Source organism: Streptosporangium sp. NPDC048886, from assembly GCF_055586905.1.
Window position 1 is genome coordinate 1 of the sequence record NZ_JBVJHH010000007.1, and the last position, 56,571, is coordinate 56,571.

The 56,571-nt window shown below is 71.8% G+C and carries 51 protein-coding genes and 1 pseudogene (1 of these 52 only partly in view); 28 read left to right on the forward strand and 24 right to left on the reverse strand.

Annotation, left to right across the window (positions count from 1 at the left end):
- Positions 1 to 1,591, forward strand: a 1,591-nt coding sequence (locus ACZ6R6_RS10075; protein ID WP_470091902.1) for an IS4 family transposase, incomplete at its 5' end; no start/stop codon positions are given.
- A 329-nt stretch (positions 1,592 to 1,920) separates the two neighbouring features.
- Positions 1,921 to 2,778 (forward strand): GNAT family N-acetyltransferase, encoded by an 858-nt coding sequence (locus ACZ6R6_RS10080; RefSeq protein ID WP_470091904.1) that lies wholly within the window; start codon positions 1,921 to 1,923, stop codon positions 2,776 to 2,778.
- Positions 2,779 to 2,906: 128 nt separating this feature from the next.
- On the opposite strand, the gene ACZ6R6_RS10085 is transcribed toward ACZ6R6_RS10080, so the two are convergent.
- Positions 2,907 to 3,122, reverse strand: coding sequence for a hypothetical protein (locus ACZ6R6_RS10085; RefSeq protein WP_470091906.1), 216 nt, complete (start codon positions 3,120 to 3,122; stop codon positions 2,907 to 2,909).
- A 446-nt stretch (positions 3,123 to 3,568) separates the two neighbouring features.
- Here ACZ6R6_RS10085 and ACZ6R6_RS10090 point away from each other — a divergent pair, with 446 nt between their 5' ends.
- From ACZ6R6_RS10090 to ACZ6R6_RS10100, 3 genes and pseudogenes are all read left to right on the forward strand, one after another.
- Entirely contained in the window at positions 3,569 to 4,024 is a 456-nt protein-coding gene (locus ACZ6R6_RS10090; protein ID WP_470091908.1) for a hypothetical protein, read from the forward strand.
- A gap of 276 nt (positions 4,025 to 4,300) precedes the next feature.
- A pseudogene (locus ACZ6R6_RS10095) lies at positions 4,301 to 4,492 on the forward strand (hypothetical protein); the annotation flags it as partial.
- A 41-nt stretch (positions 4,493 to 4,533) separates the two neighbouring features.
- Entirely contained in the window at positions 4,534 to 5,058 is a 525-nt protein-coding gene (locus ACZ6R6_RS10100; protein WP_470091910.1) for a P-loop nucleotide/nucleoside kinase family protein, read from the forward strand.
- 183 nt (positions 5,059 to 5,241) lie between these two features.
- On the opposite strand, the gene ACZ6R6_RS10105 is transcribed toward ACZ6R6_RS10100, so the two are convergent.
- Together ACZ6R6_RS10105 and ACZ6R6_RS10110 are read right to left on the reverse strand one after the other, a co-directional pair.
- Positions 5,242 to 5,715, reverse strand: coding sequence for a hypothetical protein (locus ACZ6R6_RS10105; RefSeq protein ID WP_470091912.1), 474 nt, complete (start codon positions 5,713 to 5,715; stop codon positions 5,242 to 5,244).
- Between the two features lie 26 nt (positions 5,716 to 5,741).
- Positions 5,742 to 6,584 (reverse strand): DUF4158 domain-containing protein, encoded by an 843-nt coding sequence (locus ACZ6R6_RS10110; protein ID WP_470091914.1) that lies wholly within the window; start codon positions 6,582 to 6,584, stop codon positions 5,742 to 5,744.
- A 242-nt stretch (positions 6,585 to 6,826) separates the two neighbouring features.
- Between ACZ6R6_RS10110 and ACZ6R6_RS10115 the strand changes: the two genes are divergently transcribed.
- Positions 6,827 to 7,270: an SRPBCC family protein gene (locus tag ACZ6R6_RS10115; RefSeq protein WP_470091916.1), complete on the forward strand. Its 444-nt coding sequence runs from the start codon at positions 6,827 to 6,829 to the stop codon at positions 7,268 to 7,270.
- Between the two features lie 27 nt (positions 7,271 to 7,297).
- Here ACZ6R6_RS10115 and ACZ6R6_RS10120 read toward each other — a convergent pair whose 3' ends face one another.
- The 4 genes from ACZ6R6_RS10120 to ACZ6R6_RS10135 all read right to left on the reverse strand — a co-directional run bounded on the left by ACZ6R6_RS10120 (position 7,298) and on the right by ACZ6R6_RS10135 (position 13,212).
- The gene (locus tag ACZ6R6_RS10120; protein WP_470091918.1) at positions 7,298 to 7,843 is read right to left on the reverse strand and encodes an FxsA family protein; all 546 of its coding nucleotides are present in this window, start codon (positions 7,841 to 7,843) and stop codon (positions 7,298 to 7,300) included.
- A 93-nt stretch (positions 7,844 to 7,936) separates the two neighbouring features.
- Complete coding sequence (locus ACZ6R6_RS10125) at positions 7,937 to 8,683, reverse strand: polyprenol monophosphomannose synthase (protein WP_470091920.1); 747 nt, start codon at positions 8,681 to 8,683, stop codon at positions 7,937 to 7,939.
- Positions 8,683 to 10,350, reverse strand: a complete 1,668-nt coding sequence (lnt, locus tag ACZ6R6_RS10130) for an apolipoprotein N-acyltransferase (protein WP_470091922.1) — start codon at positions 10,348 to 10,350, stop codon at positions 8,683 to 8,685. The genes ACZ6R6_RS10125 and lnt overlap by 1 nt, the downstream gene beginning before the upstream one ends.
- Positions 10,351 to 10,911: 561 nt before the next feature.
- A complete protein-coding gene (locus tag ACZ6R6_RS10135) occupies positions 10,912 to 13,212 on the reverse strand; it encodes a HelD family protein (protein WP_470092343.1) in 2,301 nt (766 codons plus the stop codon).
- Between the two features lie 224 nt (positions 13,213 to 13,436).
- Here ACZ6R6_RS10135 and ACZ6R6_RS10140 point away from each other — a divergent pair, with 224 nt between their 5' ends.
- The 6 genes from ACZ6R6_RS10140 to ACZ6R6_RS10165 all read left to right on the forward strand — a co-directional run bounded on the left by ACZ6R6_RS10140 (position 13,437) and on the right by ACZ6R6_RS10165 (position 20,104).
- Positions 13,437 to 14,633 carry an ROK family transcriptional regulator gene (locus ACZ6R6_RS10140; RefSeq protein ID WP_470091924.1) on the forward strand — a complete coding sequence of 399 codons (1,197 nt, stop codon included), beginning with the start codon at positions 13,437 to 13,439 and terminating at the stop codon, positions 14,631 to 14,633.
- 68 nt (positions 14,634 to 14,701) lie between these two features.
- Positions 14,702 to 16,039: an extracellular solute-binding protein gene (locus tag ACZ6R6_RS10145; protein WP_470091926.1), complete on the forward strand. Its 1,338-nt coding sequence runs from the start codon at positions 14,702 to 14,704 to the stop codon at positions 16,037 to 16,039.
- 6 nt (positions 16,040 to 16,045) lie between these two features.
- Positions 16,046 to 16,993 carry a carbohydrate ABC transporter permease gene (locus ACZ6R6_RS10150; protein ID WP_470091928.1) on the forward strand — a complete coding sequence of 316 codons (948 nt, stop codon included), beginning with the start codon at positions 16,046 to 16,048 and terminating at the stop codon, positions 16,991 to 16,993.
- The gene (locus tag ACZ6R6_RS10155; protein WP_470091930.1) at positions 16,990 to 17,883 is read left to right on the forward strand and encodes a carbohydrate ABC transporter permease; all 894 of its coding nucleotides are present in this window, start codon (positions 16,990 to 16,992) and stop codon (positions 17,881 to 17,883) included. Before ACZ6R6_RS10150 ends, ACZ6R6_RS10155 begins: the two co-directional genes overlap by 4 nt.
- Positions 17,880 to 19,139 carry a 6-phospho-beta-glucosidase gene (locus tag ACZ6R6_RS10160; RefSeq protein WP_470091932.1) on the forward strand — a complete coding sequence of 420 codons (1,260 nt, stop codon included), beginning with the start codon at positions 17,880 to 17,882 and terminating at the stop codon, positions 19,137 to 19,139. Before ACZ6R6_RS10155 ends, ACZ6R6_RS10160 begins: the two co-directional genes overlap by 4 nt.
- Positions 19,136 to 20,104 (forward strand): N-acetylglucosamine kinase, encoded by a 969-nt coding sequence (locus ACZ6R6_RS10165; protein ID WP_470091934.1) that lies wholly within the window; start codon positions 19,136 to 19,138, stop codon positions 20,102 to 20,104. The genes ACZ6R6_RS10160 and ACZ6R6_RS10165 overlap by 4 nt, the downstream gene beginning before the upstream one ends.
- A 124-nt stretch (positions 20,105 to 20,228) precedes the next feature.
- On the opposite strand, the gene ACZ6R6_RS10170 is transcribed toward ACZ6R6_RS10165, so the two are convergent.
- The 3 genes from ACZ6R6_RS10170 to ACZ6R6_RS10180 all read right to left on the reverse strand — a co-directional run bounded on the left by ACZ6R6_RS10170 (position 20,229) and on the right by ACZ6R6_RS10180 (position 24,931).
- Positions 20,229 to 22,292, reverse strand: coding sequence for a neutral/alkaline ceramidase (locus ACZ6R6_RS10170; protein WP_470091936.1), 2,064 nt, complete (start codon positions 22,290 to 22,292; stop codon positions 20,229 to 20,231).
- Between the two features lie 479 nt (positions 22,293 to 22,771).
- Complete coding sequence (locus ACZ6R6_RS10175; protein ID WP_306869262.1) at positions 22,772 to 23,248, reverse strand: Lrp/AsnC family transcriptional regulator; 477 nt, start codon at positions 23,246 to 23,248, stop codon at positions 22,772 to 22,774.
- A gap of 102 nt (positions 23,249 to 23,350) precedes the next feature.
- Positions 23,351 to 24,931 (reverse strand): sensor histidine kinase, encoded by a 1,581-nt coding sequence (locus ACZ6R6_RS10180; protein ID WP_470091938.1) that lies wholly within the window; start codon positions 24,929 to 24,931, stop codon positions 23,351 to 23,353.
- Positions 24,932 to 25,146: 215 nt separating this feature from the next.
- Here ACZ6R6_RS10180 and ACZ6R6_RS10185 point away from each other — a divergent pair, with 215 nt between their 5' ends.
- The 4 genes from ACZ6R6_RS10185 to ACZ6R6_RS10200 all read left to right on the forward strand — a co-directional run bounded on the left by ACZ6R6_RS10185 (position 25,147) and on the right by ACZ6R6_RS10200 (position 29,344).
- On the forward strand, positions 25,147 to 26,559 hold the full coding sequence (locus tag ACZ6R6_RS10185; RefSeq protein ID WP_470091940.1) for a dihydrolipoyl dehydrogenase family protein: 1,413 nt from the start codon (positions 25,147 to 25,149) through the stop codon (positions 26,557 to 26,559).
- A 156-nt stretch (positions 26,560 to 26,715) separates the two neighbouring features.
- A complete protein-coding gene (locus tag ACZ6R6_RS10190) occupies positions 26,716 to 27,828 on the forward strand; it encodes an alkene reductase (RefSeq protein ID WP_470091942.1) in 1,113 nt (370 codons plus the stop codon).
- 147 nt (positions 27,829 to 27,975) lie between these two features.
- Positions 27,976 to 28,665, forward strand: a complete 690-nt coding sequence (locus tag ACZ6R6_RS10195; RefSeq protein WP_470091944.1) for a hypothetical protein — start codon at positions 27,976 to 27,978, stop codon at positions 28,663 to 28,665.
- 169 nt (positions 28,666 to 28,834) lie between these two features.
- Positions 28,835 to 29,344, forward strand: a complete 510-nt coding sequence (locus ACZ6R6_RS10200; protein ID WP_470091946.1) for a GNAT family N-acetyltransferase — start codon at positions 28,835 to 28,837, stop codon at positions 29,342 to 29,344.
- Between the two features lie 45 nt (positions 29,345 to 29,389).
- Here ACZ6R6_RS10200 and ACZ6R6_RS10205 read toward each other — a convergent pair whose 3' ends face one another.
- Positions 29,390 to 30,532 (reverse strand): acyl-CoA dehydrogenase family protein, encoded by a 1,143-nt coding sequence (locus ACZ6R6_RS10205; protein ID WP_470091948.1) that lies wholly within the window; start codon positions 30,530 to 30,532, stop codon positions 29,390 to 29,392.
- 82 nt (positions 30,533 to 30,614) lie between these two features.
- Complete coding sequence (locus ACZ6R6_RS10210; RefSeq protein WP_470091950.1) at positions 30,615 to 31,724, reverse strand: M24 family metallopeptidase; 1,110 nt, start codon at positions 31,722 to 31,724, stop codon at positions 30,615 to 30,617.
- Positions 31,725 to 31,953: 229 nt separating this feature from the next.
- Here ACZ6R6_RS10210 and ACZ6R6_RS10215 point away from each other — a divergent pair, with 229 nt between their 5' ends.
- From ACZ6R6_RS10215 to ACZ6R6_RS10225, 3 genes are all read left to right on the forward strand, one after another.
- Entirely contained in the window at positions 31,954 to 33,192 is a 1,239-nt protein-coding gene (locus ACZ6R6_RS10215) for a PP2C family protein-serine/threonine phosphatase (RefSeq protein ID WP_470091952.1), read from the forward strand.
- A 133-nt stretch (positions 33,193 to 33,325) separates the two neighbouring features.
- On the forward strand, positions 33,326 to 33,685 hold the full coding sequence (locus ACZ6R6_RS10220) for a hypothetical protein (protein ID WP_470091954.1): 360 nt from the start codon (positions 33,326 to 33,328) through the stop codon (positions 33,683 to 33,685).
- Between the two features lie 142 nt (positions 33,686 to 33,827).
- On the forward strand, positions 33,828 to 35,351 hold the full coding sequence (locus ACZ6R6_RS10225; protein WP_470091956.1) for an FAD-dependent monooxygenase: 1,524 nt from the start codon (positions 33,828 to 33,830) through the stop codon (positions 35,349 to 35,351).
- A 251-nt stretch (positions 35,352 to 35,602) separates the two neighbouring features.
- On the opposite strand, the gene ACZ6R6_RS10230 is transcribed toward ACZ6R6_RS10225, so the two are convergent.
- Positions 35,603 to 36,328, reverse strand: coding sequence for a TetR/AcrR family transcriptional regulator (locus ACZ6R6_RS10230; RefSeq protein ID WP_470091958.1), 726 nt, complete (start codon positions 36,326 to 36,328; stop codon positions 35,603 to 35,605).
- Between the two features lie 128 nt (positions 36,329 to 36,456).
- On the opposite strand from ACZ6R6_RS10230, the gene ACZ6R6_RS10235 reads away from it, so the two are divergent.
- Positions 36,457 to 37,494 carry an amidohydrolase family protein gene (locus ACZ6R6_RS10235; RefSeq protein ID WP_470091960.1) on the forward strand — a complete coding sequence of 346 codons (1,038 nt, stop codon included), beginning with the start codon at positions 36,457 to 36,459 and terminating at the stop codon, positions 37,492 to 37,494.
- 86 nt (positions 37,495 to 37,580) lie between these two features.
- On the opposite strand, the gene ACZ6R6_RS10240 is transcribed toward ACZ6R6_RS10235, so the two are convergent.
- The gene (locus tag ACZ6R6_RS10240) at positions 37,581 to 38,495 is read right to left on the reverse strand and encodes an alpha/beta fold hydrolase (protein ID WP_470091962.1); all 915 of its coding nucleotides are present in this window, start codon (positions 38,493 to 38,495) and stop codon (positions 37,581 to 37,583) included.
- Between the two features lie 398 nt (positions 38,496 to 38,893).
- Here ACZ6R6_RS10240 and ACZ6R6_RS10245 point away from each other — a divergent pair, with 398 nt between their 5' ends.
- From ACZ6R6_RS10245 to ACZ6R6_RS10255, 3 genes are read left to right on the forward strand one after another with little or no spacing between them, the layout of a single operon-like run.
- Entirely contained in the window at positions 38,894 to 39,715 is an 822-nt protein-coding gene (locus ACZ6R6_RS10245) for a lysostaphin resistance A-like protein (protein ID WP_470091964.1), read from the forward strand.
- Positions 39,712 to 40,866: a sensor histidine kinase gene (locus ACZ6R6_RS10250; protein ID WP_470091966.1), complete on the forward strand. Its 1,155-nt coding sequence runs from the start codon at positions 39,712 to 39,714 to the stop codon at positions 40,864 to 40,866. The genes ACZ6R6_RS10245 and ACZ6R6_RS10250 overlap by 4 nt, the downstream gene beginning before the upstream one ends.
- A complete protein-coding gene (locus ACZ6R6_RS10255; protein WP_470091968.1) occupies positions 40,863 to 41,522 on the forward strand; it encodes a response regulator in 660 nt (219 codons plus the stop codon). The genes ACZ6R6_RS10250 and ACZ6R6_RS10255 overlap by 4 nt, the downstream gene beginning before the upstream one ends.
- A gap of 73 nt (positions 41,523 to 41,595) precedes the next feature.
- Here ACZ6R6_RS10255 and ACZ6R6_RS10260 read toward each other — a convergent pair whose 3' ends face one another.
- Positions 41,596 to 42,048: a MarR family winged helix-turn-helix transcriptional regulator gene (locus ACZ6R6_RS10260; RefSeq protein ID WP_470091970.1), complete on the reverse strand. Its 453-nt coding sequence runs from the start codon at positions 42,046 to 42,048 to the stop codon at positions 41,596 to 41,598.
- A 211-nt stretch (positions 42,049 to 42,259) separates the two neighbouring features.
- Between ACZ6R6_RS10260 and ACZ6R6_RS10265 the strand changes: the two genes are divergently transcribed.
- From ACZ6R6_RS10265 to ACZ6R6_RS10280, 4 genes are all read left to right on the forward strand, one after another.
- Positions 42,260 to 43,186, forward strand: coding sequence for a quinone oxidoreductase family protein (locus tag ACZ6R6_RS10265; RefSeq protein ID WP_470091972.1), 927 nt, complete (start codon positions 42,260 to 42,262; stop codon positions 43,184 to 43,186).
- Between the two features lie 23 nt (positions 43,187 to 43,209).
- Entirely contained in the window at positions 43,210 to 44,430 is a 1,221-nt protein-coding gene (locus ACZ6R6_RS10270; RefSeq protein ID WP_470091974.1) for an FAD-dependent monooxygenase, read from the forward strand.
- A gap of 291 nt (positions 44,431 to 44,721) precedes the next feature.
- Positions 44,722 to 45,630 carry a 5'-3' exonuclease gene (locus tag ACZ6R6_RS10275; protein WP_470091976.1) on the forward strand — a complete coding sequence of 303 codons (909 nt, stop codon included), beginning with the start codon at positions 44,722 to 44,724 and terminating at the stop codon, positions 45,628 to 45,630.
- Between the two features lie 234 nt (positions 45,631 to 45,864).
- Positions 45,865 to 47,292: an RNB domain-containing ribonuclease gene (locus ACZ6R6_RS10280; RefSeq protein WP_470091978.1), complete on the forward strand. Its 1,428-nt coding sequence runs from the start codon at positions 45,865 to 45,867 to the stop codon at positions 47,290 to 47,292.
- A gap of 144 nt (positions 47,293 to 47,436) precedes the next feature.
- On the opposite strand, the gene ACZ6R6_RS10285 is transcribed toward ACZ6R6_RS10280, so the two are convergent.
- The 8 genes from ACZ6R6_RS10285 to ACZ6R6_RS10320 form a co-directional block, all read right to left on the reverse strand.
- Positions 47,437 to 47,604, reverse strand: a complete 168-nt coding sequence (locus ACZ6R6_RS10285; protein WP_470091980.1) for a hypothetical protein — start codon at positions 47,602 to 47,604, stop codon at positions 47,437 to 47,439.
- Between the two features lie 212 nt (positions 47,605 to 47,816).
- On the reverse strand, positions 47,817 to 50,546 hold the full coding sequence (locus ACZ6R6_RS10290; RefSeq protein ID WP_470091982.1) for a DEAD/DEAH box helicase: 2,730 nt from the start codon (positions 50,544 to 50,546) through the stop codon (positions 47,817 to 47,819).
- A 130-nt stretch (positions 50,547 to 50,676) separates the two neighbouring features.
- Positions 50,677 to 51,552, reverse strand: a complete 876-nt coding sequence (locus ACZ6R6_RS10295; protein ID WP_306869210.1) for a diacylglycerol kinase — start codon at positions 51,550 to 51,552, stop codon at positions 50,677 to 50,679.
- A 17-nt stretch (positions 51,553 to 51,569) separates the two neighbouring features.
- Positions 51,570 to 52,385: a twin-arginine translocase subunit TatC gene (gene tatC, locus ACZ6R6_RS10300; protein ID WP_470091984.1), complete on the reverse strand. Its 816-nt coding sequence runs from the start codon at positions 52,383 to 52,385 to the stop codon at positions 51,570 to 51,572.
- Between the two features lie 129 nt (positions 52,386 to 52,514).
- Positions 52,515 to 52,841, reverse strand: a complete 327-nt coding sequence (gene tatA, locus ACZ6R6_RS10305) for a Sec-independent protein translocase subunit TatA (protein ID WP_470091986.1) — start codon at positions 52,839 to 52,841, stop codon at positions 52,515 to 52,517.
- A 65-nt stretch (positions 52,842 to 52,906) separates the two neighbouring features.
- On the reverse strand, positions 52,907 to 53,095 hold the full coding sequence (locus ACZ6R6_RS10310) for a hypothetical protein (RefSeq protein ID WP_470091988.1): 189 nt from the start codon (positions 53,093 to 53,095) through the stop codon (positions 52,907 to 52,909).
- Between the two features lie 23 nt (positions 53,096 to 53,118).
- Positions 53,119 to 54,075, reverse strand: coding sequence for a helix-turn-helix transcriptional regulator (locus ACZ6R6_RS10315; RefSeq protein WP_470091990.1), 957 nt, complete (start codon positions 54,073 to 54,075; stop codon positions 53,119 to 53,121).
- 79 nt (positions 54,076 to 54,154) lie between these two features.
- The gene (locus tag ACZ6R6_RS10320; RefSeq protein WP_306869198.1) at positions 54,155 to 55,114 is read right to left on the reverse strand and encodes a helix-turn-helix transcriptional regulator; all 960 of its coding nucleotides are present in this window, start codon (positions 55,112 to 55,114) and stop codon (positions 54,155 to 54,157) included.
- 57 nt (positions 55,115 to 55,171) lie between these two features.
- On the opposite strand from ACZ6R6_RS10320, the gene ACZ6R6_RS10325 reads away from it, so the two are divergent.
- Positions 55,172 to 56,293, forward strand: a complete 1,122-nt coding sequence (locus ACZ6R6_RS10325; protein WP_470091992.1) for a DUF3866 family protein — start codon at positions 55,172 to 55,174, stop codon at positions 56,291 to 56,293.
- On the opposite strand, the gene ACZ6R6_RS10330 is transcribed toward ACZ6R6_RS10325, so the two are convergent.
- Positions 56,239 to 56,571 carry the 3' portion of a DUF3291 domain-containing protein gene (locus ACZ6R6_RS10330; RefSeq protein WP_470091994.1) on the reverse strand. 144 nt of this gene lie beyond the right edge of the window, so only the last 333 of its 477 coding nucleotides appear in the window; its start codon lies beyond the right edge, outside the window — the gene reads right to left on this strand; it ends in the stop codon at positions 56,239 to 56,241. The genes ACZ6R6_RS10325 and ACZ6R6_RS10330 overlap by 55 nt on opposite strands.

Below are 56,571 nucleotides of genomic sequence, written 5' to 3' on the forward strand. Positions count from 1 at the left end.
TGTCCCCTTCGAGTTGGTCGACGCGGTCCTCGCCGACACCAGAACCGTGCAGCGCAGGCTGCGGGATCTACCCTCACGGGTCGGGGTGTACTTCACGCTTGCGCTCGGCCTATTCCCGCGCATGGGCTACCTGCGGGTATGGGACAAACTGGTCGCCGGCCTGCACGGCCTTGCCGTGCCCACCCCGTCCGACAAGGCGCTGCGTGATCTGCGCCGCCGCATAGGATCAGCCCCGCTGAAGGCGTTGTTCGAGGTGCTGGCCGGACCCATAGCTCAGCCGCACACCCCGGGCGTGTGCTACCGCCGCTGGCGCACCGTCGCCTTCGACGGCTGCAGCTCCCTGAAGGTCCCCGACACGACCCGCAACCGCGACCACTACGGCCGCGCCTGCTACCGCCAAGCCTGGGCGGGCTATCCGATGCTGATGCTCATGACGCTGGTCGAGACCGGCACCCGCGCCCTGATCGGCGCCACCTTCGGCGCTCCTGCCGCAGGCGAGAGCACCTACGCGCTGCGCCTGCTACAGCATCTGCGCTCCGACATGCTCGTGCTGGCCGACCGCGCCTTCGACGCCGACGCCTTCCTCAGGGAGGTCACCGCCACCGGCGCCCAACTGCTGGTCCGTATCCGCACCAGTCGCCGCCCACCGGTGCTGGCTCAGCTATCCGATGGCTCGTTTCTGTCCGTTCTGGCCGGTCTGAAGGTCCGTATCATCGACGCCGACGTGATCGTGACCTTGGCCGACGGCCGCCGCGTCCAGGGCCGCTACCGGCTGGTCACCACCCTGACCGACCACCGCACCGATCCGGCCGAGCAACTGATACAGCTCTACCACGAGCGCTGGGAGATCGAATCGGCCTATCTGGCACTGCGCCACACCCTGATGACCGGCGCCGTGCTGCGCTCGGGCGACCCGGCCGGCATCGAACAGGAGATGTGGGCCGCGCTCACCCTTTACCAAGTCCTGCGCCGGGCCATGACCGACGCCGTGGAGACGTGTCCGGGCACCGACCCCGATCGGGCCTGCTTCACCACCGCCCTGCAACGGGCCCGCGAGCAGGTCATCACCGCCCACCGGATCCTGCCCGATACCGATGACGGCGCTGTCGATCTGCTGGGCGGTATCGGCCGGGCGGTCCTGGCCGGCCTGCTGCCCGCGCGCCGCCGGCGCCTCAGCATTCGCAAGGTCAAGTCCCCGATCTCCCGCTACCACACCCATCGCACCGACGACCGGCCACCAGGCAGCGTGACCATCACCAGCCTGTGCTTCCTGATCCACCATGGACGCACCGCACCACCTGCCGTACAGCCACGCCCCCTGCGATCGTGGGCATTGGACCGCCACCTGGCCGATACCACCCGGCCCACCCCAGCCGCCCGCCGGGACAAGCCCGCCGCCCGAGCCCGCATCGGACGCAAACAACACGTCCTCGCCCTCATGCAGACTCAGCTCGGCCGCTCCTGGCACGCGCGCGAGGTCGGACAGCTACTCGGCGTCCCGGACCTACACAGTTTCTGCGTGCAGATGGCCCAATGGGCACGCCAAGGTCTGATCCGCAAGACCGGCCATGGCATCTACACCCTGCCTTGACACAGGTCCCACGACCTTAACTACGCGGCCTTGGTTCAAGGCGGCCCGCTCCCCTCCGGGGATCGGGCCGCTGGCGTTCGCAGGCCGGGCTGCGGCTCTTCGGCCGGTCCCGATCCGCGCCGCCCACACCCCGCGAGCGGTTGCCGAAAGAATCCAGGCCTCGACGATGAGGGCCGGGAGCAGATGGACCAGGCACTCTCTTGTATGTCCGCCGACCGAAAATCCGGTCAAGGGAAGGAATGACTTGGCGGAATCCTCATCCGGCTCCTTCCCCTGCCGCTGTCACCAGTTCAAGACTGGATCAAGGCTCTCAACCCAGAGGGGGAGTTATGGACCTCAAACTGCGGCCGGGCACGCCCGAGGACGCCGAGACCTGCGGACGCATATGTTACGAGGCCTTCAGCACGCTCGCCGGCGAGCACAATTTCCCTCCGGACTTCCCTGCCCCTGAGGTAGCGGCCGGGCTGCTGTCGACGCTGCTCGGCCACCCCGGCTTCCACTCAGTGGTGGCCGAGATGAACGGCGACGTCGTGGGCAGCAACTTCCTGGATGAACGTTCGACGATTCCCGGCGTCGGCCCGGTCACCGTGGATCCCGCCGTCCAGAACCACGGGGTGGGCCGAGCCCTGATGCAATACGTGATTCAGCGTGCCGTAGACCATGGCACCCCGGGAATCCGTCTGCTGCAGGCCGCCTACCACAACCGTTCGCTGTCGTTGTACGCCAAGCTCGGCTTCCAGGTCCGCGACCTGCTCGCCTGCATGCAGGGCGCTCCCCCGAAAGGTGAGATTCCCGGCTATCGGGTACGGCGTGCCACGGCCGCCGATGCGCAGGCGTGCACTACCGTCTGCCGGCGCGTCCATGGGCATGATCGGGCTGGTGAGGTGAGCGACGCGCTCACGCAAGGTACCGCGCTGGTGGTCGAGCACGACGGACGGATCAGCGGCTACGCCACTGACCTGGCGTTTTTCGCCCATGCCGTGGGGGAGGGCAACGAGGATCTCAAAGCGCTGATCATGGCTGCCGATGCCTTCGGCGGTCCCGGCATCCTTGTGCCCATCACGAACGCCGAGCTGTTCCGGTGGTGTCTGGAACGGGATCTGCGGGTCGTGTATCTGATGACTTTGATGACCATTGGCCTGTATACCCCACCCCAGGGCGCCTACCTGCCAAGCGTCCTCTACTGAGACACGTCGGCCAGATAAGAGATCCATCAAGGCGCCACGCGTCCGCCCGGCGCTGACGCGCCGCCGGGCGTTCGCGGGCTGGGCATGCGGCCCTGGCGGCCGGCCCCGGCCCGCACCACCCACAGCGCTCAGCGAAAGTCGTCGAGCATCCCGAATAGAACATCGTCCATGGTCGGATCCGGCACAGTCAGCACCGTCTCCGGTCCGTCGACGTCGTCGGTGAGCCGTACCCGGTGGCGGCCTGGCGTCAGCTCGACGCCGTCGACCAGGATGCGCCCGTCCTCGGTGTGCTCGATGCCCTCGGAGACGACCAGAAGCGGAAAGCCCTCGTGTGATGTCTCCATGACCGGAGCTTCCCCGCTCCCCTGTCCGCTGTCCTGGGAACGGGGTGATACCGGTCAGGTGAAACCGTGACGATCGCTGGCGATGGATCCCACCGACCATGGTCGGGCGATCGACTGCCGCCCCCCTCCTGCATGGGGTCCCGGTAGCAATCGCGGAAAATCCAACGAACCCCACTCCTTCAGGGATGACCTGTTCTGATATGAGGGCACCGCAGGACTGGTGTGACGCTCGGGATGGGTCTGGCACGTGTCCGAGACAGCGTATGGCCCCGGTGATCACAAGCGTGTCTTCCACGGCTGTGAACTGCGTGTTCCTGCTCAGACAGAAACACCTGGACCAAGGATGCCATCGCGTTGTGGACTGGCATCGGCCGAAACGGCCCGTGCCTCCGCCATGTTGGCCACTCATGGCGGCGCGCGGTCGCTCGATGAAAAAGGAGAGAACAATGAGACCATTCACCAGGTCGGCCGGCGTCGCGGTGGCGATTGCCCTCGGAATCCCCATCTTTGTAGGCTTGCCCGCGGCCGCCGACGAGATCGGGGCCTATCTCAGTTGGTCCACCAAACCCCAGGTCGGTCCATGTGAAGGCAGGGCGGGCACAAGCAGAAAGATCGGCTCGTATACCCGGAGTCCGGGGAAAATCAACTCGAAGTGGTACGTCATTAATGCGAGCAAGAGCAGCGATGGTCAACTCAAGTCCCTGACCAGCGGCCAGGACACCGTCGTCAAGTACGACCAGTATCGCACCTGCCTCAAGGGCGGTAAATACAAGCTCACCTTCGCACCCACCAAATATAAGCACCGTACCCGGGTCTACACATACATTTGTTACGCCGACGGCAGATGCCAGCCGCCAGCCGTTATCACGAGCGGATGGAAGTCGGGTGTGGGCAAAAAGTGAACATCGCGGCCGACCGGTACTACATTCAGAGGTCTTGAGTGAGCAGGTCGCCACGCCGGCCGCGGTTCAGGCAACGCCAGCAGTGTTTCCCGGGCAGACGCTGAGGCGAGGCGACGACGGCGGAGCCGTACGGGCAGGCGCATGCCCCCATATGAGCCGATCTCGACTCGTCCGCGCGGGCCGGTTCCTCGATCGTTACCGGGCACACGCCCCAGCGGGAATCGCTGCCGGATTCAAGCCGTGTACGGGTCTCCCCGCCACCGATTCCTAGCGATAGAGGGGAGCGATCCTGCCGCGGGCTTCGACAAGGAGAAGTACAGGCGCCGGAACGAGGTCGAGCGCACGATCAACCGGCTCAAGCGCTCCCGCGCCGTGGCCACGCGCTACGACAAGCGCGCCTACGTCTTCCACGGCACCGTCACCGTGGCCTCCATCCGTCTGTGGCTCAGTCCGTGGTCGGGCAGATAAAGCGGTGGTCGTCTGATTGGCTTCCCTGCCACGATCTGGGTGTGACCACGTTGTTCCTGATGGTCGGCCTGCCAGGGGCCGGAAAGACCACGAGGGCTCGGCAGCTCGCTGCGGAGCACGGCGCGCTGCGCCTGACGCCCGACGACTGGATGATTCCCCTGTTCGGCGAGGCGGAGGCGGACGGGAAGCGCGACGTGCTGGAAGGACGCATGCTCTGGCTCGCCTTGGAGGCGGTCAAGCTGAGCACCAACGTCGTCGTGGACTACGGCTGCTGGTCACGGGACGAACGGTCTGCGATCCGCTGGCTGGTGGAGGCCGAGGACGCGTGCTTCCGCATGGTCTACCTGCCGGTAGACCACGCGACCCAACGCGCCCGTATCGCCCATCGCTGGGCGACCACCCCCGAGGAAACGTTGCCAATGTCCGAGGCCGACATCCTGCACGGGCGGGCGCACTTCGAGGAGCCCGACGCGGCGAAGCTGGAGGGCCGCGGGGCCGCCGGCCCGCCGCCCGGCTGGGCGGGCTGGCGGGAGTGGGCTGCCAACCGGTGGCCATCGTTCGCGTGACCGCTGCGGCCCACGGCAGCGCAGCCGTAGCGGTCGTGCCCGGAATGATCCGCCGGACAGACCCTAGGGTGCCCTCTAGACCTAGAGGGCACCCTAGAGGTCCATCGGCCGTCTGAGCTGGGCTCTAGTGCCTAGAGGGCACGGTGGCCAACGTGTGTAAACCTTCAGTTGATGATTGACGGATCAGTCTCGGCTGATGCTTTCCACCAGGCCTAGATCCTGTAGTCGATATGGCCGCTCGCCCGCAGCCGGTTGACCTCCTTGATGATCGTGCGCGGATGCACCGGCAGCTCCTCGCCCTCGAACAACACCCGGAATCGGGTCTCCTCCAAGACGACGGTGACGACCTTGCCGCGGATACCCATACGACCCGTCCAGCGCGGCGAGGTGCCCGTGATCACGCGGCAACCGTGGCGCGGCCTGCGTCACCGCCGACCGCAGACGAGGCCGGCCGATCCGTTCACCTCGGATCAGGCCGCCGATCTGCCCGTCGCTGATCTGCGGGTCGGTGATGATGGCCAGCAGATCATCCAGCAGCGCCCGCCGGTCTTCTCCGGCTTTGCCCCGTTCGGCCAGCGCGTCGCGCATCTTGCGTTCGGCCTTGCTCTCCCGCGCGGAGATCGCCTGGTCGAACAGCTGCACAACCTCGTCGAGCACGTCGGTCGCCGACTGCGCCAGCAGCGTCAGCAGGATCGGGTACCGGCGCTGCGGTCGCGGCGTTCCAGCGCCTGCGCGGTCAACCGCCGGCCGACCGTGGCCAGGAACCTGCGCCGCTCGGCAGGCAGCGCCGACAGGTCCAGACTGTCCGCGCCCAACGAGCGCAGGAACTCCAGCTTGGCGACCTCGGCCATCACCGCGGCCGGGGACGCCTCCACCGGGCCGGTGGCCAGCCACCGCAGACGGGTCATGCGGATCTCCGGATCGGTGATCAGCAGCCCGTCCAGCGCGGCGCACCGTGCCTCGGTGAACTCGTGCGCCCGCCGGTCGAACGTCTCCCGCTGCGCCTCGGCGCGGGCGTGGGCGACCCGCTCGACCACGGTCACCGGTCCCGGACGGATCACGCGTGCCGAGATCAGGTACTCGCACCCGAGCCGGAACAGCAGGGTCGGCGAGTCGTGCTCCATCGCCCTGGCGAGCAGGAACTCGTCTAGTTCCTTGAGCTCCAGCGTGGTCGGCAGCCGCCACCCCAGATACTTCGCCACCAGCCGCAAACGCTCGGTCCGCGTCTTCGCCCGCCGCCCGTACGAGCGCAGCCCGGCCGGGTCGACGCCGAACTGCTCGGCCAGCCTGGCCACCGCCACCGGCGGGGCCGAAAGCGCCTTGTCCGGCACGAACCCCAGCCACGGCAACGTGCATAACACCACGGCCAAGCCGAGCCGGTCCGCCGGACCACGGCCCCGACCGGGATCGACGAACGCGACATCCGCCGGAGTCAGGGTGAACAACCTCGCTAGCTCGTCCCTGCCAATCTCCGGGAACCCCCGCAGGCGCTCCAGCTCCTCGTCCGCGAACGCCTGCGTCGCCAAGAACGACCTCCCGCCAGACCCACAGATTCCCAGCTCAGAAGCCTACCCAGCCATATCCGCCCGATTCTCGGCGAGTACTACGGGGACCCCGGTAGGCAGCGCGGTCAACGGGCCCCGCCGCGGGCCGCCCCGGGCCGGGCGGGGTGATCCCGGCCGGCAGCCGGAGGTTCTCCCCGGAGTCCGCCCCGCCCAGGAGACGGGCCGGGGTTTCGGCGGTGGCGGCTGCGCGGAAGGATCGGAAGGTGACTCACTCCCGCATCAGCGTCTCGGTGGAGGCGGCCGCAGCGCCGGAACGGGTGTTCTCCGTGCTGACCGATTGGCCGCGCCACGGCGAGTGGATGGTCCTGACCCGCGCGCGCGTCGCCGCCGGCGACGGCCGGAGCGTGGGGAGCCGGCTGGCCGCCTTCAGCGGGCTGGGCCCCGTCGGGTTCCTCGACACCATGGAGATCACCGAGTGGGATCCGCCCACGGCGGTGGCGGTCCGGCACACCGGGCGGCTGGTGCGCGGCACCGGGGTCTTCCGCGTGCTGCCCCGCGAGGGCGGTGGCAGCACGATCGTCTGGGAGGAGGAGCTCGACCTGCCGTACGGCCCGGCCGGGCGGCTCGGCTGGCCGCTGGTCCGGCCGCTGAGCGCGGCGCTGCTACGGCTCTCGCTCCGCCGCCTGGCCGACCTCAGCGGCCGGTGACGCCGCCGGAGCCGTTACCTGCGGGGCTCAGCGGCCGGTGATGCCTCGACCGGAGTCGTGACCGGCGGAGCCGCCCGGCTCGTCCCGGATGACCTCGCCGTGGATGACCGGGCCGGAAGCGTCCCGCTGGCCGGGCACCCCGCCGAAGGGCGAGTCCACGCCGCCGAACGGCGTGCCGAGGCCGGGGCCCGCCGTCCGCTCGGCGAGGGTGCGGATCCGGCGGGCGAGGAACCGGGCGCCGAGCGCGCGCACCAGCGGCTGGGTGAACGGCAGGAGGAACAGCAGGCCGACGATGTCGGTGAGGAAGCCCGGGATCGCCAGCAGCACCCCGCCGGCGACGGTCATGGCGCCGCCGGGCGCCCCCGGCTCGGGCATCCGGCCGGTCTGCATCGCCTCCTGGAGCTTGCGCCAGGCCTTGCGCCCCTCCCGGCGGACGATCCAGGAACCGAGGAGTGCCCCGGCGGCCAGCAGGGCGACCGCGGGCCACACGCCGATGGCCTGGCCGATCCGGACGGACACCAGGATCTCCAGGACCGGGACCGCCAGAAAGGCGAGAACCAGCAGAAAGCGCATTTTTCCCTCAACTCACACGGCAGCCGTACGGAAGTGACAACGCACCGGAGCGCCGTAGCGTTCCGCCGTCACCCGGGCGGCGCCGGTCCGGCTTCAGCGCGGCGGGCGGCGCAGGCGTCCGGGGAGGCCGGAGAAGCCCCACAGGGTGACCCGCCACAGCGCCTCCCCCACGACGGCCCGGCTCATCTTGCTCGCCCCGACGGTGCGGTCCACGAACATGATGGGCACCTCGGTGACGCGCAGGCCGTGGCGGACCGTGCGCAGGGTCAGGTCCACCTGGAAGCAGTAGCCCTGCGACTCCACGTCGTCGAGGCCGATCTTCTCCAGGGTGGCGGCGCGGTAGGCGCGGAACCCCGCGGTGGAGTCACGGACCGGGAGGCCGAGCATCATCCGGGTGTAGATGTTGGCGCCGCGCGACAGGAACTCCCGCGAGCCGGGCCAGTTGACCACCTTGCCGCCGGGCACCCACCGGGAGCCGATCACCAGGTCGGCCCCGTCGGCCAGTGCCTCCAGCAGCTTGGGCAGCTCCTCGGGCTGGTGGGAACCGTCGGCGTCGATCTCCACCAGGACGTCGAAGCCCTCGGCCAGCCCCCAGCGGAAGCCGGCGATGTAGGCGGCGCCCAGGCCCTGCTTGCCCGGCCGGTGCAGCACGTGGACGTGGTCGTCCTCGGCGGCCAGCGCGTCGGCGACCGCGCCGGTGCCGTCGGGGCTGTTGTCGTCGGCGACCAGCAGGTGCGCCTCGGGCAGCACGGTGCGCAGCCGCCCGACGATCATCGGCAGGTTCTCCCGCTCGTTGTACGTCGGGACGATGACGAGCACCCGGCCAAGCATCCGCTCCATCACGCGTCTCCCACCTGCTGGTCACCTTCCTGGTTCACGGAGTGCACCAGGCTACGGGGCCGCCGCCGCCAGGCGGCGGCCAACGCGCCCGCACTCACAAGTATCAAGGCCCATTCGGGCAGCGCCCCCACACGGGTGGCGATCGTTTCGGCGGTTCTGACCGGAACGGTCAGCACCTTCGCCGCGGGGACGAGCTCTCCGGTGCGCCAGGCGACCGTGCCATCGGGGGTCACGTAGGCGGATATACCCGTGATCGCGGAGGTTACCACCGCGCGGTTGTGTTCGACGGCGCGCAGTTGGGACATGGCCAGCTGCTGGGCCGGCAGGTTGGTCAGCGCGTAGGTGGCGTTGTTGGTCTGCACCACCAGGGGGCTGGCGCCCGTCCGGGCGGTGTCGCCCACGACGCCGTCGAAGGCCACCTCGTAGCAGTTGATCGCGCCGACCGTCACCGGGCCCAGCTTCAGGTCGCCGTCGCGGGTGCCGGGCACCGACTGCTTGCCGACCAGGCCCGCCCGCTCGAACAGGGCCAGCACGAGGGACTTGAGCGGGGTGTATTCGCCGAAGGGGACGAGCTGCTGCTTGTCGTAGTAGGCGCCGGGGCCGGTGACCGGGTCCCACACCAGGCTGCGCGTGGCGCGGTTGTCCTGCCCGACGCCCACGACGGCGCCGACCAGGACGGGCACCCCGATGTCCTTCACCGCCGCGTCGATCTCGCGGCGGGCGAAGTCGCTGCGGTAGGGGTCGATGTCGGTGGAGTTCTCCGGCAGCACGACGATGTCCGGCCGGGGCGTCCGCCCCTCCCGTACGGCCTGTGCCATCTCGTGGAGCATGCGGGTGTGGTTGCCCAGGACCACGGCCGGCTCGTCCCCGAGGGGGTGCATGCCCCGGCCCGGGACGTTGCCCTGGATGACGCCGACGGTGACGGTCCTGCCCTCGTCGCCGGGGCGGGGGACGGCGTAGGCGGCGGCGGGCACGGCCAGCAGCCCGGCGAGCGGCAGGGCGACCGCCCGGCCCCGGCGGGGGGCGGCCGCGAGCCGGAGCGCCAGCAGCGCGGTCAGGGCGCCGCACAGGGCCACCGCGAAGGTCACCAGCGGCGCCCCGCCGAGGGCCGCGTAGGGGGTGAAGGGCGACTCCCCCTGGCTGAAGGCCACCCGCGCCCAGGGGAAGCCGCCGAACGGGAACTGCCCCCGGGCCCACTCCATCGTCACCCACAGCGCGGCACTCCACAGCGGCCACAGGGGCAGCCGGACGGCCAGGGCGGTGCCTGCGGCCCAGGCCGCGTAGAAGAGGCTCTCCAGCGCCACCAGGCCCAGCCAGGCGTCCGTCCCGATCGGGCTGACCCAGTGCAGGGCGGGCAGCAGGAGGGCCAGGCCGGTGAGGAGGCCGAGCCACAGGGCGCGGCGGGGGCGCGAGCCGTGCACCGACAGCACGGCGAGCGCCAGGCCGAACGGCGCGAGGAACCACAGCCCGAGCGGCGGGAAGGCGAGGAAGAGCAGCAGGCCGCCGGCGACCGCGCCCGCGGCCCGGACCGGGAGCGCCCGGCGCGAGGCTCCGTCCGGGCCCTGCGCCGCGGCGGCCCCTGCGGGCCGGGGCCCGTCGGACGGGCCGTCGGGGCCCTGTGGTCCGGCCGCTCCGGACGCCGGGGCGGCCGTCTTCTCCTGCACCACGGGCGGGGCTCCTTGCGGTGTCGTGCGGACGGTGACGCCCGGTCTTCCCGGCCCGGCTCACGCACCCGGCTCTCTAGCCCGAACGGTACCGCTCACCGCGGCACACCCCAAAAAAGGGCGGCGGACCAGGGCCGTGAACGCGGCAACGGGGTGATCCCCAGGGGCGGACGGATGCCCTGGGGATCACCCCGACGCTTGCGGCGCTCGGCACGGGAGCGGGAAGAGGGCCCGGACCACCCTTCGGACCGGTTCCGTCCCGTCGGCGGCGAGCGCGGATTGCCGTTGTCTACTGGGTGCCCGGACCCCTCCTGGGTCCAACCCCCCGCCCGGTCGGGGTGCCCCGCCTCGACGGAACGCCGGCCCTGCGCCTGGCTGTGTGGACGGGGTCACCCCCGTCACGGGCGCAGGAACCGACGATGTCGAAAGGCGGCCAACCGGCCAGTCCCGTGCTGGACTGGGCAGCAAACTACCGACCCCAGCGCAGATGTCAACCGTGTCACTAACAGCGGAAACATCAAGTTTTCGCAGCTGGGACATGATCGACGAGAGCCGTCAATGGTCTCATGTGATCGGATGTCGCTCAAGTCGAGCAAGCGCTTCGGGAAGTGGGCCGGTGTGCACGACGCCAAGGCGCTGTGTCGCGCGGGTCATCGCGACGTAAAGGTCGCTCGCCCCGCGGGGCGACTCCCGCAGGATCAGCTCCGGCTCCACCACGATGACCCCGTCGAACTCCAGCCCCTTGGCCTGGGCGACCGTCAGGACCGCCGCCGGGGCGTCCAGGGCGGCCGACCCCGGCCCCACGACCGCGCCGTCGACGGCCCGGCTCACCATCTCGCCGAACTCCGCCACACCGGACTCGGGCACGATCACCACCAGGCGTCCGCCCTCGACGACCTCGGCCTTGACGACGTCGGCCAGCGCCTCCACCGGGGAGGCGGCCCAGGGGGCCGTACCCGTCTCTCGGACCGAGGTGGGCGCGACGAGACCGGGGCCGACCAGCGTGAGCACGTCGGCGGCCACGGCCATCAGCTCGGCCGGGGTGCGGTAGTTGACGCTGAGGTGCTCCTCGCGCCAGCGCCCGGACACGTACGGGTCGAGCACCCGGCCCCAGGAGCGCGCGCCGGCCGAGGAGCCGGTCTGCGCCAGGTCGCCGACGATCGTCATCGACCGGGTCGGCACGCGCCGCATCACCATCCGCCAGTCCATCGCCGACAGCTCCTGCGCCTCGTCGACGATGACGTGGCCGAAGGCCCAGGTACGGTCGGCGGCGGCGCGCTCGGCGGTGGTCAGGTAAACGTCGTCGCCCAGGTGCCGGGCGGCGAACTTCTCGGCGTCCATGATGTCGGACAGCCCGGTCAGCTCCAGCACCTCCTTGGCGTAGGTGAGCTGGTGCTGACGCTCGTCCAGGGCGGCGGCGCGCCGGGCGGCCTGTTCCTCCTCGGCGATCCACGCCCCGGCCCGCAGCACCGCCGGGTCGATGTCGCCGAGCAGCTCGGCGGCCTCGTCCAGCAGCGGCACGTCGGACTCGGCCCACCAGTTCTCCCCCTGGCGCGGCGGCTCGCGCAGCAGCAGCTCGCGCTCGGCGGCGCTGAAGTCGCCGGCGGCGTAGTCCAGCCGCTCGCCCGAGGTGAACAGCCCGATGAGGAGCTGCTGGGGGGTGGTGTAGGGCCACAGCCTGTTCAGCGCGGCCTTGACGGGACGCTCCGTGCGGAGGTCCTCGCGGAGGTCGGCCAGCTCGTCATCGTCGATCATGCCCTTGCCGAGCTGCCGGGCGGCCTGCCGGGCGAGCGCGTTGAGCAGGTGGCGGACGAAGACTCCGCGGGCCTCGTTGTGCGGCTTGCGGGAGCGGAGCGCCCGGGCGCGGGCGGCCTCCAGGACGCGGCCGTCGAGTCTGAGGGTGTAGCGGTCGAGGCGGATGTCGACCGGCTGGCGCGGCACCCGCTGCCGTTCGCGTACGGCCCGCGCCACCACCTCGGCCATCCGCCCGTCGCCCTTGAGCGCGGCGACCTCGGGCGCCTCCTTCACCGTGGCGACGACTCCCGGGTACAGCTCGGCGACCGTGGACAGCAGCACGTCGGTCTCGCCCAGGGAGGGCAGCACCTGCTCGATGTAGCGCAGGAAGGTCAGGTTGGGCCCGAGGATGAGCACGCCCCGGCGGGCCAGCTTGTCCCGGTGGGTGTAGAGGAGATAGGCCGCCCGGTGCAGGGCCACCACCGTCTTGCCCGTGCCCGGACCGCCCTGCACGACCAGCACGCCGCTCAGGTCCGAGCGGATGATGCGGTCCTGCTCGGACTGGATGGTGGCCACGATGTCGCGCATCCGCCCGGTGCGTTTGGCGGCGATGGAGGCCAGCAGCGCCGCCTCGCCGTTGAGGGTGGCCGCGGCGTCGTCGGTGAGGCTGTCGAGATCGAGCAGGTCGTCGTCGACCCCGATCACCTTGCGTCCCTTGGTCTGCAGGTGCCGGCGGCGGATGACGCCCATGGAGGCGGCCGGGGTGGCGCCGTAGAACGGTTGGGCCACCGGGGCCCGCCAGTCGATCAGCAGCCGCCGCTGCTCGTCGTCGGCCATGCCGATGCGGCCGATGTAGAGGGAGGTGCGGTCGGCGTTGTCGAGCCGCCCGAAGCACAGGCCGTTCTCGACCGCCCACAGGCGGCCCAGCCGTTCGGCGTACATCCCGGCGAACGTGTCGCGCTCGGAGCGGTTCTGGTGCGTGCCGCCGCTGCCGCCCTGCGCCAGCACCCCGTCCAGCTGCCGCTGGGTACGCTCGCGCAGCAGGTCGAGCCGCGCGTAGAGGCCGGAGACGTATTCCTGCTCCTTGGCGAGCTCGAGTTGACGGGTTGCCGTCGCTCCATTATCGTTGATAGTAATGGGATACTCCGGGCCATTGGCTTGTGGTTATGACAAACCATCACCTTAGCAGGTCCGTCGAGACATCCACCCCTCCCCCCGCCATCACAGGTTGATTTCGGCGCACCCCCTCCGCTTGACGCGATTCGCATGGGCTCCTTAGATTCACCTCGAGTTAGGAAACTTTCCTAACTCCGCTGTGCGGGGGACCGCACGGGATGTGCGGACACGGAGGACCTGTGACTCAGCCCACGCCGGGCACCCCCAGCCTGCTGCGCGCGATCAACGACCGCGCCGCCCTGCACGCGCTGCTGGAGCGCGGTGCGCTGACCCGTCCGGAGATCGGCGCCCTGACCGGCCTGTCCAAGCCCACAGCCTCCCAGCTGCTCGCCCGGCTCCAGGAGGCGGGCCTGGTCGTCCTGGACGGCATCCGCGAGGGGCTGCCCGGCCGCACCGCCGAGGTCTACCGGCTCAACCCGGCCGCCGCGCACGTCGCCGCGCTGGACGTCACCCCCGCGCACATCGACGCCAGAGTGGCCGACATCACCGGCACCGTGATCGGCGAGCACCGGCTGCCCACCCCCGGCCGCGCCTCCGGCGACGTGGTGGAGCGGGTGCGCGCCGCGCTGGAGGGCGCCGGCGCCCCCGCCGACCTGCGGCGCGCGGTCATCGGCGTGCAGGGCGCGCTCGACCCGGGCACCGGCAGGCTGGGCTACGCCACCAGCAAGGACATGCCCGGCTGGCACATCCCCGACCTGGTGCCCACCCTCAGCGGAGGGCTCGGCCTCCAGATCGCCGTCGAGAACAACGTCAACCTCGTCGCCCAGGCGGAGCAGGCGCACGGCGTGGCCCAGGGCCACCAGGACTTCGTGCTGCTCTGGGCCGACGAAGGGCTCGGCTCGGCACTGGTGCTGGGCGGCCGGCTGCACCGGGGCGCCACCGGCGGCGCCGGCGAGGTCGGCTACATGCCCACCCCCGGCGCGCCCACGGCCCGCGAGGCGGGGCGCTACGCCAACCACGGCTACCAGGCCCTCACCGGAGGCCCCGCCGTACTCAAGATCCTCAGGTCCTACGGCCTGCGCGGCACCACCTCCGCGCAGGCCGTGCGGAACGCCGTGCAGACCTCGCAGTCCACCGGCAGGCGCGCCGACGACGCCCGCGCCGGGCTGCGCGACATCGCCGCCCGGCTGGCGATCGGCCTGGCCTCGATCACCTCGGTCATCGACCCCGAGATCATCGTGCTGACCGGCGGCACCCTCCTGGCCGGCGGCGAGACGCTGCGCGAGCTCGTCGAGCACGAGCTGCACGCGCTCACCATCCCCCGGCCGCCCCTGCTGCTGTCGACCGTCGAGGGCAACCCCGTCCTGGCCGGGGCCCTCGACCTCGCCCTCGCCGCCACCCGCGACGAGGTCTTCGGCTCCACCGTCCCCTCCTGACCGCCCGATCCCCGTCCCCGAACCCCCGTCCTCTCGTGATCCCCCCCACACGCAAGGAGGCAGCCGTCGTGCACCGACGCTTTCTCATACTCGCCACGGCCACCCTCACGGCCGCGGCCCTGACCGCCTGCACCGCGGGCAAGGAGAGCGCGCCCGCGCTCGGGACCCAGCCCAAACCCTCGGGCTCGGCGTCCCTGCCCGCCACCGCCCTTGAGCTGTGGCACGGATTCTCGGCGCCCGCCGAGGTGAAGGCGTTCGAGGACGCCGTCGCCGGGTTCCGCCAGAAGTTCCCGCAGATCACCGTCAAACTGGTCAAGGGAGTCCAGGACGACCAGATCACCCAGGCGGTGCGCGGCGGGAAGGCCCCGGACGTCGCCTCCTCCTTCACCACCGACAACGTGGCCCAGTGGTGCAAGAGCGGAACGTTCCAGGACCTCACCCCGGTGATCCGGCAGGACGGCATCGACCTGTCGGTGCTGCCGGAGGCCTCGCGTTCCTACACCGAGTTCGAGGGCAGGCGCTGCGTGATGCCGCTGCTGGCCGACGCCTACGGGCTCTACTACAACAAGGCCCTGATGAAGGGCAGCCAGCCTCCCAAGACGCTGTCGGAGCTGACCGAGCTCACCAAGAAGCTCACCGTCCGCGACGCGGACGGGACCATCAAGGTCGCCGGTTTCATCCCGAGCTTCGAGTACTACGAGAACACCGCCTCGCACCTGGCCCCGATGGTCGGCGCCAAGTGGTACAACCCGGACGGCACCTCGGCGATCGGCTCCGACCCGGCCTGGAAACAGCTCCTGCGCTGGCAGAAGGAGCTCGTCGACTGGTACGGCTACGACAAGCTCGACAAGTTCCGCAAGAGCCTGGGCCAGGAGTGGTCGGCCGACCACCCGTTCTACAAGGGCAAGGTCGCCTTGATGCTCGACGGCGAGTGGCGCAACGCCATGATCGCCAACGAGGCCGGGAGCCTCGACTACGGCACCGCGCCGCTCCCCGTCGCCGACGACAGGCCCGAGCTGTACGGCAGCGGCTTCACCGCCGGCACCGTGATCGGCGTGCCCAAGGGCGCCAAGAACCCGCAGGCCGCCTGGGAGCTGGTGAAATATCTGACCACCGACACCACCGCCCTGGTCACCCTGTCCAACGCCCTGCGCAACGTGCCGACCACCAAGGCCTCGCTGGAGTCTCCGGACCTGAAGAAGGACGCGAACTTCCAGACCTTCATCGACATCTTCAGCCACCCCAAGACGAGCACGGTGCCCTCCAGCGTCAACAGCTCCTTCAACCAGGAGGCGATCCAGGAGTTCATGCACCAGTGGGAGAAGGGCTCGGTCAAGGATCTCGACGCCGGGCTCGCCGGGGTCGACAAGCGCGTCAACGACAAGCTGAAGCTCTCCGGGGGCTGATCCTTGATGAGCATCACCCACGCCGCGCCGCCCCGCCGGTGGCGCGGCGAGGGCCGCAAGGCCCTCCTCTGGATGTCGCCCTGGCTGATCGGGTTCGCGGTCTTCTTCGTCTACCCCCTCGCGGCGACGGTCTACTTCTCCTTCCAGCGCTACGACCTGTTCACGCTGGAGTTCGTCGGCCTGGACAACTACCGCTACTTCTTCCACGACGACCGGGCGTGGACCTCCATCAGGAACACGCTGTGGCTGGTGGTGTTCATGGTCCCCGCCCAGGTGCTCTTCGGCCTGGCCGTGGCCCAGCTGCTCACCCGTCTGAAGGCGGGCGCCGGCTTCTTCCGCACCGTGTTCTACCTGCCGTCGCTGGTGCCGCTGGTGGCCGGGACCGTCTCCTTCGTCTTCCTGATGAACCCCTCGGGACCGCTCAACCAGATCATCGACCTCTTCGGGATCACCGCGCCCGACTGGTTCGGTGACAAGGACTGGGCCAAACCCGGCCTGACCCTGCTGGCCATGTGGGGCATCGGCAACACGATGATGATCTTCCTTGCCGCGCTGCTGGACGTGCCCAAGCACCTGTACGAGGCCGCGGCCATCGACGGGGCCGGCGGCTGGCGGCAGTTCCGGAGCATCACGCTGCCGACGATCTCCCCGGTGCTGATGTTCTCCACGGTCACCGGCGTCATCTACGCCCTGCAGTACTTCACCCAGGCGATGATCGCCTCCCGGGTCGCCGCCGGGGTCACCGACTCCCCCGGCAGCGCCTTCGTACCGGGCTATCCCGAGCTGTCCACGCTGACGCTGCCCCAGTGGCTGTTCCACGCGGGCTTCCGCGACTTCAGCATGGGCTACGCCTGCGTGCTGGCGCTGCTGCTGTTCGCGGCTTCCATGATCTTCACCCTCGTCCTGCTCCGCCGGTTCCGCGCGTTCACCGACGACGAAGGAGGCAGCCGGTGACCACCCTGGCCACCAGACCCCCCGCCACCGCCTCCCCCGTCCGCCGGGCCGGCGCGCGCGGCGGACGCGTCCGCAGGACGCTGTACTGGATCGCCACCCACGCCCTCGCCGTGGCGCTGTCGGTGATGTTCATCGGCCCTCTGGTGTTCGTGGCGCTGACCGCGCTGATGACCGACGACCAGGCGCTCACCGGCGAGCTGTGGCCGGATACCTGGAACTGGGGCAACTTCGCCGAGGTGTTCGCCAGGTCGCACCTGCTGGGCTGGCTGGGCAACACGTTCATGTACGCCGGGCTGGGCACCCTGTTCATGCTGCTGTCGTCGGTCCCGGTGGCCTACGCGATGGCCCGCTTCCGCTTCCGGGGACGCAAGCTGGCCTTCCTGGCGGTCATCACGATGATGATGCTGCCCCCGCAGGTCGTCGCCGTCCCGGTCTATCTCCTCTGGGCGCGTCTGGAGCTCACCGGCACGCTGTGGCCGCTGATCCTGCCGATGCTGCTCGGCGACGCCTTCTCCATCTTCCTGCTGCGGCAGTTCCTGATCACGATCCCCAAGGAGTACACCGAGGCCGCCCGCGTGGACGGCTGCTCGGACTTCAGGACCCTGGTCAGGGTGATCCTGCCGATGGCACGGCCGGCGATCGCGGCGGTGGCCCTGTTCCAGTTCTTCTACTGCTGGAACGACTACTATGGCCCGCTGCTTTACGCCCAGATCAACGAGGAAAACTGGACGCTCTCCCTCGGGCTGGCGTCCTTCCGGGCACTGCACAGCGTGCAGTGGAACCTCACCATGGCGGCGACCCTTCTCGTCATGGCCCCAGTGATCATCGTGTTCTTCTTCGCCCAGAGGGTCTTCATCGAGGGCGTGACGCTGACAGGAGTAAAAGGGTGAAACTCGCCGTTGTCGGGGGCGGCTCGACATACACGCCGGAGCTGATCGACGGATTCGCGCGGCTCCGCGACGAGCTGCCCCTCACAGAGATCGCGCTGGTCGATCTGGACATCCGCCGGCTGGAGCTGATCGCCGGGATGGCCCGCCGGATGCTGGCGCACACCGGCCACCCGGCCGAGGTCGTCGCGACGACCTCGGTCGAGGAGGGCGTGGCCGGGGCCCAGGCGGTCCTGTTCCAGCTGCGCGTCGGCGGCCAGGCCGCGCGCGAGGTGGACGAGACGCTGCCGCTGGAGTGCGGCTGCGTCGGCCAGGAGACCACCGGCGCGGGCGGCCTGGCCAAGGCCCTGCGCACGGTCCCGGTGGTGCTGGACATCGCCGAGAAGGTCCGCCGGCACGCGCCCGACGCCTGGATCGTCGACTTCACCAACCCGGTGGGCATCGTCACCAGGGCGCTGCTGGAGGCCGGCCACCGGGCCATCGGCCTGTGCAACGTGGCCATCGGCTTCCAGCGCCGCTTCGCCGCGCAGCTGGGCGTCGCGCCGGAGCGGATCTCCCTGGGCCACGTCGGCCTGAACCACCTCACCTGGGAACGCGCCGTCCACCTGGACGGGGTGGACGTCCTGCCGGAGCTGCTGGACGTCCACGGTGAGGAGATCGCCCAGGACATCGGCCTGACGGCCGGCCTGATCCGCCGCCTCGGCGTGGTGCCCTCCTACTACCTGCGCTACTTCTACGAGCACGATCTCGTGGTGGAGGAGCAGCGCTCCAAGCCGTCGCGCGCGGCGGAGGTCGCGGCGATGGAGGCGGCGCTGCTGGAGCTGTACGCCGACCCGTCGGTGAACACCAAGCCCGAGCTGCTGGGCAAGCGCGGCGGGGCGTTCTACTCCGAGGCCGCGGTGGCGCTGATCGCCTCGCTGCTCGGCGACCGCGGCGACACCCAGGTGGTCAACCTGCGCAACGACGGCACGCTGCCGTTCCTGGCCGACGACGCGGTCATCGAGGTCCCGGCCAGGATCACCGCCGCGGGGGCGGCGGCGCTGCCCGTGGACCCCGTCGAGCCGCTCTTCGCCGGGCTCATCGCCCACGTCACCGCCTATGAGACGCTGGCGCTGGAGGCCGCTCTGCACGGCGGCCGGCAGCGCGTCTCGGACGCGCTGCTGGCCCACCCGCTGATCGGCCAGGCCGCGCTGTCGGACGACCTGGCCCGGCGGCTCGTCGACGCCAACCGCCGGCACCTGCCCTGGACGACCGCGTGAGAACCGTCCTGGCCGTGGACGGCGGCAACAGCAAGAGCGACGTCGCGCTGGTCGGCGAGGACGGCTCCGTCCTGGCCACCGGCCGCGGCGGGGCCTTCGAGCCGCAGAGCGCCGGGGTGGGGGCCGCGGTCGACGTGATCGGCGACGCCGTACGGCTGCTCGGCCCGGACCTCACGCCGCCGTTCGCCGACCACGTGGCCGCCTACGTGGCCGGTGCCGACCTGCCGGTCGAGGAGGAGACCATCCGCGACGAGATCCTCGCCCGCGAGTACGGCCGGGACGTGGTCGTCGGCAACGACACCTTCGCCCTGCTGCGCGCCGGGGCCTCCGGGCCGGCGGGTGTGGCCGTGGTGTGCGGGGCGGGTGTCAACGCCGTGGGGGTCTCCCCCACCGGCGAGGTGGCCAGGTATCCGGCCCTGGGCCGGCTCACCGGCGACTGGGGCGGCGGGATGGGCCTGGGAGAGGAGGCGCTCTGGCACGCCGTCCGGGCCGAGGACGGCCGGGGCCCGGCGACCGCCCTGGAGCGCGCGGTCGCCGAGCACTTCGGCACCCGGACCGTCGAGGAGGTGGCGCTCGGCATCCACTTCGGCGAGCTGCCCCTGCTCGGGCTGCACGGGCTGGTGCCGGTGCTGATGGCCGTCGCCGCCGGCGGCGACGCGGTGGCCCGCTCGATCGTGGCGCGGATGGCCGAGGAGGTCACCGTCCTCGCGGTGGTCGCGCTCCGCCGCCTGAACCTGCTGGACACCCCGATGGAGGTGGTCCTGGGCGGCGGCGTGCTGACCGCCCGTGACCCGCTGCTGAGCGGCCTGATCGAGCGGCGCTTCGCCGAGCAGGCCCCCCAGGCCAAGCTGATCGTCGTGGACGTCCCGCCCATCGTGGGCGCCGCGCTGCTCGGCCTGGACGCCCTGGGCGCCACCGAGGAGGCCAAAACCCGGCTGCGCGCCCACTTCCACGCGATGGCGTGAGCCCTTCCGGTACGGCTCGCGCCCCGGCGGGCGTGAGCCGCACCGCCATCGCGTCCCCGGCGCGGGCGGAGGCGGGCCCGCGGCTCCGGGGGAAGGGCCGCTCCTGCCCTCCCCCCCGGAGCCGTCAGGACACCGTGAAGCTCCTGGAGGCGCCGGTGAACGGGGTCACCTTCCCCAGGATGTTCCTGGAGTCGCCGGAGTGGACGATCCGGTAGGTGCCCGCGGGCGTGCCTGGCGCGATGTCCCAGGTGATCGTCGCCTTGGAGGTGCCGGTGAGCCCGTTGAGGCGCGTCCAGCGATAGACGGTCTGCCAGTCGCCGTCGTCCAGGTGGCGCACCCACGCGCCGTCCACCAGCCGCTGCACCTCCAGGTAGGTTCCGTTGCGGTGCAGGTTGTTCTTCGGATGGCCGGTGACGAACTCGGCGCTCGCGGTGCTCCCCGGCCGGTAGGAGGCCGCGGGCTCGGTCAGCACCTGGCCGAACGACTTCGACGCCGGAGCGCTGTCGAGGACCACGCCCGTCTGGAGGTTGACCTGCCTGCCCGACAGGTCCGGTGTCTGCGGGCCCCGGTCGACGGCGGCGCCGTCCCGCATGGCGGCCGCGAGGGCGGCGAACTCCTGCTGGTAGGCGGGCAGGGTGTATTTGCCGTAGAGCGTGGAACCGCCCTCGTACTGCTGCAGCTCGTACTCCTCGGGCGTGGTCACGTACTGGCTGTAGGCGTTGGCGTAGCCCTGCATGATCACGTTCTCGACGGGCACCCCCAGCTCACCCGCCACCGCCCGCCGGACCCGCAGGCCGGCGACGATGGTGAACTCGGCGGGGCCCGCCACCAGGTAGAGCTGGCCGATCTTGAGGATCTGCACCGGCAGGATCCTCGGGGTCACCGGCACGGGCTCGGTGACCAGGCCGGTCGGCACCAGGTTCAGCTTGGGCGCCTGGCAGCTGATCAGCCACGGCGGCGCGTCGACGTCGAGCGGCTCCAGCAGCTTGGCGATGGGCCCCGTCATGCCCTCGTCGAAGCCGGGGATCGCCGGCCCGTCCTCGACGCTGCCCGCCATCGTGGAGGCGCCGACCATGGCGGGACAGGTGCGGTGCTCCCTGCCGTCCGGGGTGTAGGCCCCGCCCACGGTCACGTTCTCCATGTCGACGAACCTCATCCGGTGGTCGACGCCGCCGGTGATCGGCGTCCGCGCGCCGTCGTAGACCTCCTTGGCCCTGGCGAACTGGCGCTCGCCGATGATCCGGGTGTTGTCGAACTCGTTCTCGGTGGGACCCGACCCGGGCCGCAGGTTGAGGTTGGGCGACATGTCGCCGGCGTTGGTGTTCGGGAAGGCCGCCACGAAGCCCGGCGTGCCGTCCAGATAGCGCACGCCCGCCTGGTCGTGCTCCCATCGGTAGGCCGCGTACCCCTTGTTGTCCGGGCTGATCAGGGTGTTGGCGTTGGTCAGGGAGGTGGCGTGGGTGGCGAACCAGCTGATCGCGCCCACGTCGGTGCCGCCCTGCTTGAAGCGCAGCACGGTCATCGCCGGGTCGACGGCCTGCGGGAAGGCCGCCCGGTCCCCGGCGGGGTTGGCGTCGAAGGCCGTCCTGGAGCGGTTCACGCTCGCGTCGGTGAGCAGGCCCCTGCCCAGGCTGATGGTGCCCGGCCTGAGGTCCTCGTGCGCCTTCACCACCGACTCGACGATGCCGTCGACGATCGCGTTGTAGGTGGCCTTCTGGAAGCCGAGGACGGACAGGTTGTAGGCCAGGTGGTGGGAGTGGCCGCCCGGTCCCGCGTGGGTGTGCGTCGCCGACAGCAGCACGTTCTGCTCGCCGTACAGGGAGCCGTAGCGCTGCTTCAGCCTGGCGACGACGCCCTGCTGGACCGACTGGAAGATCATGCCGAGGTCGGCGTTGACGTAGACCACCCGTCTGCCGGTGGCCTGGTCGGCGATGACGAAGGCCCGCGACCGCTGGCGCTGGTGCAGGCCCGTGGCCTTCTGGTCGAAGCTGGAGTATCCCATCATGCCGACCTCGGCGACCTCTCCGGTGACGTCGGAGATGCCGCGGCCGACGAGGTAGGCCGCCGGCTCGGCCCGCGCGGCGGCGGCCGGCGGCGGCGCCGGCAGGCCGGTCAGGCAGAGCGTGCCCACCAGTCCGGTGAGCAGCAGGGACAGGGATCGGGGGCGCGAACGGGAGGGACGCCGCATGCGGGCTCCTGGGGTCCGGTCGGCGAGCGGCGGCGTGGGCGGAGCCGTCCTCCGCCGGGGGCCGCTCGGTGGGGGGTGGCCCGCCCGCAGGACCCGGGAGCCGCGCCGGCCCGGAGCGGGGACACGCCGGCGGGCCGGGCGCGGACCTCCTCCAAGCGGGCTCCTTCGTCGGTGGCCTGTCCGCGGGGCGGATCCCGGCGGGCCGCGGGAAAACCTGAACATAACTCATGTTTATCTTCCGAGGCCGGTCCAGGACTGTCAAGGCCGCTGTGCGGGCGGCCGCTCCCACCTGTCAGGGGCACGTCGTTCCGTCAGGGGCACGTCGTCCGGGAGCGCGGGACCGCCGGGAACGCGGAGACCCGGCGCGCCGGGCCCCGGCCGGCGGCCCGCCGGACGGCGCAGCCGGACTCGTCGGGTGGCTCGGACGGCCAGGCTCAGGACAGGCCCGCCCGACGGCTCGGACGGCCTCTCCGGGTGGCTCAGACGGGCTCGTCGGGCTTGCCGGTCTCCGGATCCACCAGCTCGGGGGCCCGGTGTTCGTACGGCGTGCTGAGCACCACCGTCGTCCGGGTCGAGACGTTGGCCGAGCTGCGGATCTGGTTGAGCAGCTCCTCCAGGGCGATCGGCGAGGCCACCCGCACCTTGAGGATGTAGCTCTCGTCCCCGGCCACGCTGTGGCAGGCCTCGATGGCGCTCAGGTGGGCCAGCCGCTCGGGGGCGTCGTCGGCGGCGGCCGGGTCGATCGGCTTGATGGACACGAACGCGGTGAGCGAGAGCCCGATCGCGTCGTAGTCGACCAGCGCGGCGTATCCCCGCACCACCCCGCGCTTCTCCAGCCGACGCACCCGCTGGTGCACCGCCGACACCGACAGCCCGGTCTCCCTGGCGAGGTCGGTGAAGCTCATCCGGCCGTCCTTGGCCAGCAACGTCACGATCCGGCGGTCGATCTCCTCCACCCGATCAACGGTAACGGCACCCGGCGGTCCCCCGCGCCGCCACGGGGTCACGGCATGGTCCCAACCGCACCCGCCGCCCCGCCGGCCGGCGGCCGGCGGTCCTCAGCCGCTCCCTCCGGCGGGCGCCTCCTGCGGCTGCTCCGCGGTGACGGGCAGGGTGATGACGAAGCGGGCCCCGTCGCCGTAGTCGGTGTCGAGCCAGATCTTCCCGCGGTGCTGCTCCACGATCTTCCGGCAGAGCGCCAGGCCGATCCCGGTGCCCCCGTAGGCGTCCCGGTGGTGGAGCCGCTGGAAGATCACGAAGATCTTGTCGGCGAAGTTGGGGGCGATGCCGATCCCGTTGTCGGTCAGGGTCATCCGCCACTCCCCGTCCCGCTCTTCGGCCTCGATCCGGACGTGGGGCCGGCGATCGGCGGTACGGAACTTCAGGGAGTTGCCGATCAGGTTCTGCCAGAGCATCACGAACTGGGTCCGGTCGCCGACGATCACCGGCAGGTCGCCGACCTCGATCTCGGCCCCGGACTCCTCCACCGCCGCGGAGAGGTTGTCCAGCGCCCTGTCGACCACGTCGTTGAGGTCCATCTCGACCGGCTCCTGGTGGACGCGGCCCACCCGGGAGAAGGTGAGCAGCTCGTTGATGAGGACCTGCATGCGCTTGGCGCCGTCGACGGCGAAGTCGATGTAGGTGTTGGCCCTCTCGTCGAGCTGGGAGGCGTAGCGCTGCTGGAGCATCTGACAGAAGGAAGCGATCTTGCGCAGCGGCTCCTGCAGGTCGTGGGAGGCCACGTAGGCGAACTGCTCCAGCTCGGCGTTGGAGCGCTTCAGCTCCTCCGCCTGCTCGGCGACCTGCTGCCGGGAGGTGCGGGCCTCCTCCAGCTCGCTGACGATCCGTTTGCGCATCGCCTCCATGTCACCGGCCAGCTCGGCGAGGTCGGCCGGCCCGCCGGTGTCGACGTGGTACTCGAAGTCGCCGCCGGTGACGCGGCGCGAGGCCTCGCCCAGGCGCGCCAGGGGACCGAACACCGCGATCCGCAGCAGCACCGCCACCATGATGACGGTGAGGAGGAAGGCGATCAGTATGACGGAGAAGGTCATGTCCCGGACCGTGCGGGCGGTGGTCAGCTCGGCACGCGCGCTCTCCCTGGCCCGGCTCCAGGCGGCGTTCTGCTCGGTGAGCGCGTCGCGGACAGCGTCGAAGGCCTGCTTGCCGCCCTCAGCCCGCCCTGCGCTGACGCTCTCCGGCCCGGAGCCCCGCACGGCCTCGATCACCGGCTCCGCGTAGGCGGAGCGCCATTGGGCGCTCAGCCGTTCCACCACCACCAGTTCCTTCAGCGCCCGCGCCGTCGGCGCCACCGTCCTGATCTGCGACGCCGCGGCGAGCTGGTCACGCTGCCCGTCCCGGTAGGGCTGGAGGAACTCCTCCTTGCCGGTGAGGACGTAGCCCCGCAGCCCGGTCTCCTGGTTCACCAGGGCCGTCTGCATGCGCTCCGCCTGGATCCTGCCCACCGAGATCTCGTCGATGAGGCGGTCGGAGGCCTGCGCGGCGCTCCGCAGGACGGCGGCGCCGATCAGCGCCGACAGCCCGAGGAGCACGGCCATGACCAGCAGCACGACGTTGAACCAGGTCTGTGCCCTCCAGCGGCTCCGCCAGGGCCCGCCCGGGCGTGCTTGGTCGGTGGTCATCGGCTTCCCATCTCGCGGAATCTCGCGCTGTCCGGGGTCACGGAGACCCGGCAGCTGACGAAAGATACCGGAACGGAGCGCTCCTCCCGTAAGAGACGACGCCTCCCGGCCCCCGTGCTCGGCCCTCCGCGGCGAGGCTGCGAAGCTGGTGCGGCCGGCGCCGTCACACTGACCATGGCGATCGGCCTGTTTGCTCTGAGAGGTAGGGGGGGGTCATGTCCGACGAGTTCGACGTGATCGTGGTAGGCGCCGGTCCCGCGGGCGAGAACGTCGCCGGCCGCGCCGGCCGCGCGGGGCTGAGCTCGGTGGTGGTGGAGGAGGAGCTGGCCGGCGGCGAATGCGCCTACTGGGCCTGCATCCCCAGCAAGGCGCTGCTGCGGCCGGTGGAGCTCGCCGCGGACGTCCGCCGGGTGCCCGGGCTGGCGCTGGAGCCGATCGACGTCGGCGCCGTGCTCGCCCGGCGCGATGAGGCGGTGTCCCACCTGGACGACGGCAACCAGGTGAAATGGATCAGGAGCGTCCCGGCGGAGTTCGTACGGGGACGCGGGCGGCTGCGGGGTCCCAGGCAGGTCGAGGTGACCGCCCGCGACGGCTCCACCCGCCTGCTGCGCGCCCGGCACGCCGTCGTGCTGGCCACCGGCAGCCGGCCGGTGATCCCGCCGGTCCCCGGGCTGGCGGAGTCCGCGCCGTGGACGAGCCGCCAGGCGACCGGCGTCCAGGTCGTGCCGGAGCGGCTGGCCGTACTGGGTGGAGGCGTGGTGGCCTGCGAGATGGCACAGGCCCTGCACGGGCTCGGCGCCCGGGAGACGACGATGCTGGTGCGCGGGCACTCGCTGCTGGGCCGGATGGAGCCGTTCGCCGGGGAGCTCCTGGCGGCCTCGCTCACCGACGCCGGCGTGCGGGTGCGCACCGGCGTCCAGGTGACCGGGGTGGAACGGCTCCGGCCCGGGGGTCCGGTGACCGTCCACCTCGCCGAGGGGGCGCCGGTGGAGGCCGACGAGCTACTGGTGGCCACCGGCCGCAGGCCCGCGACCGGCGATCTCGGGCTCGACACCGTCGGCCTGCCGGACACCGAGCCGGTGCGGGTCGACGACAGCATGCGGGCGAGCGGGGTCGCCGACGGCTGGCTGTACGCCGTGGGCGACGTCAACGGCCGCAATCTCCTCACCCACATGGGCAAATACCAGGCCCGGGTGTGCGGCGACGTCATCGCGGCGCGGGCGCGGGGAGAGCGCGACGACCTGCCGGCGATGCGCGACACGGCCGACGGGTACGGCGCGCCGCAGGTGGTCTTCACCGACCCCCAGGTCTGCTCGGTGGGCCGGACCGAGGCCGCGGCCAGGGCCGAGGGGTTCGAGGTGCGGGTGGTCGAGTACGACCTGGGCGCGGTCTCCGGGGCCTACCTGCTCGGCGAGGGCTACCGGGGCAGGGCCAAGGCCGTCGTGGACGAGCGCCGGCGCGTCCTGCTGGGCGTGACCTTCGCCGGACCGGGCGTGGCCGAGCTGCTGCACTCGGCGACGGTCGCGGTCACCGCCGAGGTGACGCTGGACCGGCTCTGGCACGCCGTCCCGTCCTTCCCCACGGTCAGCGAGGTCTGGCTGCGGCTACTGGAGGAGTACGGCCTCTGACCGCCCGGCGGCGGGCCGCCGCGGCGCGGGGGGTAGCGTGGTCGGCAGAAGGATATCCGTCCGCGCCCGCCACGACCGGGCCGCAGCCACCGGCCCCGCCGCGCCGTGGGCCGGCGCTCCGCTCCCCAGCAGACCACGCCCGCGAAAGCGACGCCGATGGAGACGACACCCGCGAAGGGGGCGCCCGCGCTCTTCGAGCCCGTGCGGCTGGGCGGCGTGACGCTGCCCAACCGGGTCGCCATGGCGCCGATGAGCCGCTCCAGGGCAGCCGCCGACGGCACTCCCGGCCCTCTCATGGCCACCTACTACGCCCAGCGCGCCTCGGCGGGCCTCATCATCGCCGAGGGTACCCACCCAGGCCCCGCCGGCCGCATCGGCCCCGGCGCGCCGGGGCTGCACACCGACGAGCACCAGCGCGGCTGGGCCCGGGTCGCGGACGCGGTGCACGGGGCGGGCGGGCACGTCTTCGTCCAGCTCATGCACGCGGGCCGGCTGGCCCATCCCAGCTTCCTGCCCGGCGGCCTGCGTCCGGTCGCGCCCTCGCCGGTCCGCGCCCGCGCCCTCGTCTACACGCCGGACGGGCGGCTCGACGCGGTCACGCCCCGGGAGCTGAGCGCCGCGCAGATCGGTCAGATCGTCGGCGACTTCGCCCGCGCGGCCCGGCGCGCGGTCGCCGCGGGCCTGGACGGCGTGGAGATCCACGCCGCCAACGGCTACCTGCTGCACCAGTTCCTCGGTGACGGCAGCAACCTGCGCGCCGACGCGTGGGGCGGCGGCACCGCCGGGCGGATCCGGATCGTCGTCGAGGTCGTGCGCGCCGTCGCCGCCGCCGTCGGGCCCGAGCGGGTGGGGCTGCGCATCTCCCCCGGCAACCGCTACGGCGACATGTCCGAGCACGACCCGGCCGGGACCTACACCGCGCTGATCGGCGAGCTGGCCGGCGACCCGATCGCCTACCTGCATCTGAGCGAGACCGGGGACGCCGAGCTGGACGGCCGGATCCACGCGCTGTGGCCGACGGCCCTGATCGTCACCCCGCTGAACAACCCCGCCGACCTGGCCAAGACCCACCCGGCGGCGTGGTGGCTGAAACGCGGCGCCGACATGGTGGCCTTCGGAAGCGCCTTCGTCGCCAACCCGGACCTGGTCGAGCGGCTGCGCACCGGAGCGCCCCTGAACCACCCGCTGCCCACGGGCCTCTACGGCGGCGGCGCGGAGGGCTACATCGACTACCCCACCCTCGACCGGCGGCGCGGCGACGGCTGGTGAGGGGCCGGCGTGCCCGGTGAGGGTCATGGGCCGGCCATGAGAAAAGACAGTTGTTTGACCTGTTTGTCATGGTTCCGTCATGAAAAGCAGGCAATGTGAAGGTCACAGCGTCTGACGGGCGGACTCCGGCGACAGTCAGGAGGCGACATGGCGGCCATGGACAGGGCGGCGCGGATCGGCCGGCGCGAGGCGCGCTGGCAGCTCGATTTCCGGGCGTCGGACCGGCGGGAACGCCGCATCATGCGGCAGATGACCGCCGGGCTCGCGCTGGGCATGCTCCTGGCCCTGACGGGCGGATCGCTGGCCCGCGCCCTGCCCGACGACGTCGTCAGAGCCTACGACCCCTACCTGTACGGGGTGCTGGTGCTGGGCATGACACGCGGCTCGCCACAGGCCGGATGGGCGGCCCTCAACGGCGCCCTGACCAGCGCGGGGCTGACGGCCGGCCACCTGACCGCCCAGGCTCTCGACCAGGCCGAGAGCCTGCTCAGCCAGAGCGGCGGCTGGACGACCGCGCTGGGCGTCACGATAGTCGCCTTCGGCCTGGCCGGGCACCTCAGCCGCAGGCCGGACGCCGGCGGCGACATCGCCGTGGGGCTGCTCAGCGGCCTGCTGCTGTTCAGCCTGGTCGCCCAGCAGGCGGCGGGCCCGCCGTCCGGCGCCCTCCAGCCCGGGCCATGGGCGCCCCTCGCCCTCGCGGCCCTGGGCCTGTCGCTGCCGCTCCTGCTGCGCCCGACGGCAACGGCGCGTACGCGCACCGCGCTCACCGCCCTCACCTGCGCCGCCGCCTCCAGCGCGGCCCTCTTCGCGCTCCCCCTCCTGCCCGGCCCGCTCTGAGGCTCCCTCCTGCCCGGCCCGCTCTGACGCTCCGGCCGTGTTATCGTCGGCGGTGCGGGCCCCGGGCCCACTCCCGCCGGCCGTCCGGCGTGCCCCGCATCCCACACCCCGCGTGCCCCGCGCCCCGCCGGCGACAGATCCCGCCACGGAACCAGAGAATCAACCCACCATGTCCCACACCTGGAACACCCGGCCGGAGACCGACCAGGACGTCGGCACGGTCCGCGAGATCGTCCTCGGCGCCTTCCCCACGCCTCTGGAGGCCGACCTCGTCGAGGCGCTGCGCACCGACCCGGCGTGGCTGCCGGAGCTGTCCGTCCTCGCCGAGGACGCCGGCGGCACCGCCGCCGGCTACGCGCTGCTGACCCGCTGCCACGTCGGCGACGCCCCCGCCCTGGCGCTGGGCCCCTGCGCCGTCCTGCCCGGCCACCAGAGGCGCGGCGCGGGCTCGGCCGCGATCCGCGCCGGGCTCAGGGGCGCCCGCGACATGGGCGAGAACCTCGTGCTCGTGCTCGGCCACCCCGAGTATTACCCGCGCTTCGGCTTCGTCCCGGCCTCGGCCCACGGGATCCGCCCGTCCTTCGAGGTCCCCGACGAGGCCATGATGGCGCTCGTGTTCGACGGGACCCTCCCGGTGCCCGCCGGCACCATCGTCTACGCGGCGCCGTTCGGCGTCTGACCCCGGGGCGGGCCCGCCCCGGGTGGGCCCGCCCCGGCGCGGCGCCTACCGCGCGAGGGCGCGGCTGATCACCAGGCGCTGGACCTGGTTGGTGCCCTCGACGATCTGCAGGACCTTGGCCTCCCGCATGTAGCGCTCGACCGGGAAGTCCTCGACGTAGCCGTAGCCGCCCAGGACCTGCACGGCGTCAGTGGTGACCTTCATGCACACGTCGGTGGCGAACAGCTTGGCCATCGCCGCCTGCGTGCCGTACGGCCGGCCCGCGTCGCGCAGGCGGGCGGCGTCGAGGTAGAGGGCGCGCGCGGCGGCAATCTGGGTGGCCATGTCGGCGAGCATGAAGCCGATCCCCTGGAAGTCGGCGATGCGCGAGCCGAACTGGCGGCGCTCCTTGGCGTAGGCGGTGGCGGCGTCGCAGGCGGCCTGGGCCACGCCGACGGCGCAGGCGGCGATGCCGAGCCTGCCGCCGTCCAGGGCGGCCATGGCGATGCGGAAGCCCTCACCCTCGGCGCCCAGCAGCGCGTCGGGGGCCAGCCGGGCCGCGTCGAAGCGGACCTGGGCGGTCGGCGAGGAGCGCATCCCCATCTTCCGCTCGGGCCGGCCGAACGACAGCCCCTCGGTCCCGGCGGGGACGTGGAAGCAGGAGATGCCGCGCCCGCCGCCGTCGGAGGTGCGGGCCATCAGGGTGTAGAAGTCGGCGACGCCGCCGTGGGTGATCCAGGCCTTCACCCCGTCCACCACGTAACCGTCGGCGTCGCGCACGGCGCGGGTGACCAGGGCGGCGGCGTCGGAGCCGGACTGGGGCTCCGACAGGCAGTAGGCGCCCAGCGTCTCACCGCCGAGCATGTCCGGCAGCAGCGCGGCGCGCTGTGCCGCGCTGCCGTAGGCGGCCACCGGGAAGCAGGACAGGGTGTGCACCGACAGGCCCAGGCCGACCGCCAGCCAGCCGGCCGCGAGCTCCTCGATCACCTGGAGATAGACCTCGTACGGCTGCGCCGCGCCGCCGTGCTCCTCGGGGTAGGGCAGCCCGAGCAGCCCGGCCCGGCCCAGGGTGGTGAACACCTCGCGGGGGAAGCGCCCGGCTGACTCGTCGGCCGACGCCCGGGGCACCACCTCCTTGTCGATCAGATCACGGACCAGCTCCAGCAGGTCACGGGACTCGGCGGTCGGCAGCACACGCTCAACGGTCATCTTCCGCACACTCCAGGTCATGGACGTGGACGACAAAAAGTGGGGTGACCGGGGTCACCGGCCACCCCGATTGTGGCACTTGTTACACGATGACGAGTCCGCGAGGCCGGTGGTTGACCCGCTCGCCGCCCTCCTCGGTGCAGATGATGATGTCCTCGATCCGGGCGCCGTGCGCTCCGCGCAGGTAGATGCCCGGCTCGACGGAGAAGGCGAAGCCCGGCGCCAGCGGCTCGGCGTTGCCCGCGACGATGTAGGGCTCCTCGTGGGTCTCCAGGCCGATGCCGTGGCCGGTGCGGTGGATGAAGAGCTCCCCGTAACCCTCGGCGGCGATCACCTCGCGCGCGACGGCGTCGATCGACTCGCACGACACGCCGGGCCGTACGGCCGCGCAGGCGGCTTCCTGGGCGCGCTGGAGCACGTCGTAGTACTTCACGAAGTCGGCGGGGGGCTCGCCGACGGAGTAGACCCGGGTCGAGTCGGAGCAGTAGCCGCTGGGCATCTGACCGCCGATGTCGACCACGACCGGCTCGCCCGCGTGGATGATCCGGTCGGACAGCTCGTGGTGCGGGCTGGCGCCGTTGGGCCCGGAGCCGACGATGACGAAGTCGACGGTCGAGTGCCCCGCCTCGATGATCGCGTCGGCGATGTCCCTGCCGACCTCGCGCTCGGTCCGGCCGGCCCGCAGGAAGCCGGGCACCTGGGCGTGCACGGAGTCGATCGCCGCGCCCGCCTCGCGCAGCGCCGCCACCTCGGCCGGGCTCTTGCGCATGCGCAGCCCGCGCAGGACGGTCCCGGCGAGCACCTGCTCGGCACCGGGGATCGCCTCGCGGAAGCGCAGCGACTGCATCGCCCACATGCGGTCGGCCAGGCCGACCCGGGCGACCCCGCCCAGGCGCGCGCCGACGGCCGCGTAGGGGTCGTCGGTCTCGTCCCAGGGCACGAACTCGATGCCGAGTCTCGACGCCGGGGAGTGCTCGGCGGCGGGCAGCTCCAGACGGGGCACCATCAGGAAGGCGTCACCCGCGGCCGGCAGCACCAGGCAGGTGAGCCGCTCCAGCGGCAGCGCCTCGTAACCGGTCACATAGCGGAGATCGGGGCCCGGCGTCAGCAGCAGCGCGTCGAGGCCGGCGGCGGCGGTCGCCTCCTGGACAGCGGCCAGGCGGGCAACGGGATACAGGTCAGAGGACTCCATCGTCACACCGACCAATCTAATCCTGGACGCACCGACGCCACACACGGCCCCGCGTGCCGAGGGAAACTGCGGAAAAGCCGCCGGAGTGACGTCGGTTTCACTACACTCCGTTGAAGGACGATCACATTTTGTCGACAGAACGTCCGTAAGGCCCCACATTCCGAGAGCGAGCTACATGGTCGGCGTAGTGGGCGGCCACCAGCCACCCCTCCACCCACGAAACGACCTCGTGACCGGTTCCGCCCCGCTGACCGCGGCAGAGATGGTGCAGCGGTTACGCGGAGAGCTGGACGAGCACATGGCCGTGGAACAACAACTTCTCAGCGCGCGGCTGGCGCACGCCGAGCGGCTGGGCAACCTGGGCTGGGCCGAGTGGAATCTCCAGACCGGGGAGTCCGTCTGGTCCGAACGCGCCTATGCCATCTTCGGCCGCGACCCCGGCGACGGCCCCATCCACCTTCGCGACCTGACAGCCCACGTCGAGGCGGCCGACCGGGCCGACCTCGACCGGCTGCTGCGGGCGGTCATGCACGGCGCCGAGTCCGGGCAGGCCGAGTTCCGCATCCGGCGCCAGGGAGAGGTCCGCCACCTGCGCGCGGCCCTCGACCCGGTCGCGACCGGCGGGCGCACCGCCGTGCACGGGGTGATCCAGGACATCACCGGCCGGCGCCGGGCCGAGCGGATCATGTCGGAGTCCCGGCGCCAGCTCCTGGAGGTCCGTGAGCAGGCCGCCGAGGAGCGGCACCTCAGCGTGGCCCTGCGGGATGCGATCATGCCCGGTCTCGGGACCGCCGTCGAGCTGCCGCACACGCGCATCGAGGTCCGCTACGTCCCGGCAGGCACCGGGGCCGGCCTCGGCGGCGACTGGTACGACGCCAGCACCCTGCCCGACGGCCGGCTGGTGCTGGCCATCGGCGACGTGTCCGGGCACGGCCTGCCGGCGATCGCCCGGATGGCCCGGCTCCGGCACGCGCTGATCGGCCTGGCGATGACCGGTGAGCCCGCCGACAAGCTCCTGACCTGGCTCAACGCCCTGGTGATGCACCGGCAGGCGGAGACCACGGCGACCGCCGTGATCGGCCATCTCGACCCCGTCACCCGCGTGTTCGCCTGGAGCCAGGCCGGCCACCCCGCGCCGATCCTGGTCCGCGACGGGGTGGCCGCCCAGCTCGACCCGCCCGCCGGGGTGCTGCTCGGCGCCACGCTCACCGAGCCGTACGGAGCGGCCGATGTGGAGCTGGTGGAGGGAGATCTGCTGTTGCTGTTCACCGACGGGCTGGTCGAGCGGCGCTCCCGCGACATCGACGAGGGGCTGGCCCTGACCCTGGAGGCGGCGGCCGGCCTCACCGGCGACAGCCTGCCGGCCGGGCTGGACCGGCTCATCCGGGCCGTCGGCGGGCCCAACCCCGAAGACGACACCTGTGTGCTGGCGATCAGCGTACGCGGTGGAGGCACGCGGGGCCACTGAACCCGTGGGCGCGGCTCGGGCCCGGCCACCCACGATGACGTCGTCCCCGGTCAAAACGGTGTCCACCCCCCGGTGTCCGCGCAGACGCCACGGCGTCCATGATCCGCAATGTCACCGGCCCCCGGGGTTGCGGGTGAACTGCACCGCGAGCTGGGCGGCGAGCCATGGGTGTTCGACGACCGCGTCGAACAGGCCGAGCGCGACGGCGCGGATCTCGTCCTGGGGCGCCTACAGCTCCGCCGGCTTCGGTGGTTTCCGCGCGCTCGGCGGGCTGGGTGGGTCGCGTGGCCAGGGCGGTGGCGACGACGGCGTCGGTCGCGGCCTCCAGCAGCTCGTCCACGTTGCCGATGTGCCAGTGGATCGCGCCGGGACCGGTGGCCAGGCGGCCGGTCAGCGCCCGGACCGTCAGGGCGCCCTCTCCCACCGCGTCCAGCAGCTCGACAGCGGTCTCGACGATGCGCTCCCGGGTGGGCATCCGCCTGCGTCGCTGTGATCGACGTGTCCGTACGGCCATGCCTGACATTCTGGCAGGTTTGGAGCATCGCTCCAATCTGGAGTAGCGTTCCATTCTTGGAGTGATGCTCCATAAGCTGCCTGGGGTCTCACCGGGCGGTCCTGATCGAAGGAGGCTCGACGTGTATGACGTGGTGGTCGTGGGTGCCGGCCCGGTGGGCCTGTTCCTTGCCGGTGAGCTCGCGCTGGCGGACTGCTCGGTCCTGGTGCTGGAGCGGGACCAGGAGCAGAACTCGCCGTGGAAGGCGCTCCCGCTGGGGATGCGGGGCCTGAACGCCGGATCGGTCGAGACGTTCTACCGCCGCGGGATGCTGGAAGAGCTGCTGAAAGCCTCAGGCGCCGACGGGGAGCAGATCGGCGCGGACCCCGACGCGCACGAGCCGCCGGCTCCTCGTGACGTGAGCCACTTCACGGGCATGCGGCTCGACCCGGCCAACATCGACGCCGCCGCCCTCCCGTTCCGGCTGCCCGGCCCGGCGATGGAGGGCATCATGACCAGCCTCGACGCGGTCGGGACCGTACTGGCCGAGCGCACGGCCAGGCTCGGCGTGCAGATCCTGCGGGGCGTTCCCGTCGAGGCCGTGACCCAGGACGGCGACACCGTCGTCACACGAGCCGGCGGACGCGACTACCAGGCGCGCTGGCTCGTGGGATGCGACGGCGGACGCAGCACGGTGCGCGAACTGGCGGGCTTTGACTTCGTCGGCACCGAACCGCTGTTCACCGGCTACGCCGCCCGCGTCACCTTCGCCGATCCGCAGAAGCTGAATCCGGGCTTCAACCTGACGCCGACCGGCATGTACCTGCGGACGCCCTTCGAGGGACACCTGGGCATGATGGACTTCGACGGCGGCGCCTTCGACCGTTCGCAGCCGCTGACTCGCGAGCACCTCCAGACGGTCCTGCGCCGGGTCTCCGGCACCGACGCGACACTCACCGAGGTCCATCTCGCCTCCAGCTTCACCGACCGCGCGATGCAGACCACGACCTACCGGAACGGCCGCATCCTGCTCGCCGGCGACGCCGCCCACATCCACTCCCCGCTCGGCGGCCAGGGACTCAACCTCGGCATCGGCGACGCCATGAACCTCGGCTGGAAACTCGCCGCCACCATCCACGGCACCGCACCAGACGGCCTGCTCGACACCTACACCGCCGAACGCCACCCCGCCGGCGCCGCGATCCTCGACTGGTCACGCGCCCAGGTCGCGACCATGAACCCCGGCCCCAACGCCCCGGCCCTGCGACGGCTGGTCCACGACCTGCTCGACACCCGCGACGGGACCACCTACGTGTTCCGCAGCACCGCAGGACTGTCCCACCGCTACGACCTGGGCAGCGACCAGCCACTCGTCGGCCGGACCGCCCCGGACTTCCGTCTCGCCGACGGCACCCGCCTCGGCGACCTGCTGCGAGAAGGACACGGCGTCGCGCTCGACTTCACCACCGGCCGGCGCCTGCACGACGCGGCGATGAGCTGGAAAGGCCGGATCCGCTACGCGGCCGGGCCGGCGAGCAACGACCTCGGATTCGGCGCCCTGCTGATCCGACCTGACGGCATCGTCGTCTGGACCGACGACCGCGCCCCCGACCACGAGGCGTTCCGGCACGCCGCGACCCACTGGTTCGGCGACTCGAGACCCTGACAGGACACCTCGAAGCCAACCAGCACGCGGCGGGCGAACCAGTCCCAAGCGCCCCGGACTGGGGCCACCCCGACAGCGGCGTCCACAGGGGAGCCGCCACCTGCGCCACCTCGGCGGGGCCGGATGGGACCTGGCCCGCGCCTGGCTAGCCGCCGCCGGCGTCACCGATCTGCTCATCGAGCGCGTCGACACCCTGCCCCTCGACCGTATCGTCGACCTGATCGCCGCTGCCCGTCCGCTCGCAGGGGCGGCTATGCGGACAGTCGATCCAGCCATTCCGTCAGTAGTCGCCGTTCAGCGTGGCTGAGAACGTTCTGGTCGGGCAGTGCGGCGCGCAGGGCGCGGGCGGCGCCGGCCGGGCCCTGTTCCTGCACGGCCGGTTCCTGGGCGGTGACGGCGGTGATCATCGCTTCGCGCAGCGCGAGGAGGAGGGCGGGGTCGCGCTGGGGCTCGGGCAGGGACATCCAGGTCAGGACGGCGCCGCGTGCGGTGGCGTGGATGATCTGGGCCGCGAGCTCCTCCTCGACGCGCAGCAGACCCGCGACGGCCAGGCGGCGGATGCGCTCCATGAGGAGTTCGAGGCCGGTCCGGAAAACGGTGGTGGACCTGGCGGGCTCGCCGTACATCAGCGCGTACAGCGCGGGGTTGGCCAGTCCGAACTCGACCGCGATGTCCCAGCCGACGCGTAGTTCCCTGATCGGGTCCTGCGGGTCGGGGTCGATGTGCTTGGCGGCCAGGAACCGGGTGAAGCCGTGTTCGGCCACGGCGTCAAGCAGCCCCTCCTTGTCGCCGAACAGCCGGTACAGGGCCGGTGGTTGCAGTCCAGCGGCGTCGGCGACCGCGCGGGTGGTGACCGCGTCGCGGCCCCCGCGTTCCAGCAGGTCGACCGCGACGTCGACGATCCGGCGGCGGGTCTGCTCGCGCGCTGTGGCGCCGGGCTCCGCGGCAAGCTCTGCGGGGTTCGGGTCAGCCGACATTTATCAATGATAACACCGCCCGAATACCGGAGTTATTATCGTCGTTAACAGCTTCATGTTGACGTCGTTAGTAACGATGATAACGTGATTACTCTTCCATCGGAAACATCAGTGCAAGGAGCGTCACCATGTCCGACCGTCTGCGGATCATCGGAGTGGAAGAGACCGTCGTCGTACCCGCCGTCTACGAGGCGTATCAGCGGGCCGGATCGCCGCAGATCCCCGCCCGCGGCTTCGGTGACAGCCCGATCGCCGAGAACCTGCGCGAGGCCGGTGAGCAGCGGCTGGCCCACATGGACGACCAGGGCATCGACGTCGCCGTGCTGTCCCTGTCGTCACCGGGTGTGCAGGACCTGCCGGAGGCCGACGCGATCACGGTGGCCCGTGCGGCCAACGACCAGCTCGCGGAGATCGTCGCCTCGCGCCCCGACCGTTTCCAGGCGTTCGCCGCGATCCCCACCCAGTCGCCGGCCGCGGCCGCGGCCGAGCTGGAGCGGGCGGTGGGCGAGCTGGGCCTCCCCGGCGCCATGCTGTACGGCCGCACCGGGGACAAACTGGCCGACCACCCCGACAACGACGAGCTGTACGCCACCGCCGAGCGGCTCGGTGTGCCGCTGCACTTCCACCCGCAGACGCCGGTCCAGCCGGTGATCGACGCCTACTACTCCGACATCGGTCCGATCGGCACGCCGCTGGCCGGAGCGGCGATCGGCTGGTACTACGACCTGGGCGTGCAGTACCTGCGGATGATCTTCTCGGGTGTCTTCGACCGGTTCCCCGACCTGCAGGTGATCGCTGGGCACTGGGGCGAGGTCGTCATGTTCTACCTCGACCACACCGGATTCTTCGCCCAGGCCGGCGGCCTTCAGCGGCCGCTCGCGGACTACTTCAAGCAGAACTTCTGGGTCGCGGGCAGCGGCACCAACAGCCCCCGCTACCTGCGCTGGACCGCCGAGGTCATGGGCACCGACCGGATGCTGTACTCCACCGACTACCCCTTCACCTACGGCTTCCGCCCCGGCGGCTTCCCCTATGTCGACACCAGCAACGGCGCCGCCCGCTCCTTCCTGGAGGACGCGCCCTTCACCGACGAACAGAAGGCCGACATCGCCCACCGCAACTGGGAACGCCTCACCGCCCGTGCGGCCGAGTGCCCGGCGGCCTGAAACAACCGACCGGCTGAAGCGCCACCGCCCGCGAGCACTTTCTCGCCAGAGGGAGCGGCCGCTGATCCTGGACCTGGCCGGGCCGGTCACTCACCATGCGCTTGACGAGCGGCCTGCGCGGTGACGCGTTCGATGGCCTGGACGGCGACCTCGGGCTGGTCGACGTAGATGTAGTGCTCGCTTTTGGTGGCCGTGCTCAGCTTGCTGAGGCCGGACAGCGCGAGCCACTTGTGCTGGCCCGCCGACCACGCCTTCTCCAGGCGCGACCCGTACTCGGGGACGGCCTCGAGGTACGGCTTCCCGTGCCGGATCACCTCCACCGGGATCTGCCCGGCGGAGCGGACCCTGCCGTCGGTGATGACGAGCTTCTCCGGGTTCTGGCCTTGGAAGATCGCGAGGTTCTGTGCGCGCAACTCGGCCGCCGGGCCCTTGGCGGACTCGGGGATCGACTCCGCGATGTCAGCCAGCATCGTGGGCGGTGTGGCGTCCATCAGGACCAGCCCCTTGACCCGGTCCTGGTGGTCGGGGGCGTACCTGGCGGCGATCAGCCCGCCCAGCGAGTGCCCGGCCAGGACGACCGGGTCGTCACCGGCGACCCGCTCGAGCACCCCGGTCAGGGTCTTCCCGGTGCCGGAGAAGTCCTGAGGGCCTTGCGGCTGGTCGCTCGCGCCCGCGCCGAGCCGGTCGTAGGAGCAGACCCGGTGCTTCACGCTCAGCGTCTTCTGGAGGGCGGCCATCTTGTCCAGCCCATCGCCTCCCCCGTGCATCAGGACGATGACGGGCCCGCCTCTCTCAGGGGCGCCCGAACAGGACACGTTCACCGACCGGCCCGCGACATCGATCTTCTCGGTCCCGGAGATCGGGGCGGTATCGGTTGTCCGCGTGGCGGGGGCGAAGGGGTCCCAGTTCTCCACCGCGTCGCCGTCGCAGCCGGTGGCCCCCGCACCGAGCACGGTGCAGCACAGTGCGGCCACGACGGATGACTTGATCTTGCGGAGCATGAGGGGTCCTCCAGTGAGGGAGTCGGCGCCGGGGGTGATGCGCACGGCGGTGTGGCGGGAAAGCGGACGGAGCGTCCGTGGCTGTGTCGTAACGCTACGGATCCGGCGGTCCGGGATCGTCCCCGCACGGTGGACATTCGCCGGTAGCTCGCGCGGGGGACAAGTGCGCTCTGCCGGGGAGGGCCGCGACCGCCGCGCTCCGTGCGGCCCGGACGCCGCCGGAGACGTACGCCGTCCGCGGCGGCGTCGTACGACGAATCGCATGTGCGCCTGTCCCCCGTACGAGCTACCGGCGAATGTCCACCGTGCGGGGACGATTCCGGACCGCCGGATCCCTAGCGTTTCCCGGCGTAGCGGCGGCGTCCCGTCGCGGAGTCCCCTCACATATGGGAGTCGTCATGCGGTTGTTGAAACAGCTCGTGCCCGTCGCGGCGGTCGCCTTCGCCGGCGGCACGATCGTGGGCGCGGTGCAGGGGAACCCGCTTCTCACCCTGCTCCTCGGCGTCGCGACGGCCGTGCTCGCCGTAGTCGTGTACGCCCGCGTGGTGCGGTGGTCCGAGCGCCGCGCACCGGTGGAGGTGGCGGCGCAAGGCGCCGCCCGCGCCGTCGCCCGAGGGACGCTGATCGGGGTCACGCTGTTCGTGGCCGTCATCGTGAACATCGCTCTCGTGGGCGGCTACCGGATCGACGGCCAGGGCTCGCCGGCGGGCGCGCTCGGGCTGCTCGGCTTCATGGCCGCCGCCGCGGTGACGGAGGAGCTGCTCTTTCGCGGCATCCTGTTCAGGATCGTCGAGGAACGTACGGGGACGTGGCTCGCGCTGACGCTGACCGGTCTGCTGTTCGGCCTGTCGCACCTGTTCAACCCGCACGCCGACCTGTGGGGCGCGATCGCCGTCGCGATCGAGGCGGGCGGCATGCTCGCCGCCGCCTACGCCGCCACCCGCACCCTGTGGGTGCCGATCGGCGTGCACTTCGGCTGGAACTTCGCGGCGGCCGGCATCTTCGGCGCCGAGGTCTCGGGCAACGGCGCGACGCAGGGGCTGCTGCACGGCGTGACGTCGGGCCCCGCCCTGCTCACGGGCGGCGAGTTCGGGCCGGAGGCGAGCCCGTACGCGGTGGTGTTCGGAATGCTGTCGACGGTCGCGTTCATGTGGCTGGCCCGCCGGCGCGGCAACGTGGTCCCGCTCCGGCGCGGCACGACCGCTACGCTCGCCCAGTGATCGATCTACGGCGGGCCACGGACCTGTGGCGGCGGTGCGACGTCGTGGTCCGGGATCTACCGTTCGGGCTGCTGCTGGCCGTCGCATCGCTCCTGCCGGCGCTCCACGGCAAGGGGACGCAGGTCGGCGACTTGCCGGCCCGCCCCTTCGACGCACTGGCGTTCGTGGTGATCGCCCTGGAGTGCCTTCCGCTCGCCGTGCGCCGGCGGTGGCCGACCGTGTGTCTGGCTCTGGTGTCGCTCGGCTTCGTCCTCGACCAGCTCCGCGCCTACCACGTGTTCGCGAGCAACGCGATGCCCATCGCGCTCATCAGCGCAGGCGCCCATCTGGAGCGCCACCGGCGCGTCACCGTGCTTGTCCTCTCCATGGCGTACGTGCCGCTGGCGCTCGCGCTCGGCCGGCTCGGCGCGACCGAGAGGGTGGAAGGCTACGTGGTGTTCTACCTGGCCCTGGCCCTCGCGTGGGGCATCGGGGCCTGGCTGCGCTCCACCCGCGCCGCCGAGGCGGAACGCCGCCGCCACGTCGCCGAGGCCACCCGCGCCGCCGAACGCACCCGGATCGCCCGCGAGCTCCACGACGTCGTGACGCACCACGTGACGGCGATGGTCGTGCAGGCCGAGGCCGCACGCTACCTGACCGCCGCCCCCGACCGCCTGGAGGCGACACTGAGCGCCGTCACCGACACCGGCCGACGGGCCATCACCGACCTGCGGCACATGCTCGACCTGCTCAAAGCCGATCACGACGCCGACGTCAGCCTGCCCTCCGCCGGCGAGCTCCACACCCTCGTGGAGCAGACCCGCCAGGCCGGGCAGCCGGTGGAGTTCACCGAGGAGGGCAGTCCCGCGGAATCGGCCGGCAGCGCCGAGTTCGTGACCTACAGGGTCGTCCAGGAGGCCCTGACGAACGCCCTCAAATACGCCCACGGCAGCCCGACCGTGGTCCGGGTGCGCTACGGCGAGAAGGGGATCAGCGTGGAGGTCAGTACCGACGGCCCCGGCTCCAGGGCCGCCTCTCCCGGCGGGAGCGGGCGGGGCCTGGCCGGGCTCCGTGAGCGGGTGGACGCCCTGGGCGGCGAGTTCAGCGCCGACCGGCGGGCGGGTGGCGGCTTCGTGGTACGGGCCCGCATCCCCGCGGGGAGCCCGTCGTGAGCGCGCCGATCCGGGTCCTGGTCTGCGACGACCAGGCGCTGATCCGTACCGGCTTCGCGACGATCATCGACGCGCAGCCGGACATGGAGGTGGTGGGCGAGTGCGGCGACGGTCGCACTGCGGTCGACCTCGCCCGCCGGCTGAGCCCCGACATCGTGGTGATGGACGTGCGGATGCCGGTGCTCGACGGCATCGAGGCCACCCGCCTGCTGGCCGGCGCCGGGGTGCAGCATCCGGTCAAGGTGCTCGTGGTGACGACGTTCAACCTGGACGAGTACGTCTACGAGGCGCTGCGGGCCGGCGCGAGCGGGTTCCTGCTCAAGGACGCCCCACCGGCGCAGCTCCTGCACGGCATCCGCACCGTCGCGGCGGGCGCCGCGCTGCTGGCCCCCGAGGTGACGCGGCAGCTCGTCGGCAGGTACGCGTCCCGGATCCGCCCCACCCAGGCCACGCCGGACGGGTCCACGCTGACCCCGCGCGAACTGGAGGTGCTGCGCCTGATCGCCGACGGCCTGTCCAACAGCGAGATCGCCGCGACGCTGGTGATCAGCCAGGAGACCGTCAAGACGTACGTGTCGCGCATCCTCACCAAGCTCGACCTGCGTGACCGTGTGCAGGCGGTGGTCTACGCCTACCGCAGGGGCCTGGTGACCTGAGACACACCGCCCGGAAACCCCGATGGGGCGGACGCCGCAGACGGCAGGAACTGTCCGTGGCCCCGTTCGACCATCAGCGCGCGGCCGTCGGCCCCGGTACGGCGTGTGTACGCGACGCGCGGGCCGAGACGACGTCGAGCAGGTTGACGAGCCGATCGAGCTGTTCCGGGTCCAGGCGGCCGGTCGCGGGCGCCAGGGCGCGCCGGATGTCGTCCTCCACACGTTTGGCGAGTTCGAGCCCGGCCGGGGTCATGTACACCTCGACGACCCGGCCGTCATCGGAATTCTTGCCCCGCGTCAGCAGCCCCCGGCGCTGGGCGCGGTCGATGAGGCCGGACAACGTGGACTTGTCCAGGCCGAGGTAGGCGGCCAGTTCGGTGACGCGGGCGCGGCGGTCGCGGAGGATGCCGAGCACCCGTAGCTGGGTGAGCGACAGATCGTGCTCACCGCCGATGCGGGTCAGCACGCCTGCCACCTCGAAGGTGGTCCGGACGAGGGCGTCCACGACATCGTCGGCGGCGGTCATGCCGTCATGCTAGTCCGGCATGGTTGGCGATGCCATCCATGTCGGAACGAGGAAGGCCGGCACCGCCGCCGCCCGGGGACGCCTCGCGACCCGATCCCGCGCCGGCTGATCGACGGATATGGCATCGATCACGCCGCATCCGTTGACATGGTTTGTATTCCCAACCATTATGGAGGTAGTTGGTAAAACAAACCATCTTCAGGAGGTCACCATGCGCGCTGCCGTCATCCCGGCGTCCGATGCCCCGCCGGTCTATCGCGACCACCCCGACCCCACGCCACACCACGGCGACGGGCTGGTCGTTGAGGTCCTCGCGGCCGGCCTGCACCATCTGACCAGGGCAAAGGCGAACGGCTCGCACTACTCCGGCAACGGCGTGTACCCGCTCGTCCCCGGCGTCGACGGCGTCGTACGCGACAAGGAGGGCAACGTCCGCTACGCGGCCCTGGACGACACGGCTCTGGGGACGTTCGCCGACCGTACCCTCATCGACCCTCGCCGCAGCGTCATCCTGCCCGACGGCATCGACCCCGTGCAGATCGCCGCCGCGATGAACCCCGCCATGTCGTCCTGGGTCGCGCTGCGCCGACGCGTCGACTTCCACGCCGGTCAGCGCGTCCTCGTCCTCGGCGCCACCGGCGACGCCGGACGGATGGCGGTCCAGATCGCCAAGCTGTTCGGCGCCGCCCAGGTCATCGCCGCCGGCCGCGACGCCACCCGCCTGGGGGCGCTGACCGCGCTCGGCGCCGACGAGACGATCACCTTCGACCGGATCGGCCACGCAGCCGACGTCGACGTGGTCATCGACTACGTGTGGGGTGAACCCGCCGCCGGCGCCATGATCCCGATGCTCACCGCCCGCGCCGACCGCACCGCCCCGCTGACCTGGATCCAGATCGGATCCGTCGCCGGCCAGGCCGCGCCGATCCCCTCCGCGGCACTGCGCTCCGCCCGCCTGCAGATCGTCGGCAGCGGCATCGGCTCGGTCCCCGCCCGCGACTTCCTCGCCGAACTGCCGGAGCTGGCCTCGGCGGTGACCGCGGGCGAGATCGACGTACGGGCCCGCGCCGTACCCCTCGCCCAGGTAGCGCAGGCGTGGACCGCCGAGACCGACGACCGCATCGTCTTCGTCCCCTAGCCGCCCCACCCGAGGAGTGAGCCATGACTTCGTTGAGCAGCAGCGGGAAACGGGCCCTGGTCGTGGGTCTCGGCGTCAGCGGCATCGCCACGGCGATCGGCCTTCGGCGCATCGGCTGGGATCCGGTGATCGTGGAGAGAGCGCCGGCCCGTCGATCGGGCGGCTACTTCGTCGTGTTGTTCGGCGCCGGCCAGGCCGCCGCGCGGCGACTCGGCATTCTCGACGCCATCCCCGATCGGTCGCCGCCCGGCGGCATCACCTACACGGTGAATCGCGCCGGCGTCCGCAGACCCGGGCTGGGGTTCGGGGATCTGCCGGTCTCACCTCGCATGATGCTGCGCGGCGACGTGGAACGCGCCGCCTTCGCCGCGCTCCCGCACGACGTGGAGATCCGCTACGCGACGACCCCCACCCGCATCGAGCAGCACGCCTCCGGCGTCGAGGTGACGCTCCAACACGACGGCGGATCCGTGACCGAGCGATTCGACCTCGTCGTGGGCGCCGACGGGCTGCGGTCCACGGTCCGGCGCCTCGTCTTCGGCCCGCACGACAGGTATCTGCACCGGCTCGGCTACATGATCGCGGCGACGCTGCTGCCGGGCCCGGTCGGCGGGCTCTGTTTGCACGAGGGGGCGAGTCTCCTCGAGCCCGGCCGGGCCATGTGGGTCTTTCCGTTCGCCGACCACCCGCCCACCGTGCTCTTCTCATACCGCACCGACGACGTCGGCGCCGAGTTCGCCGACCGGCCCGCCGAACGGGTCCGCGCCGCGTACGGACCTCGGCCCACGGGCCGGCTGCTCGGCGAGGCGCTCGACGCGCTCGACACCGCCGACGAGTTCTTGTTCGACTCGGTGGAGCAACCCCGCATGGACGCCTGGTCGCGCGGACGGGTCGTGCTGGTCGGCGACTCCGCCTGGAGCCCCAGCCTGTACGCCGCCATGGGAATTTCCGCCGGGCTCGCCGGAGCCGACCTGCTCGCCAGCATGCTGCACCGCCACCCCGGCGACATCCGCGGCGCGCTGCGGGCCTGGGAGGCACAACTCCGCCCGCACATGACGTACTACCAGGCCAACGGTGTCGAGCAGCGGTATTTCGTCACCCCCGGCAACCAGCGGCAGATCGCCCTCCGGCCGGTCATGGCGCGCAGCCTCCGGCTCCCGGTGATCGGCAACGCCTTGCGCTCCCTGCGAAGCAGCAGCAAGTCCATCCGGGAACGAGAACTGGACATCGCCCACGCCGGCTGACCACCATCCGGTCCGCACGCACTCAGACGGTGATGCCCGCCCGGACAGCGTTCGCGAGTTTGCGCCCGTAGCCATGGGTAGCGACGACCTGGCGGTCGAGGGCTGGGACACGCAGATCGACCTGAACGTCAAGGGCGTCATGTACACCATCGAGGCGTCCGTGCGTGATCCGGAGTCCGCGGCCGCGTCCGGCGGCCACCGGACGGATCCGGCCGGCTCAGCGCGCATGGTTGGACAGCGCTTGGCCAAACAGTGTTCGGTTGACAGGCGGTGCTTGGTTAAATGGTCGCCATGCCCGGTCTGATGCTCCTCGACACCCCTTCCCTCTACTTCCGCGCCTTCTACGGGGTGCCCGAGTCGATGACCGCCCCCGACGGGATGCCGGTCAACGCGGTCCGCGGCGTGATCGACATGATCGCCATGCTGGTCCGCCAGCACTCCCCCGGCGAGCTGGCCGCCTGCATGGACGCGGACTGGCGCCCGGCCTTCCGGGTGGCGGCGATCCCGACCTACAAGGCGCACCGGGTCGCCTCCGGCGACGTCGAGGAGGTCCCCGACACGCTCTCCCCGCAGGTGCCGGTGATCGAGCAGGTGCTCGACGCGGTGGGCATCGCCCGGGTCGGCGTCCCCGGCTACGAGGCCGACGACGTGATGGGCACGCTCGCCGTACGGGCCAAGGGGCAGGTGGACATCGTCACCGGCGACCGGGACATGTTCCAGCTGGTGGACGACGACCAGCCCATCCGCGTCCTCTACACGGCGAGGGGGGTCAAGAACCTCGAACCCGTCGACGAGGCCGCCGTCACCGCCAGATACGGCGTCCCCGGCCGCTCCTACGCCGACTTCGCCACCCTGCGCGGCGACCCCAGTGACGGCCTGCCGGGCGTGCCCGGGGTCGGCGACAAGACCGCGGCCACGCTGATCACCCGGTTCGGCTCGCTGACGGCCCTCCTCAGAGCCGTGGACGAGGGCGGCGACCTGACGGCGGGCCAGCGGGCCAAGTTGAGCGCGGCCCGCGACTACCTCCGGGCCGCCCCCGCGGTGGTCCAGGTCGTCCGTGACGTCCCGGTCCCGGACCTGGATCTCGCCCTCCCCGCCCAGCCGCGCGACCCGCAGGCGCTGGCGGCCCTGACCGAGCGCTACGGCCTGGGCGGTCCCCTGGGCCGCCTGTCGCAGGCCCTGTCACAGGCCGCGGGCTAGACCCCGCCCGCGGCTCCCCGGCACAGGAGACGGGCCGGCCCGCTTGCCCGGCCGGATCCGGGGAAGGCGTAGTACTTTCGAGTACACGCGCGGAGGAGGCCGGCATGGACAGCTCGACCGCGTCCGAGCGCGGCCGCCGGTCCGGCGGTCCGCTCACGGTGTCGCGCCCGCCTTCCCTCCGCCCGAGGGGCATCCGGCGAGGTCGGCGTGGCAGAGAACGGTAGGTTGATCCCCGTGCCGCACAAGAGCATCCGGATGCCCGGAGAGTCCCATCCGCGACTCGATGATGGTTTTGACCGGATCCGCCGGGAGCTGAAGCTCCCGGAGGGGTTCCCCCGTGCCGTGACCGAAGAGGCCGAGTGGGTCGCCGAGGTGCCCGCGCTGCCCGAGCTCGACCGGACCGATCTGCCGTTCATCACCGTCGACCCGCCCGGCTCCATGGATCTGGACCAGGCCCTGCACCTGGAGGAACGCCCCGGCGGCTACCGCGTCTGGTACGCCATCGCCGACGTCGCGGCGTTCGTACGGCCCGGCGGGGCGATCGACACCGAGGCCCGCAGCCGCGGCGAGACCGTCTACATGCCCGACGTCCGGGTGCCGCTGCACCCGGCGATCCTTTCCGAGGGCGCCGCCAGCCTGCTCCCCGGGGTGACCAGACCGGCCGTGCTGTGGTGCGTCGACCTGGACGCCGACGGCCGGATCGTGGGCGCCGACGTGACCCGGGCGCTGGTACGCAGCCGGGAGCGGCTCGACTACGACTACGTGCAGGCGGCGGTGGACACCGGCACCGCCGACGGCACGCTGCGGCTGCTGGCCGAGATCGGCAGGCTCCGACTCGCGCTGGAGCGGGCCAGGGGCGGGGTCACCCTGCCCACGCCCGAGCAGGAGGTCGTCCCCGACGGGGACGGTTACCGGGTGGAACTGCGTGCCTCGCTCGACGCCGAGGCCTGGAACGCGCAGATCTCCCTGCTGACCGGCATGGCCGCCGCCTCGATGATGCTGGACGCCGAGATCGGCCTGCTGCGGGTGCTGCCGCCCGCCCCCGCCGAGAAGGTCGCCCAGGTCCGCCGGGTGGCCGCCGCGCTCGGTGTGCCGTGGCCGGAGGGTGCCGCCTACGGCGACGTCGTGCACGGGCTGGACCCGAAGATCCCTGAGCAGGCCGCCTTCCTGGAGGAGTCCACGGTGCTGCTGCGTGGGGCCGGATACGTCGCCTTCAACGGCGAGCCGCCCGCCCAGGCCGAGCACGCCGCGGTGGCGGCGCCGTACGCGCACGTGACGGCGCCGCTGCGCCGCCTCATCGACCGCTACGCCGGCGAGATCTGCCTGTCGATCGCGGCGGGCGAGCCGGTGCCCGAGGAGATCCAGCAGGCCATGGACGACCTGCCCGGCATCATGCACACGACCGGGCGGCGGGCGAGCGCGGTCGAGCGGGCGTGCGTGGACCTGGTGGAGGCGTTCGTGCTGCGCGACCGGGTGGGCCAGGCCTTCGACGCGGTGGTGATCGACGTGGACGACGGCCACGCCCAGGGGCAGGTGCAGATCAGCGACCCGGCGGTGGTGGCCCGCTGCGACGGCGAGGGGCTCGTGCTCGGCGAGGCCGTCCAGGTGCGGCTGACGCGCGCCGACCCGGCCACCCGGGAGGTCCGCTTCAGCCTGGCCTGACGGCGCGGACACCGGCGGGCGCCTCACGGCGGCCCGGCCCGGGGCCCGGCCTGCGAGCCCGGCGGCGACGAGGGTCCGGCGACGGGGACGGCGAGAGGCCGCACCCGGGGGGCTCGGGCGCGGCCTCGGTCGGGGACGGACGGCTTACTTCTTCAGGCTCCAGGCGGCACCGACGCCCGCCAGGTGCAGCGCCAGGGCGATCAGCCCCGCCAGGGCGAGCGTGGTGACGGTCACGATGCTGCCGACGGCCACGCCGGCGAGCTGGAAGATCAGAGCGAGTACGAACAGCAGTGCGGCGGCGAGGGCTAACATTCCTACCTCCCTGGGCATTGGCCAAAGGGTTCCGCCATGGGGATTTCCGCCGCGACCACCATGGAAACCGCCCCCGGGGTTACGTTGCGCGCACCAACCGTCACAAGGTATTGACCGGGCGGTCAGTTAGGCCACCCGGCCCGGTACCCCCGTCAAGGGACGCCGACGCCCCGGGCCGGCGGAGCCGGTCAGCGCGGGGGGCCGGGCCGGCCTCAGCTGAGCGAGGAGTAGGCCACCACCCCGCGCCGGAGCGCGTCCATCGCCTTGCCCGCGTTCTGCTTGACCTTGCTGCCGCGCGGGGCGGCGTCGGAGATCTGGCCGAGCAGGTCGAGCAGTTGCTTGATCCAGCGGACGAAGTCACCGGCGGCCAGCTCGGTCCCGTTGATCCCCTCCGACAGCACGGCGTCCAGGTTGTGGCCCTTGGCCCAGCGGAAGGCCGCCCAGGCGAAGCCGAAGTCGGGTTCCCTGATGAAGGACAGGCCGTGATCGCCCTCGATCGACTCCAGCTCGCCCCAGAGACGGACCATGTCCCCCAGCGCCTTCTGCACGCCGCCCGCCGGGATCCTCGGCTGGCGGGCGTCGTCGGCCTGCCTGGACTCGAAGACCAGCGAGGAGACCACCGCGGCCAGCTCGGCCGGGTCCAGCTCCTCCCAGAGCCCGGCCCGCAGGCACTCGGCGGTCAGCAGGTCCAGCTCGGTGTAGAGCTGGGCCAGGCGGCGGCCCTCGGCGGTGACGCTCTCGCCTTCGAGGTAGCCGAGCTGGTCGAGCACACCGCAGACCTTGTCGAAGGTGCGGGCGATGACGTGGGAGCGGCCCTCGACCCGGCGGCGCAGCCCCTCGGTCTCGCGCAGCAGCTTGTAGTAGCGCTCGGCCCAGCGGGCGTGGTCCTCGCGCTCGTCACAGCCGTGGCAGGGGTGCTGGCGGATCGCCCTGCGCAGGCTGTTGACCTCGTCGTCCTCGGCCGCGTGGTCGCGTGCCCTGGCCGGCTTGCCGAAGTCACGGTCACCGATCTTGGCGTGGACGGAGGCGACCAGGTTGGCCCGCTCCTTCGGCGAGCGCGCGTTGAAGTTCTTCGGGATGCGCAGGTGCTCGACCGGCTCCACCGGGACCGGGAAGTCGGCCGGCGAGAGCTTCTTGACCTGCTTGCCGATGGTCAGCACCAGCGGGGAGGGCCCCTCGCCCCGGGAGTTGAGCCCGGGGTCCAGGACGACCGCCAGTCCGGCGCGGCGCCCCCCGGGGACGCGGATGATGTCACCGGGCTTCAGCAGCTCCAGCGAGCGCAGCGCCTGCGCCCTGCGCGCCGCCCCGCGCCTGCGCGACAGCTCGGCTTCCCGGTCCGACAGCGCCCGGCGCAACGCGGCGTATTCTCCGAAGTCGCCCAGATGGCAGGTCATCGCCTCGCGGTAGCCCTCCAGGGCCTCCTCGGCACGGCGCACCTGCTTGGCGATGCCGACCACGGCCCGGTCGGCCTGGAACTGCGCGAAGGAGGACTCCAGGAGGGTCCGGGCACGCTCCCTGCCCACCTGGCCGACCAGGTTGACCGCCATGTTGTAGGAGGGGCGGAAGCTGGAGCGCAGCGGGTAGGTGCGGGTGCTGGCCAGGCCCGCGACCTGCAGCGGGTCCATGCCCGGCTGCCAGTGGACCACCGCGTGGCCCTCGACGTCGATGCCGCGCCGCCCGGCCCGGCCGGTGAGCTGGGTGTATTCGCCGGGCGTGAGGTCGGCGTGGGTCTCGCCGTTCCACTTGTCGAGCTTCTCGATGACCACGGAGCGGGCAGGCATGTTGATGCCCAGCGCGAGGGTCTCGGTGGCGAACACGGCCTTGACCAGGTTGCGGGTGAACAGCTCCTCGACGACCTCCTTGAAGGCCGGGAGCATGCCCGCGTGGTGGGCGGCCAGACCGCGCTCCAGACCGTCACGCCATTCGAGGTAGCCGAGCACGGCCAGGTCCTCGTCCGGCAGGTGCGAGGTGCGCTCGTCGACGATCTGCCGGATCTGGTGGCGTTCGGCGTCGGTGGTGAGCCGGATCCCGGCGTACAGGCACTGCATGACGGCGGCGTCGCACCCGGCGCGGGAGAAGATGAAGGTGATCGCCGGCAGCAGGCCGCTGGCGTCGAGGCGCTCGATGGCCGCGGCCCGGTCGGGCGGCGCGGCCCGGCGCGGGCGGGAGTAGCCGCGGCGGCCCCTGCCGTAGGACTGGCGCTCCTCGTCCCTGGCGATCCGCATCAGGTTGGGGTTGACCTGCGGCCGGCGGCCGTCCTCGTCCGTCAGGAACAGGTCGTAGAGGCGGTGGCCGACGAGCATGTGCTGCCAGAGCGGGACCGGGCGGTGCTCGTCGACGATGACACTGGTGTCGCCGCGGACCTCGCCCATCCACTCGCCGAACTCCTCGGCGTTGCTGACCGTGGCCGACAGGGCGACCAGCCGGACGGACTCGGGCAGGTGGATGATCACTTCTTCCCAGACCGCGCCGCGGAACCGGTCGGCCAGGTAGTGCACCTCGTCCATCACGACGAATCCGAGCCCCACCAGGGTGCCGGACCCGGCATAGAGCATGTTGCGCAGGACCTCGGTCGTCATGACGACGATCGGGGCGTCGCCGTTGACGCTGTTGTCGCCGGTGAGCAGGCCGACCTTGGCCGCGCCGTAGCGTCTGACCAGGTCGTTGTACTTCTGGTTGGACAGCGCCTTGATGGGGGTGGTGTAGAAGCACTTGCGGCCCTGCTCCAGGGCCAGGTGCACCGCGAATTCGCCCACGACGGTCTTGCCGGAGCCGGTCGGAGCGGCCACGAGGACCCCGTCGCCGGCTTCCAGGGCCTGGCAGGCGTCCAGCTGGAAGTCGTCCAGCCCGAAGTCGTACAGACCGCGGAACGAGGTCAGCGCCGGCCCGCTCTCGGCCTGGCTCTGACGGAAAGCAGCGTAGCGTTCCGCTGGGGTCGTCATAGCTCCACCCTACCGATATCGGGATTCCGGTCCGCCCGCCGCGTCAAGTGATGGCCAAGTCCCGCCCCGGGACGCGGGGCCTCGCTCCGGCCGCGGGCGGCGCCTCCGGGCCGCCGCGGAACACGGCGGACTAGGTGAGCACCCGCAGCGATCCTGGGACGACCTCGCAGGTGAGCGGGACCGGCCCGACCCGCTCGCCGTCGGCGTAGGCGACCACGCCGGGGGCCTCCAGGGTGATCCGGCGGGCGCGGCGCATGGTGACGGCGGGGTGGCCCGCGTGGGAGCCCTTGTAGACGCGGGGGAAGGTGCGCAGGAACTCGCCCTTGGGCACCGCCCCGAGGATCGTCACGTCCAGCAGCCCGTCGTCGGGGACGGCGTCCGGGCAGACCCGCATGCCGGCGCCGTAGGAGCTGGTGTTGCCGACCGCGACCAGCATGGCCTCGCGCTCGATCACCTCTCCGTCGAGATCGAGCCGGAACGGGATCGGCCGGAAGGAGCGCAGCTCCTCGGCCAGCGCCACCAGATATTTGGCCATGCCGGGCGGCCAGGTCATCCGGTTGGCCCGCTCGTTGACGCGGGAGTCGAACCCGCAGCAGACCACCCCGGCGAACCACTCGTCCGGGCCGATCCTCGCGGCGTCGATCACCCGGGGCGCGCCCTTGAGCACGATGTCGGCGGCGGCGAGGGTGTCCTTCTTCGGCAGGCCGAGCGCGCCCGCGATGTCGTTGCCGGTCCCGGCGGGGATGACGCCCAGCGGCACGTCGGTCCCGGCGACCGCCTGGACCGCCAGGTGGACCAGGCCGTCGCCGCCGAAGGCGACCAGCGCGTCGGGCCCCTCGGCGACGGCCGTGCAGGCGCGCTCCAGCGCGTCGTCGGCCGACTCCCCGACGATCACCGAGACCTCGGCGCCGTCCCGCCGGAGCCTGTTGAGCACGGGTTCGAGCAGGCCGCGCGAGCGGCCGCCACGGGCGGCGGGGTTGGCGAGGACAGCGATCTCTCCGGGCACAGACCGGAACTTATCGCCTACTTGGCCGGGTCGGTATCCGTCGTGCCCAAATCGAGAGGAGAGTCGTCGTCGAGACGGGAGGCCTCGTCGTCGGACAGGTGGGAGAAGTCGTCGCCCTTCGGCGCTCTCCGCTCCCGTACGTACATGAACCCCTCGGCGAGGGCGAACAGCACGACCATGGGGATGGCCAGCGCGATCATCGAGAACGGGTCGGTGCTGGGGGTGGCGAGCGCGGCGAACAGGAACATGATGAAGATGACCATGCGGCGGTGCTTGGCCACCGTGGCACGCGGCAGGACGCCGATCACGTTCAGGAACACCATCAGCAGCGGCAGCTCGAAGGAGACGCCGAAGATGATGAGCATCACCAGCGCGTAGCTGAGGTATTCGTCCATCTCCAGCAGCGGGATCGCGTTGGTGGGCGCGAAGCCGAGCAGGATCGCCAGGCCGGTGTCCATGATGAAGTAGGCCAGCGCGGCGCCGGCCAGGAACAGCGGGATCGCCAGGGCGAGGAACGAGATCGAGTAGCGCTTCTCGTTGCGGTAGAGGCCGGGGGTCACGAAGGCCCAGATCTGATACAGCCAGACGGGCGAGGAGACCACCAGCGCGAACATCGCCGCGACCTTCAGGTTGACGAAGAACGCCTCGAAGACCCCGCGGATGGCGAAGGTGCACTCGCCCTCCCGCAGCAGGTGCGAGGCGGGCAGGTCGCAGTAGGGCTCGGTGATGAAGGTCCAGATCGGGTCGAAGAAGATGAACCCGACGACGATGCCCGCGACCAACGCGAGCAGCGCGATGACCAGCCGGTTGCGCAGCTCACGGAGATGCTCCATGAGCGGCATGCGCCCCTCAGCCGAGTCCGTGGACGACACCGGCCCGTTCGAGCCCGGCTTGGGCCATTTCAGCAGCGCCATTGACGAATCCCGGTCCGAGGAGTGAGTGATCAGGGGCGGGCCGGAAGCCTACTGGGACTTCGGGGCACCGGCCTGAGCGCGCAGCCTGGCGGCCTGCTCCTCCAGGGCGCGGGCCTGCTCCTCGGCCGACGGCGCCGGAGCCGGGGCCGTGGTGAGCGGCTGCGGGGCCGAGGCGGCGGGCTGGGGCTGCGCCTGGACGACCGTGGCCGTCGGGGCGTCGGCGTCGTCGTCGTCGCGGAGCTTGGAGGTCTCCGCCTTGAAAATGCGCAGCGACCGGCCCAGTCCTCGAGCGGCGTCCGGCAGCTTCTTGGCACCGAACAGCAGCACCAGGATCAACCCGATGATGATCAGCTCAGTGGGTCCCAGGTTGGGCATGACACATCCTTAAGCCGAGCGACATGCAATCTCTGCCCCGATCGTACGCTGCCCGGGACACAGACTCATCCCTTCGGGGCCCGGATTGTCCCGGTCTTCTCGCTGAACAGGACCTGTGCGGGCTCCAGCCTGCCGCGCGTCCTGGCCACCTCCCGGCCCAGTTCCCGCACCGCCAGCAGCACGCGGACGCCCAGGAAGGCGAGGACGACCAGTCCCGCGAAGGCCAGCCCGACCGCGGCGAAGATCCAGCTCATGTCATGAGATCTTAACCCGGACGTCAGGAGACCGACTCGTAACGGTCGAGCGCGGACGTCGCGGCCCGCCGCACGCTCTCGGCCAGCGAGTCCGGTGACAGCACCCGCCCGCTGTCGCCCAGGCGCAGCGCCAGCCGTACCAGCCAGCCCTGGTCACGCGCCCGCAGCGCCACCCGCAGCCGGCCTCCGCCGAGCTCCTCCACCCGCTCACACGGGTAGTATTCGGCGACCCAGCGGCCGGTCGGGGTCAGCTCCAGCTCCACCAGCTCGTCGGTCGGAGAGGGCCGGAAGACCCCGGGGGTGACCTCGTCGGGCACCGCGCCGTCCGGCGGGTCGGCGGCCACGTCGAGGATGTCGACGGTGAGCATCCGGTCCAGCCGGAACAGCCGCACCGCCTCGGCGCGGTAGCACCAGCCCGACAGGTAGGAGCGGCCGTCCACCACGACCAGGCGCATCGGGTCGACCTCACGCGGGGTGATCTCGTCGCGGCCCGGCACGTAGTAGCGCAGCGACAGCCGCCTGCCGCGGCGCAGCGCCTCGTTCACGGTGGGCAGCGCGTCCGGCGTGGCGTCGACCTCGACCGCGACCTGGCTGCTGACCGCGGCCGCGCCCGCCACGGAGGCCTGCTCGAACTTGGCGATGACCCGCGTCAGCGCGTCACGCTCGCCGAACTCGGGCATCTCGGCGAGCATCCGCAGGGCCACCAGCAGCGCGCTGGCCTCGTCCACGCCCAGCCGCAGCGGGCGGGCGATGGTGTCGGCGTTGTCGATGACGATCTCGCCGCCGTCCCACGACACGTCGATCAGGTCGCCGGGGGTGTGGCCGGGCAGCCCGCACATCCACACCAGTTGCAGGTCGTCGATGAGCTGCTTCTCGCTGAGCCCGAAGATCTTCGCCACCTCGGGCACCTGGGCCCCGGGGTGCGACATCAGGTAGGGCACCAGTGCCAGCAGTCTGGGCAGCCGGTCGGCCGTGCTCATGCTCCGCTCCACTCCGCGTCCGCGACGCCCCGCTCGCTCACTCGCCACTCCCCCGTGCCCGGCACGGCCCTGCCACGCCTCACGCCAGCGCGCCCTTCAGGCGGCAGATCACGGCGTCGCGGGCCTCCGGTGGCCCGGTCACCTCGGCGTCGGCGGCGAAGCCGACGACCCATCCGGCCAGCCGCTCGGGGTCGGTGAAGTCGACCTCCAGCTCGTCCCATCCGCCGGAGCCCGGCCGGACGGCCTTGGCCACCTGGCGCAGCCCCTGGCAGGTGCCCTCGCGGACCCGGATGAGGGCGGTGCGCTCCCGGACCGTCAGGTCGTCGCCGTAGCCGACCATCGCCTTGATGTCGACGCCCTCGGGCACCACCACCGCGCCGGGGCGGCCCACCGGGGCGACCGGGCCGCTGATCCGGCTGAGCCGGAACACCCGGGGGGCGTCGCGGTCACGGTCGTGGCCCACCACGTACCACCGGCCGCGCCGGCTGACCACGCCCCACGGCTCCACCGTGCGGGTCAGCACGCTCTCGCTGGCCGCCGCCCGGTAGGCGAAGCGGACCGCGCGCCGGTCGCGCACGGCCTCCCAGAGCGCGGGGAAGGCCGGGTCCTGGGTGTCCACCCGCAGTTCCAGCGCGCCGCCGAGCATCCCGCCCGCCTCGTCGGTCTCCACTCCCCCGGCGCGCAGCTTCAGCAGCGCCCCGCTGGCCGCCTCGGCCAGGCTGGCCCGCTGCCACACCTGGGCCGCCAGGCCCACCACGGCCGCCTCGTCGGGCTCCAGGGTGATCTCGGGCAGCTCGTAGGCCTGCGGGACGATCCGGTAGCCCGGATCCTCCTCCCAGGGGTCCTTGTGGACCTCGATCGGTATGCCGATCTCGCGCAGCTCGTTCTTGTCGCGTTCGAACATCCGCTGGAAGGCCTCGTCGTTGGCGGCGTCGTAGCCGGGCACCGCCTGGCGGATGTGCTCGGCGCTGAGCGGCCGCCGCGTGGCCAGCAGGCAGATCACAAGGTTCAGCAACCGCTCTGTCTTCCGGCGCGACATCCGGCCTCCCTCCCTGTTCGAATGACGCTGTGTTCAGGTGACGCTACTCTTCCCCGCGTGATCAGATGGCGCAGGGGCGAGGTAGTACGGATCCGGCGCGAGTGGCCGGGGGCGGTGGAACTCGACGTCACCACCGAGGATGGCAGCGCGCGTGCGCTGGCCTATCCCGCCCTGGTGGGACGCCCGGAGCCCGGCGACGTGGTGCTGCTCAACACGACCGCGCTCGCGATGGGTCTTGGTACGGGAGGTTACGCCATGGTGGTGGCACTCCCGGACCGTTTACCGGAAGATCCGCAAGGCCCCGGACACCTGGTGAAGGCACGCTACACCCCGTTGCAGACCACCGTGCTCGGCGCGGATGAGCAGGACTCCCCGTTCCACGAGGCGCTGCGCGAGGCCGACTCCCTGGACGGCATGCCGGTGGTCGTCGCCGACCTGCACTCGGCGCTCCCGGCGATCCTCTGCGGCCTGTACGGCGCGCACCCCCCGGGCCGGCCGGCCGGGGCGGGAGAGGCCGGACCCGGGGCGGAGGAGCCGAGACCCCCCCGGGTCGCCTACGTGATGCTCGACGGCGGCGCGCTGCCCGCCTGGTTCTCCATGTCGTGCGCCCAGCTCAGGGAGGCGGGCTGGCTGGGCGGGGTGGTCACGGTGGGCCAGGCCTTCGGCGGCGACGTGGAGGCCGTGACGGTGCACACGGGCCTGCTCGCGGCCCGGCACGTCCTGGGCGCCGACGTGGCGGTCGTCACCCAGGGGCCGGGCAACCTGGGCACCGGCACCCGCTGGGGCTTCTCGGGCGTGTCGGCCGGGGAGGCGGTCAACGCCGCCGCCGTCCTGCGGGGGCGGCCGGTGGCGGCGCTGCGGGTCAGCGAGGGCGACCTGCGTGAGCGCCACATCGGCGTGTCCCACCACTCGCTGACCGCCTACGGCCGGGTCGCCCTGGCCCCGGCCCAGGTCGTCGTGCCGGAGCTGCCGGGCGACTTCGGCAGGCGGGTGGCCGAGCAGTCGCAGCCGCTGGCCGAGCGGCACGAGCTGGTCGGGGTGGCCGTGGACGGGCTCCACGAGGCGCTGCGGGGCTCTCCGGTGCGACTGTCGACGATGGGCCGGGGGCTGGAGGAGGACCTGGCCTACTTCCTGACCTCGGCCGCCGCCGGACGCCACGCCGCCTCGCTGCTGTCGTAGAAGTCCTTGAAGGTGAAGGCCCGCGGGGTCGGGCCTTCGGCCTTCAGCAGCTCCAGGCGCTCCATCCCCTCGGCCAGGGTCGGGACGTGGTCCCGGGGGATCCACCACATCACGCTGTAGGGCTCCGCCATGCGCAGGAACCACTCCCTGCGCCGCTGCAGGACGCCCAGGTGCGCGCTGCGGTAGGTGAAGTCCCACAGCGTGTCGCGCGACTCCCACACCGAGAAGTTGATCAGCAGATGGTCGCCGTAGTCGTGCTCGACGGTGTCCTGGGGGCC

Coding starts and splice junctions, on each gene's coding strand:
- ACZ6R6_RS10080 (WP_470091904.1), top strand. CDS start 1,921: ATGGACCTCAAACTGCGGCCGGGCACGCCCGAGGACGCCGAGACCTGC.
- ACZ6R6_RS10085 (WP_470091906.1), bottom strand. CDS start 3,122: ATGGAGACATCACACGAGGGCTTTCCGCTTCTGGTCGTCTCCGAGGGC.
- ACZ6R6_RS10090 (WP_470091908.1), top strand. CDS start 3,569: ATGAGACCATTCACCAGGTCGGCCGGCGTCGCGGTGGCGATTGCCCTC.
- ACZ6R6_RS10120 (WP_470091918.1), bottom strand. CDS start 7,843: ATGCGCTTTCTGCTGGTTCTCGCCTTTCTGGCGGTCCCGGTCCTGGAG.
- ACZ6R6_RS10125 (WP_470091920.1), bottom strand. CDS start 8,683: ATGGAGCGGATGCTTGGCCGGGTGCTCGTCATCGTCCCGACGTACAAC.
- ACZ6R6_RS10150 (WP_470091928.1), top strand. CDS start 16,046: ATGAGCATCACCCACGCCGCGCCGCCCCGCCGGTGGCGCGGCGAGGGC.
- ACZ6R6_RS10170 (WP_470091936.1), bottom strand. CDS start 22,292: ATGCGGCGTCCCTCCCGTTCGCGCCCCCGATCCCTGTCCCTGCTGCTC.
- ACZ6R6_RS10180 (WP_470091938.1), bottom strand. CDS start 24,931: ATGACCACCGACCAAGCACGCCCGGGCGGGCCCTGGCGGAGCCGCTGG.
- ACZ6R6_RS10185 (WP_470091940.1), top strand. CDS start 25,147: ATGTCCGACGAGTTCGACGTGATCGTGGTAGGCGCCGGTCCCGCGGGC.
- ACZ6R6_RS10190 (WP_470091942.1), top strand. CDS start 26,716: ATGGAGACGACACCCGCGAAGGGGGCGCCCGCGCTCTTCGAGCCCGTG.
- ACZ6R6_RS10195 (WP_470091944.1), top strand. CDS start 27,976: ATGGCGGCCATGGACAGGGCGGCGCGGATCGGCCGGCGCGAGGCGCGC.
- ACZ6R6_RS10200 (WP_470091946.1), top strand. CDS start 28,835: ATGTCCCACACCTGGAACACCCGGCCGGAGACCGACCAGGACGTCGGC.
- ACZ6R6_RS10205 (WP_470091948.1), bottom strand. CDS start 30,532: ATGACCGTTGAGCGTGTGCTGCCGACCGCCGAGTCCCGTGACCTGCTG.
- ACZ6R6_RS10210 (WP_470091950.1), bottom strand. CDS start 31,724: ATGGAGTCCTCTGACCTGTATCCCGTTGCCCGCCTGGCCGCTGTCCAG.
- ACZ6R6_RS10230 (WP_470091958.1), bottom strand. CDS start 36,328: ATGTCGGCTGACCCGAACCCCGCAGAGCTTGCCGCGGAGCCCGGCGCC.
- ACZ6R6_RS10235 (WP_470091960.1), top strand. CDS start 36,457: ATGTCCGACCGTCTGCGGATCATCGGAGTGGAAGAGACCGTCGTCGTA.
- ACZ6R6_RS10240 (WP_470091962.1), bottom strand. CDS start 38,495: ATGCTCCGCAAGATCAAGTCATCCGTCGTGGCCGCACTGTGCTGCACC.
- ACZ6R6_RS10245 (WP_470091964.1), top strand. CDS start 38,894: ATGCGGTTGTTGAAACAGCTCGTGCCCGTCGCGGCGGTCGCCTTCGCC.
- ACZ6R6_RS10260 (WP_470091970.1), bottom strand. CDS start 42,048: ATGACCGCCGCCGACGATGTCGTGGACGCCCTCGTCCGGACCACCTTC.
- ACZ6R6_RS10265 (WP_470091972.1), top strand. CDS start 42,260: ATGCGCGCTGCCGTCATCCCGGCGTCCGATGCCCCGCCGGTCTATCGC.
- ACZ6R6_RS10270 (WP_470091974.1), top strand. CDS start 43,210: ATGACTTCGTTGAGCAGCAGCGGGAAACGGGCCCTGGTCGTGGGTCTC.
- ACZ6R6_RS10275 (WP_470091976.1), top strand. CDS start 44,722: ATGCCCGGTCTGATGCTCCTCGACACCCCTTCCCTCTACTTCCGCGCC.
- ACZ6R6_RS10285 (WP_470091980.1), bottom strand. CDS start 47,604: ATGTTAGCCCTCGCCGCCGCACTGCTGTTCGTACTCGCTCTGATCTTC.
- ACZ6R6_RS10290 (WP_470091982.1), bottom strand. CDS start 50,546: ATGACGACCCCAGCGGAACGCTACGCTGCTTTCCGTCAGAGCCAGGCC.
- tatC (WP_470091984.1), bottom strand. CDS start 52,385: ATGGAGCATCTCCGTGAGCTGCGCAACCGGCTGGTCATCGCGCTGCTC.
- tatA (WP_470091986.1), bottom strand. CDS start 52,841: ATGCCCAACCTGGGACCCACTGAGCTGATCATCATCGGGTTGATCCTG.
- ACZ6R6_RS10310 (WP_470091988.1), bottom strand. CDS start 53,095: ATGAGCTGGATCTTCGCCGCGGTCGGGCTGGCCTTCGCGGGACTGGTC.
- ACZ6R6_RS10315 (WP_470091990.1), bottom strand. CDS start 54,075: ATGAGCACGGCCGACCGGCTGCCCAGACTGCTGGCACTGGTGCCCTAC.
- ACZ6R6_RS10320 (WP_306869198.1), bottom strand. CDS start 55,114: ATGTCGCGCCGGAAGACAGAGCGGTTGCTGAACCTTGTGATCTGCCTG.